48 protein-coding genes (1 of these 48 running past the window's edge) are annotated in these 57,671 nt (G+C 63.7%); 18 read left to right on the plus strand and 30 right to left on the minus strand.

The features are described from left to right. Window positions 1–70 precede the first annotated feature (70 nt). Window positions 71–466, plus strand: coding sequence for a hypothetical protein (locus AC04SH_RS01765; protein WP_477232681.1), 396 nt, complete (start codon window positions 71–73; stop codon window positions 464–466). A 120-nt stretch (window positions 467–586) separates the two neighbouring features. Next, window positions 587–2,500 carry a PhoX family protein gene (locus AC04SH_RS01770; RefSeq protein WP_488573710.1) on the plus strand — a complete coding sequence of 638 codons (1,914 nt, stop codon included), beginning with the start codon at window positions 587–589 and terminating at the stop codon, window positions 2,498–2,500. Between the two features lie 68 nt (window positions 2,501–2,568). Here AC04SH_RS01770 and AC04SH_RS01775 read toward each other — a convergent pair whose 3' ends face one another. From AC04SH_RS01775 to AC04SH_RS01785, 3 genes are all read right to left on the minus strand, one after another. Beyond that, on the minus strand, window positions 2,569–4,140 hold the full coding sequence (locus tag AC04SH_RS01775) for a GMC family oxidoreductase (RefSeq protein WP_488573711.1): 1,572 nt from the start codon (window positions 4,138–4,140) through the stop codon (window positions 2,569–2,571). A 51-nt stretch (window positions 4,141–4,191) separates the two neighbouring features. Next, complete coding sequence (locus AC04SH_RS01780; protein ID WP_488573712.1) at window positions 4,192–4,722, minus strand: gluconate 2-dehydrogenase subunit 3 family protein; 531 nt, start codon at window positions 4,720–4,722, stop codon at window positions 4,192–4,194. 82 nt (window positions 4,723–4,804) lie between these two features. Beyond that, complete coding sequence (locus AC04SH_RS01785; protein ID WP_477232685.1) at window positions 4,805–5,200, minus strand: VOC family protein; 396 nt, start codon at window positions 5,198–5,200, stop codon at window positions 4,805–4,807. Between the two features lie 222 nt (window positions 5,201–5,422). Here AC04SH_RS01785 and AC04SH_RS01790 point away from each other — a divergent pair, with 222 nt between their 5' ends. Next, a complete protein-coding gene (locus tag AC04SH_RS01790) occupies window positions 5,423–5,725 on the plus strand; it encodes a ribbon-helix-helix domain-containing protein (RefSeq protein ID WP_112561515.1) in 303 nt (100 codons plus the stop codon). Between the two features lie 126 nt (window positions 5,726–5,851). Here the strand turns inward: AC04SH_RS01790 and AC04SH_RS01795 are convergent, their stop codons facing one another. Both AC04SH_RS01795 and cckA read right to left on the minus strand, forming a co-directional pair. Then, the gene (locus tag AC04SH_RS01795; protein ID WP_488573713.1) at window positions 5,852–6,562 is read right to left on the minus strand and encodes a purine-nucleoside phosphorylase; all 711 of its coding nucleotides are present in this window, start codon (window positions 6,560–6,562) and stop codon (window positions 5,852–5,854) included. Window positions 6,563–6,733: 171 nt separating this feature from the next. Next, window positions 6,734–9,307: a cell cycle histidine kinase CckA gene (gene cckA / locus AC04SH_RS01800; RefSeq protein WP_488573714.1), complete on the minus strand. Its 2,574-nt coding sequence runs from the start codon at window positions 9,305–9,307 to the stop codon at window positions 6,734–6,736. Between the two features lie 207 nt (window positions 9,308–9,514). Here cckA and AC04SH_RS01805 point away from each other — a divergent pair, with 207 nt between their 5' ends. After that, window positions 9,515–10,228: a hypothetical protein gene (locus AC04SH_RS01805; RefSeq protein ID WP_488573715.1), complete on the plus strand. Its 714-nt coding sequence runs from the start codon at window positions 9,515–9,517 to the stop codon at window positions 10,226–10,228. 175 nt (window positions 10,229–10,403) lie between these two features. Here AC04SH_RS01805 and dksA read toward each other — a convergent pair whose 3' ends face one another. After that, the gene (gene dksA, locus AC04SH_RS01810; RefSeq protein WP_112395407.1) at window positions 10,404–10,820 is read right to left on the minus strand and encodes an RNA polymerase-binding protein DksA; all 417 of its coding nucleotides are present in this window, start codon (window positions 10,818–10,820) and stop codon (window positions 10,404–10,406) included. Between the two features lie 254 nt (window positions 10,821–11,074). On the opposite strand from dksA, the gene AC04SH_RS01815 reads away from it, so the two are divergent. The 4 genes from AC04SH_RS01815 to AC04SH_RS01830 all read left to right on the plus strand — a co-directional run bounded on the left by AC04SH_RS01815 (window position 11,075) and on the right by AC04SH_RS01830 (window position 14,823). Next, a complete protein-coding gene (locus AC04SH_RS01815) occupies window positions 11,075–11,578 on the plus strand; it encodes a SixA phosphatase family protein (RefSeq protein WP_488573716.1) in 504 nt (167 codons plus the stop codon). A gap of 74 nt (window positions 11,579–11,652) precedes the next feature. Next, window positions 11,653–13,131, plus strand: coding sequence for a YcjX family GTP-binding protein (locus AC04SH_RS01820; RefSeq protein ID WP_488573717.1), 1,479 nt, complete (start codon window positions 11,653–11,655; stop codon window positions 13,129–13,131). Then, the gene (locus AC04SH_RS01825) at window positions 13,128–14,192 is read left to right on the plus strand and encodes a YcjF family protein (protein ID WP_488573718.1); all 1,065 of its coding nucleotides are present in this window, start codon (window positions 13,128–13,130) and stop codon (window positions 14,190–14,192) included. The genes AC04SH_RS01820 and AC04SH_RS01825 overlap by 4 nt, the downstream gene beginning before the upstream one ends. 82 nt (window positions 14,193–14,274) lie before the next feature. Continuing rightward, window positions 14,275–14,823: a hypothetical protein gene (locus tag AC04SH_RS01830; RefSeq protein WP_488573719.1), complete on the plus strand. Its 549-nt coding sequence runs from the start codon at window positions 14,275–14,277 to the stop codon at window positions 14,821–14,823. Between the two features lie 72 nt (window positions 14,824–14,895). Here the strand turns inward: AC04SH_RS01830 and AC04SH_RS01835 are convergent, their stop codons facing one another. The 3 genes from AC04SH_RS01835 to AC04SH_RS01845 form a co-directional block, all read right to left on the minus strand. Then, window positions 14,896–15,162 carry a hypothetical protein gene (locus AC04SH_RS01835; protein ID WP_112561811.1) on the minus strand — a complete coding sequence of 89 codons (267 nt, stop codon included), beginning with the start codon at window positions 15,160–15,162 and terminating at the stop codon, window positions 14,896–14,898. Window positions 15,163–15,343: 181 nt separating this feature from the next. Continuing rightward, complete coding sequence (locus AC04SH_RS01840; RefSeq protein ID WP_488573720.1) at window positions 15,344–16,552, minus strand: MFS transporter; 1,209 nt, start codon at window positions 16,550–16,552, stop codon at window positions 15,344–15,346. A 60-nt stretch (window positions 16,553–16,612) separates the two neighbouring features. Continuing rightward, window positions 16,613–17,602 carry a cupin domain-containing protein gene (locus AC04SH_RS01845; RefSeq protein ID WP_488573893.1) on the minus strand — a complete coding sequence of 330 codons (990 nt, stop codon included), beginning with the start codon at window positions 17,600–17,602 and terminating at the stop codon, window positions 16,613–16,615. Between the two features lie 161 nt (window positions 17,603–17,763). Between AC04SH_RS01845 and AC04SH_RS01850 the strand changes: the two genes are divergently transcribed. Then, window positions 17,764–19,614: a monovalent cation:proton antiporter-2 (CPA2) family protein gene (locus AC04SH_RS01850; RefSeq protein WP_488573721.1), complete on the plus strand. Its 1,851-nt coding sequence runs from the start codon at window positions 17,764–17,766 to the stop codon at window positions 19,612–19,614. Then, the gene (locus tag AC04SH_RS01855) at window positions 19,611–20,159 is read left to right on the plus strand and encodes a DUF924 family protein (RefSeq protein ID WP_488573722.1); all 549 of its coding nucleotides are present in this window, start codon (window positions 19,611–19,613) and stop codon (window positions 20,157–20,159) included. The genes AC04SH_RS01850 and AC04SH_RS01855 overlap by 4 nt, the downstream gene beginning before the upstream one ends. Here AC04SH_RS01855 and folK read toward each other — a convergent pair. The 3 genes from folK to folP are packed head-to-tail and all read right to left on the minus strand — an operon-like array spanning window position 20,156 to window position 21,874. Further along, complete coding sequence (folK, locus tag AC04SH_RS01860) at window positions 20,156–20,668, minus strand: 2-amino-4-hydroxy-6-hydroxymethyldihydropteridine diphosphokinase (protein WP_488573723.1); 513 nt, start codon at window positions 20,666–20,668, stop codon at window positions 20,156–20,158. The genes AC04SH_RS01855 and folK overlap by 4 nt on opposite strands. Beyond that, window positions 20,652–21,011 carry a dihydroneopterin aldolase gene (gene folB, locus AC04SH_RS01865; protein WP_112395424.1) on the minus strand — a complete coding sequence of 120 codons (360 nt, stop codon included), beginning with the start codon at window positions 21,009–21,011 and terminating at the stop codon, window positions 20,652–20,654. The genes folK and folB overlap by 17 nt, the downstream gene beginning before the upstream one ends. A gap of 17 nt (window positions 21,012–21,028) precedes the next feature. After that, a complete protein-coding gene (gene folP, locus AC04SH_RS01870) occupies window positions 21,029–21,874 on the minus strand; it encodes a dihydropteroate synthase (RefSeq protein ID WP_488573724.1) in 846 nt (281 codons plus the stop codon). 118 nt (window positions 21,875–21,992) lie between these two features. On the opposite strand from folP, the gene AC04SH_RS01875 reads away from it, so the two are divergent. Further along, window positions 21,993–22,613, plus strand: coding sequence for a DUF922 domain-containing Zn-dependent protease (locus AC04SH_RS01875; RefSeq protein WP_488573725.1), 621 nt, complete (start codon window positions 21,993–21,995; stop codon window positions 22,611–22,613). A 217-nt stretch (window positions 22,614–22,830) separates the two neighbouring features. Beyond that, on the plus strand, window positions 22,831–24,315 hold the full coding sequence (locus AC04SH_RS01880) for an MDR family MFS transporter (RefSeq protein WP_488573726.1): 1,485 nt from the start codon (window positions 22,831–22,833) through the stop codon (window positions 24,313–24,315). A gap of 21 nt (window positions 24,316–24,336) precedes the next feature. On the opposite strand, the gene AC04SH_RS01885 is transcribed toward AC04SH_RS01880, so the two are convergent. The 3 genes from AC04SH_RS01885 to AC04SH_RS01895 form a co-directional block, all read right to left on the minus strand. Beyond that, entirely contained in the window at window positions 24,337–25,368 is a 1,032-nt protein-coding gene (locus AC04SH_RS01885; RefSeq protein WP_488573727.1) for an NAD(P)/FAD-dependent oxidoreductase, read from the minus strand. A gap of 93 nt (window positions 25,369–25,461) precedes the next feature. Beyond that, window positions 25,462–25,782 (minus strand): 2Fe-2S iron-sulfur cluster-binding protein, encoded by a 321-nt coding sequence (locus tag AC04SH_RS01890; protein ID WP_023707481.1) that lies wholly within the window; start codon window positions 25,780–25,782, stop codon window positions 25,462–25,464. A gap of 157 nt (window positions 25,783–25,939) precedes the next feature. Further along, window positions 25,940–26,278, minus strand: coding sequence for an Hpt domain-containing protein (locus AC04SH_RS01895; RefSeq protein WP_488573894.1), 339 nt, complete (start codon window positions 26,276–26,278; stop codon window positions 25,940–25,942). 317 nt (window positions 26,279–26,595) lie between these two features. Here AC04SH_RS01895 and AC04SH_RS01900 point away from each other — a divergent pair, with 317 nt between their 5' ends. After that, entirely contained in the window at window positions 26,596–32,655 is a 6,060-nt protein-coding gene (locus AC04SH_RS01900; protein ID WP_488573728.1) for an apolipoprotein A-IV repeat region-like domain-containing protein, read from the plus strand. A 314-nt stretch (window positions 32,656–32,969) separates the two neighbouring features. On the opposite strand, the gene AC04SH_RS01905 is transcribed toward AC04SH_RS01900, so the two are convergent. From AC04SH_RS01905 to AC04SH_RS01920, 4 genes are read right to left on the minus strand one after another with little or no spacing between them, the layout of a single operon-like run. Further along, the gene (locus AC04SH_RS01905) at window positions 32,970–33,611 is read right to left on the minus strand and encodes an ABC-type transport auxiliary lipoprotein family protein (protein ID WP_488573895.1); all 642 of its coding nucleotides are present in this window, start codon (window positions 33,609–33,611) and stop codon (window positions 32,970–32,972) included. A 37-nt stretch (window positions 33,612–33,648) separates the two neighbouring features. Continuing rightward, window positions 33,649–35,022 carry an MlaD family protein gene (locus tag AC04SH_RS01910; protein ID WP_488573729.1) on the minus strand — a complete coding sequence of 458 codons (1,374 nt, stop codon included), beginning with the start codon at window positions 35,020–35,022 and terminating at the stop codon, window positions 33,649–33,651. A gap of 14 nt (window positions 35,023–35,036) precedes the next feature. Beyond that, window positions 35,037–35,852, minus strand: coding sequence for an ABC transporter ATP-binding protein (locus tag AC04SH_RS01915; protein ID WP_488573896.1), 816 nt, complete (start codon window positions 35,850–35,852; stop codon window positions 35,037–35,039). Window positions 35,853–35,856: 4 nt separating this feature from the next. Then, window positions 35,857–37,044: an MlaE family ABC transporter permease gene (locus AC04SH_RS01920; protein ID WP_477232704.1), complete on the minus strand. Its 1,188-nt coding sequence runs from the start codon at window positions 37,042–37,044 to the stop codon at window positions 35,857–35,859. 77 nt (window positions 37,045–37,121) lie between these two features. On the opposite strand from AC04SH_RS01920, the gene dgcA reads away from it, so the two are divergent. Continuing rightward, a complete protein-coding gene (gene dgcA / locus AC04SH_RS01925) occupies window positions 37,122–38,105 on the plus strand; it encodes an N-acetyl-D-Glu racemase DgcA (protein ID WP_488573730.1) in 984 nt (327 codons plus the stop codon). Here dgcA and AC04SH_RS01930 read toward each other — a convergent pair. Together AC04SH_RS01930 and AC04SH_RS01935 are read right to left on the minus strand one after the other, a co-directional pair. Then, the gene (locus AC04SH_RS01930; protein ID WP_203279326.1) at window positions 38,076–39,290 is read right to left on the minus strand and encodes an MFS transporter; all 1,215 of its coding nucleotides are present in this window, start codon (window positions 39,288–39,290) and stop codon (window positions 38,076–38,078) included. The genes dgcA and AC04SH_RS01930 overlap by 30 nt on opposite strands. Before the next feature lie 103 nt (window positions 39,291–39,393). Further along, window positions 39,394–40,209, minus strand: a complete 816-nt coding sequence (locus AC04SH_RS01935; RefSeq protein ID WP_376740440.1) for a UDP-2,3-diacylglucosamine diphosphatase — start codon at window positions 40,207–40,209, stop codon at window positions 39,394–39,396. Window positions 40,210–40,328: 119 nt separating this feature from the next. Here AC04SH_RS01935 and AC04SH_RS01940 point away from each other — a divergent pair, with 119 nt between their 5' ends. Continuing rightward, window positions 40,329–41,108: an SDR family oxidoreductase gene (locus AC04SH_RS01940; protein ID WP_477349254.1), complete on the plus strand. Its 780-nt coding sequence runs from the start codon at window positions 40,329–40,331 to the stop codon at window positions 41,106–41,108. Between the two features lie 176 nt (window positions 41,109–41,284). After that, window positions 41,285–43,609, plus strand: a complete 2,325-nt coding sequence (locus AC04SH_RS01945; protein ID WP_477232707.1) for an NADP-dependent malic enzyme — start codon at window positions 41,285–41,287, stop codon at window positions 43,607–43,609. A gap of 5 nt (window positions 43,610–43,614) precedes the next feature. Here the strand turns inward: AC04SH_RS01945 and AC04SH_RS01950 are convergent, their stop codons facing one another. Further along, window positions 43,615–44,232, minus strand: a complete 618-nt coding sequence (locus AC04SH_RS01950) for a DUF1287 domain-containing protein (RefSeq protein WP_488573731.1) — start codon at window positions 44,230–44,232, stop codon at window positions 43,615–43,617. Window positions 44,233–44,442: 210 nt separating this feature from the next. Here AC04SH_RS01950 and AC04SH_RS01955 point away from each other — a divergent pair, with 210 nt between their 5' ends. Further along, window positions 44,443–45,645, plus strand: a complete 1,203-nt coding sequence (locus tag AC04SH_RS01955; protein WP_488573732.1) for a DUF2865 domain-containing protein — start codon at window positions 44,443–44,445, stop codon at window positions 45,643–45,645. Here the strand turns inward: AC04SH_RS01955 and gltX are convergent. The 8 genes from gltX to AC04SH_RS01995 form a co-directional block, all read right to left on the minus strand. Beyond that, on the minus strand, window positions 45,563–46,936 hold the full coding sequence (gltX, locus tag AC04SH_RS01960; protein WP_488573733.1) for a glutamate--tRNA ligase: 1,374 nt from the start codon (window positions 46,934–46,936) through the stop codon (window positions 45,563–45,565). The genes AC04SH_RS01955 and gltX overlap by 83 nt on opposite strands. A gap of 106 nt (window positions 46,937–47,042) precedes the next feature. Then, window positions 47,043–47,864: an IclR family transcriptional regulator gene (locus AC04SH_RS01965; RefSeq protein WP_488573734.1), complete on the minus strand. Its 822-nt coding sequence runs from the start codon at window positions 47,862–47,864 to the stop codon at window positions 47,043–47,045. Between the two features lie 63 nt (window positions 47,865–47,927). Further along, window positions 47,928–48,887: an ABC transporter ATP-binding protein gene (locus tag AC04SH_RS01970; protein WP_488573735.1), complete on the minus strand. Its 960-nt coding sequence runs from the start codon at window positions 48,885–48,887 to the stop codon at window positions 47,928–47,930. Next, window positions 48,884–49,903: an ABC transporter ATP-binding protein gene (locus AC04SH_RS01975; protein ID WP_488573736.1), complete on the minus strand. Its 1,020-nt coding sequence runs from the start codon at window positions 49,901–49,903 to the stop codon at window positions 48,884–48,886. Before AC04SH_RS01975 ends, AC04SH_RS01970 begins: the two co-directional genes overlap by 4 nt. A gap of 13 nt (window positions 49,904–49,916) precedes the next feature. After that, on the minus strand, window positions 49,917–51,143 hold the full coding sequence (locus AC04SH_RS01980) for an amidohydrolase/deacetylase family metallohydrolase (RefSeq protein ID WP_488573737.1): 1,227 nt from the start codon (window positions 51,141–51,143) through the stop codon (window positions 49,917–49,919). Next, entirely contained in the window at window positions 51,143–52,006 is an 864-nt protein-coding gene (locus AC04SH_RS01985; protein WP_488573738.1) for an ABC transporter permease, read from the minus strand. Before AC04SH_RS01985 ends, AC04SH_RS01980 begins: the two co-directional genes overlap by 1 nt. After that, entirely contained in the window at window positions 52,006–52,947 is a 942-nt protein-coding gene (locus tag AC04SH_RS01990) for an ABC transporter permease (RefSeq protein ID WP_488573739.1), read from the minus strand. Before AC04SH_RS01990 ends, AC04SH_RS01985 begins: the two co-directional genes overlap by 1 nt. Before the next feature lie 114 nt (window positions 52,948–53,061). After that, window positions 53,062–54,600, minus strand: coding sequence for an ABC transporter substrate-binding protein (locus AC04SH_RS01995; RefSeq protein WP_488573740.1), 1,539 nt, complete (start codon window positions 54,598–54,600; stop codon window positions 53,062–53,064). Window positions 54,601–55,403: 803 nt separating this feature from the next. On the opposite strand from AC04SH_RS01995, the gene AC04SH_RS02000 reads away from it, so the two are divergent. Beyond that, a protein-coding gene (locus tag AC04SH_RS02000) for a vitamin B12-dependent ribonucleotide reductase (RefSeq protein ID WP_488573741.1) crosses the window boundary here: on the plus strand, window positions 55,404–57,671 show its 5' portion. It continues 1,506 nt past the right edge of the window; only the first 2,268 of its 3,774 coding nucleotides appear in the window; the start codon lies at window positions 55,404–55,406; the stop codon falls past the right edge of the window.

Below are 57,671 nucleotides of genomic sequence, written 5' to 3' on the forward strand. Positions count from 1 at the left end.
GCATGCGGACGAACAATATTGCGGCACGGCGCAAAAATGGGGCAAGCTCACTCCGCAAACGAGTGACCCGATGACATCCCGTATCTCATGCATTTCCGGCATCCTGCTGCTGATGGCAACGAGCGAAGCCGCGCGCGCCGACTTCAGCGATGGCAAGCTGCCAGACGGCACCTATCACTGCGAAGTCTATCTGCTCGGCGCCTTCCTCAACCTCGGTGACATCACCATCAAGGGCAATGTCTATAGCGGCCCGGTGACGTTCGGCACCGCGCCGCAAGGCTATAACTATCAGATGAACGCCAATGGCGAGATCACCTGGCTAGGCCCGCTGGGCGGCTACACCACTGGCGGCAACACCGTCTCCATGACGCAAGCAACGCTGGACGGCGAGACCACCCCGTCGTTCGACATCATCCTGAGGCAGCCCGACGGCGCCTTCACCGCCTCGACCTGCACCAAGGGCTGAGCCGGGCCAACCACTCTTGCAGTCGCCTGCGCCAAAACCTTCCCCTCATGTCATGCGGATGTTGCCGAAGCAGACTAGGGCAGCGGTGCGCCGTAACATCCACCCTGAGAGGCAGACACCATGGCCAACGCACCGTCTTCATCCTCCCCCGTCATCCGCGACGTCATTGCCGAGCGCGTCTCGCGCCGGTCTCTTTTGAAAGGCAGTCTTGCCTCCGGCGCGCTGCTTGCCGGCGGCAGCTTTGTCGGCTCCTTGTTTGCCGGCGAAACGCATGCCGCGGCAGCGCAATCGACGCTCGGTTTTCCCGAGTTGAAGCGCGTCTATGACAAGACCCATGCCGCCGCTGAAGGCTATGAGACAACCGTCGTCGCGCGCTGGGGCGATCCGCTCGCCGCCGGCCTCGCCGAATTCGACGGGAACAAAGTCGCCGCCGACGAGCAGGAGAAACGCTTCGGTTACAACTGCGACTACATCGCCTTCATGCCGCTGCCCAAGGGCACGGTGAATTCCGACCACGGCCTGCTCTGCGTCAACAATGAATACATCTCGCCCAATGTGATGTTTCCCGGGATGACCGAGGACGATGCCGGCAAGACGATGACCAAGGAACAGGTCGATCTCGGCATGGCCGCGATGGGCCATTCCATCGTCGAAGTGCAGTTGAAGGACGGCAAGTGGGAAACCGTGGCCGACAGCCCGCTCAACCGCCGCATCACCGCCAACACTGAAATGACGGTTTCCGGGCCGGTCGCCGGCCATGCCTTGATGAAGACCACGGCCGACGCCACCGGCACCAAAGTGCTCGGCACCAGCTACAATTGCAGCGGCGGTTTTACCCCGTGGGGCACGGTGCTGACCTGCGAGGAAGGCGTGTCCGATATTTTCGGCGGCGATCCGAAGAGGGCACCGACCGCCGACCTGCTCGACCGCTACGGTTTCGACGGCTCCGACATCTATGGCCGCGGCCGGTTCCACGACCGCTTTAACCTCGACAAGGAACCAAACGAAGCCAACCGCTTCGACTGGGTGGTCGAGATCGACCCTTACGATCCGCAGTCCAAGCCGGCAAAGCGCACTGCACTCGGACGGATGTCGCATGAAGCGTCGACCGTGGTCCTCAACAAGGACGGCCGCGTCGTCGTCTATATGGGTGACGACGACTATTTCGAATACATGTACCGCTTCGTCTCGGCCAAGGCCTATGACAAGGCCAACCCGGCCTCTGGCGCCGATCTGCTCGATGACGGCGTGCTGTCGGTCGCCCGCTTCGATGCCGACGGCTCGATGACATGGCTGCCGCTGGTGCATGGCCAGGGCAAGCTCACCGCCGAGAACGGTTTTGCCGACCAGGCCGAAGTGCTGCTGAAGACGCGGTTTGCCGCCGACGCGCTCGGCGCCACGCCGATGGACCGGCCTGAGGACATCGAGACCAATCCGGTGACCGGCCGCGTCTATGCAGTGATGACCAAGAACAAGAAGCGCGACCAGTCGAAGGTCAATCCGGCGAACACCCGGCCGGAGAACCTCTGGGGCCATATCGTCGAACTGATCCCGCCCGGCGGGCGCGGCGCGGACGCCGACCACACGGCGGAAAAGTATGCCTGGGACCTGTTCGTGCTCTGCGGCAATCCGAAGGATGCAAAAGTCGGCGCCACCTTCCATCCCGATACGTCCGACAATGGCTGGTTCGTCTGCCCCGACAACATCACCTTCGACCCGGCCGGTCGGCTGTGGGTGGCGACCGACGGCGCCAATGATTTCGACCTGCCCGACGGCGTCTACGGCGTCGACACCGAAGGTGCGGCGCGCGGCCTGCCGAAACTGCTGTTCACCTGCCCGCACGGTGCTGAGGCGACCGGCCCATGCTTCACGCCGGACGGCACCACGCTGTTCCTGTCGGTACAGCACCCTGCGGAAGACGCCGAGACACTCGACAAGGTGCAGACGCTGTGGCCCGATTTCAAAGACGGCCAGTTGCCGCGGCCGTCCGTCGTCGCCATCCGCCGCAAGGACGGGCAGCCCGTCGGCGCCTAGTCAATCTCGGGAGATAAAAGTGCGGAACGCGCCCATGCGCGTTCCGCGTAGCGGTCCGGGAGGACGGCTCAGATCGTCTTGGCCGACATTTGCGCGGCGATGTATTCGGCCTGGCGAATCGCCAGCGACACGATGGTCAGCGTCGGGTTTTCCGCCGCACCGGTGGTGAACTGGCTGCCGTCCGACACGAACAGGTTTTTGATGTCATGCGCCTGGCCGTGCTTGTTGACGACGCCGTCTTCCGCCTTCTCGCTCATCCGGTTGGTGCCGAGATTGTGGGTCGAGGGGTAGGGCGGCGTGGGGAATGAGCGCGTCGCGCCAACCGCATCGTAAAGCGCTGTGGCCTGCTTGTAGGCATGGTTGCGCATCGCCGTGTCGTTGGGATGGTCGTCGAAATGCACGTCGGCGATCGGCATGCCGTGCGCATCCTTCTCGTCCTTGTGCAGCGAGATGCGGTTTTCCTCGCGCGGCATGTCCTCGCCGACGATCCACAGGCCGGCCATGTGGTCATAGTGGTCGAGCGCGGTGGTGAAGGAACGACCCCAGCCGCCGGGATTGAGGAAGGCGGCCATGAAGGGCAGACCGAGCGATAGCGTCTCGAACTCGTAGCCGCCGACAAAGCCGCGCGACGGGTCATGGCGCGCCTCGTCGCGGATGATGCCGGCCATGGTGGTGCCGCGATACATGTGCACCGGTCTGTCGAAGATGGCGTAGACCGAGCCGGTGGTGTGGCGCATGTAGTTCTTGCCGACCTGCCCCGACGAATTGGCAAGCCCGTGCGGGAATTTCGCCGACTCGGAGTTCAGCAGCAGGCGCGGGCTTTCGATCGAATTGCCGGCGACGGCCACGATGCGGGCCTTCTGCTCCTGCAGCTTGCCATCCTTGTCGGCATAGACGACGCCGGTCACCTTGCCTGAAGCGTCGTGGTTGATCTTGATCGCCATGGCATTCGGCCTGACTTCGAGATGACCTGTCGCCTCGCCCTTGGGAATCTCGGTGTAGAGCGTCGACCATTTGGCGCCCCATTTGCAGCCCTGGAAGCAGAAACCGGTCTGCTGGCAGGAGTTGCGGTCGTCGCGCTCGACCGAGTTGATGGCCATGTTGCCGGTATGGCATTCCTTGTAGCCGAGCTTGTCGGCGCCGGCCTTCAGCACCTTGAAGTTGTTGTTGCCGGGCAGCCGCGGCCAGTTGTTGGTGCCGGTAACGCCCATCTTGGCTTCGGCCTTGGCATAGTAAGGCTCCAGCTCGGCCAGCGTGACCGGCCAATCCAGCAGGTTGGCGCCCTCAATCTTTCCGTAGGTCGAAAGCGTCTTGAACTCATGCTCCTGGAAGCGCAGCGAGGCGCCGGCCCAGTGCGTGGTCGAGCCGCCGACCGATTTGACGATCCAGGCCGGCAAATTGGGGAAATCCTTCGACACCCGCCAGTCGCCGGACGTCGTGCGCTTGTCCGTCCAGGCGAGCTGGCTGAAGGAGGCCCACTCGTCGTTGATAAAGTCCTCATACTCGTGGCGGGCGCCGGCCTCGAGGATGACGACATCGACGCCTTTCTGGGCGAGTTCGTTGCCGAGCGTGCCGCCGCCGGCGCCGGAGCCGATGATGACGACGACATTGTCGTTCTTGAGATCAAATGAAGCTGCCATGGTTTCCTCCCATGAATTCCTGTTTGCGGGGGGTTCAAAACGACAAGGGCTCTAGAGCCACTCGATGTCGTCGAAACCGCGCGCGATGTAGCCGCCCCTGGAGTAGGACTCGCCCTCGTAGCCGAAGATCGGCCACACCTCCGGCTGGTTGTAGAGGCTGACGACGAGGCCGCCGCGAATGGACTGGAAGAACGGCGTCGCCTCGATCTGCTGCAGCACGGCGACGCGCTGCTCTTCCCAACCAAGGCCGCGATAGCCGCCCTCGCCCGACTTCTTGTCGAGGTCGGCGATGCCGTCTTCGATCATCGTCTTGTAGGCGGCGTCCTTGCCGGCCTGCTCGTCATGACCCTTCACGGCAATGGCGTAGTATTTGTCGGGCACCTGATCGTGCGGATAGATGTCGCGCGCCATCTGGATCAGCGTCGCCATGGTTTCGGGCTTGAGTGCGGATGTCTCGAGCCCCCAGGCATTTTCGGGGCTGATGACGGCGCTGCCGGAGACGACGAGCAGCGCGCCGATGCCACCGCGTCTGAGAAGTTCACGACGTGAGAGCCCGGGCTTTCCGTCATAGATCGTGACCATTTGTTCCTCCCTGCTTGCTATTTGCGCCCCTGAAGAGCGCCGTTGCTGGCGTCCGCGCGGCTGAGCGCGGCCGAATAATCCCCTACTGGAAGCGCCCTCCACGCTGCAGAACCTCGATCTTGTAGCCGTCGGGATCCTCGATGAAGAAAAAGCGGGCGATCCGCGTCCCGTCGCGGTTGAACTCGACGATCTTCTTCGGATTGAAGCCGAGCGCGCCGATTCGGTCATGCTCGCTGTCGAGGTCGGCGACCGAGACCGCCAGATGGCCGTAACCATCGCCAAGCCCATAAGGTTCGGTGCGGCCCTTGTTCACAGTGAGTTCGAGTTCGAACCCGGTTTCGGGGTTGGCGAGGTAAATCAGCGTGAATGTCTCGAAATCCAGCCTGTCGGCGACGTCGAGCCCGAAAGCGTTTCTGTAGAAATCGACGGATCGGGCCTCATCGAGAACCCGGATCATGGAATGGATCGCCTTCGCCAAATCAGTCTCCGTCGCTGCATGCTGGAGGCGATTATGGGCGGCACTGATAAAAGGTGGTGGCAGCCGGTTACCACGGCTAAATTTGCAATCGGTGCTATGTCTGCGCCTAAAGACCAAAGTCCGATTGCCGTTTGCGGCTTTCGGGCTGAAAATGGCTGGACAAAAATAGGATTGAAGGCGCGACTCATTGCGCCCAAAACCAATAATATCGGGAGGTAGGGAATGTGCAGGGTTTTTGCCGGCCAGGATCCGGAGGGCTACCGACAGATCAACCGGTCGATCCGCATCGACGGACACTCGACCAGCATCCAGCTTGAGGCGACATTCTGGGCATTGCTGGACGAGATCGCCGACAGCCAGGGCCTGACGACGCCGAAGTTCATCTCGAAACTCTATGACGAGGCGATCGAGATCAACGGCGCCATTCCGAACTTCGCCTCGATGCTGCGCACCACCTGCGCGCTCTATCTGCGCGGTCACCGGCCTGACATGGATGAGCTGACGCCGAAGCGCCAAGCCGCCTGAAGCTGGAGCGGTTCATCGTTTCGCGGAAACGCCGAACCGCTCCAGGTTTTTGTTTGACGCAATTCCCTAGGGAAAGCACAACGCGCTTTTCCCAGGAAAACCGTTTCACACTTTTCCTGGAATTGCTTATCCCTCGGCCGCAACCTCGAGCCCGAGCCGCGCCATGTCGGTGAACAGCGCCTGACGTTCGGAATAGGCGGTTAGCTCCTCGGTCACGATATTGTCGACGACGGTCAGCAGCGACAGCGCGCGGGCGCCGAAATGCGCCGCGATGCGGTAGAGCGCGCTGGTTTCCATGTCGACGGCAAGCGCGTCAAGCGCCTGTGCCTCAGCGAATCGAGCGCGCCCTTCCGGGTGATAGAATACATCGCTGCAGATGGTCAGCCCTGCCTGATGGTCGATGCCGAGTTGAGCGGCGCAGGCCAAGGCGTGGGCGAACAGGCCCGGATCGGGCCCGGCAGCGGCATCGTAGAGGCCGAAGACCTGGCCGCTTCGCTCGCTTTCGGCGCGCACCGATTGTGAGATCACCACGGAACGCAGCGGCACATCGGCGGTCAGACCACCGCAGGTTCCGGTGCGGATCAGTGTCTTGACGCCGTGGAAGTCCAGCAGCTCATGCACATAGACCAGGAAGGACGGGACACCGATCCCGGTGGCCTGGATGCTGACGGGACGACCGCGATAGAGGCCGGTAAAGCCCAGCGCGCCCCGGCGACGGTTGACGCAGCGCGGCGCCTCCAGAAACGTCTTCGCCATCCACTCGGCGCGCTGCGGATCGCCCGGCAACAGCACCGTTGCGGCATAGTCACCCTTAGCTGCCTCGTTGTGCGGCGTCACGACATGCTCCCCAAAACCCGCGCCCCTTTCGCCTGCAATCATGGCAGCGTCACGTCATTGCGCAAGCGGTGAATTAGGGAGATCTAAAGCGCGTCGCTTGCGACGCACTTTAGGCTTTTGTTTTATGCATGTCGTTTTCTCAAAACCGGGGCCACTTTTGAGCGACATGCATCAGGATTCGAGCACGTCCTTGACGACGGTGGCCAGTTGTTTGAGCGAGAATGGCTTCGGCAGGAAGCCGAATTGCGCGTCGGGCGGCAGGTTCCGGGCGAAGGCATCTTCGGCATAGCCGGACACGAAGACAAACTTGATGTCGGGCTGGCGCTTGCGCAATTCGCCAAGCAGCGTCGGTCCGTCCATCTCCGGCATCACCACGTCGGACACAACGATATCGACCTTGCCGCCGAGCGCTTCGAAGACTTCCAGCGCCTCGACGCCCGAGGACGCCTCGTGCACGGTGTAGCCGCGCGAGGTCAGCGCCCGCGAGCCGCCCATGCGCACGGCGTCCTCATCCTCGACCAGCAACACGGTGGCCGAGCCCGACAGGTCCTTGCCGGGATCGGCGGCTTTCACCGGGGCTGCCGGCGCTTCGCCGACTTCACCCGGCTTCTTCGCCTCGGCTATATGGCGCGGCAGGAAGATACGGAAGGTCGAGCCCTTGCCGACTTCGGAATCGCAGAAGATGAAGCCGCCGGTCTGCTTGATGATGCCGTAGACCATCGACAGGCCGAGTCCCGTGCCCTTGCCGACTTCCTTGGTGGTGAAGAAGGGCTCGAAGATCTTCTTCAGCACGTCCGGCGCAATGCCTGAACCGGTATCCTCGACCTCGACCACGACATAGTCGGCCGGGGTGAGTTCGCGGTAGGCAAAGCTCTTGCACTCTTCGGCCGTGACATTTCGGGTGCGCACGGTGAGATCGCCGCCGGCCGGCATGGCGTCGCGCGCATTGACCGCGAGATTGACCACCACCTGCTCGAACTGGCCGATGTCGACCTTGACCGGCCACAGGTCGCGGCCATGGTCGACCTTCAGCTTGATGTCGTTACCGACCAGGCGGGCAAGCAGCATCCTGAGGTCGGCAAGCACGTCGGTCAGGTTCAGCACTTCCGGCCGCAGCGTCTGCTTGCGAGAGAAGGCGAGCAGCTGCCGCACCAGCGAGGCCGCCCGGTTGGCGTTCTGCTTGATGTTCATGATGTCGGGAAAGGACGGGTCCGACGGGCGATGATTGGTCAACAAAAGGTCCGACGCCATGATGATGGCGGTCAGCACATTGTTGAAGTCGTGGGCAATGCCGCCGGCGAGCTGGCCGACTGCCTGCATTTTCTGGCTTTGCGCCATCTGGCCCTCGAGCGCCTTCTGCTCGGTGGTGTCGACGGCATAGACGATGGCCGATTCCTCTGCACCCTCGCCGCCGGTGCCGTCGGCGACCGCGTTGACGTAGAAGCGGATGTGGCGCTCCTCATTGCCGGGCAGCAGCGTGTCGATCGGCTCGATGTCGGCCTGCCTCAGCCGCGCCTTTTCGAAGGCGGCGGCAAAGGCCGGGCGATCGCGCTCGTGGATGACGGTATCCAGCCGCACGCGGCGGTCGACGGCATCGCGATCGACGACGGAGGAAAACAGCGACAGGAACGGCGCGTTGGTGCGCAGGATGCGGCCGCTGGCGTCGACGCCGGCAATCGCCATCGGCGTCGAGTTGAAGAAGCGGGTGAAGCGCACTTCCGACGCGCGCAGGTCGGCGGACGCGTCCTCCCCTTGCGTGCGGTTGAGCACGATGGTGCGCGTCGGGCCGTTGGTCCCCTCGCGGCTGGCCGAAACGCGGTGCATGAAGCGCACCGGCAGCGCTTCGCCTGTTGTCGTCGTCAGATCGAGGTCGATGACGGCGTTGCGGGTGGTGCCGGGATCGGCCTTGACCGAGCGCACCAGCGCCATGCCGTCGCCGGCGACGATTTCCGGCAGCGTGACCGCGCCGGGCGTGAAGCTCGCGAGGTCAATGCCCAGCCATTCGGCGAGCGTGGCGTTGATGTAGGTGACGCGGCCCTCCTGGTCGGCCGAGAAGAAGCCGGCCGGCGCGTGGTCGAGATGGTCGATGGCCTTCTGCAGGTCAAGGAAGAAACGCTCCTGCTCTGCCCGTTCCTGCGAGATATCGGCGAGCTGCCAGGCGAGCATGGGCAGCCGCTGGCCGGGAACGCTGAAAGTGCGGGCCCGCGCCCGGTACCAGCGCGCGCCGGGTTCGGCGCCGGGCCGGATCGACTGCGCCAGCCGGAATTCGCCGTCGCCGGCCTGGCCGTCGCGCAGGCCCGAGGCCAGCCGGTATACGGTCACCGAGGCTTCGGGAACATCGGAAAGCAGGCCTTCGACCGTCTTCAGATCAGCTGCCGACGCGGCACCGGTCATCTCGGCATAGGCGCGATTGGCGTAGACGACGCGGCCCTTGGTGTCGGTGACGATCAGGCCCTGCGACATCGAATCGACGAAGGCCTTCGACAGTTCATCCCCGGTCGAACGCGGCGCGATCTGCACGAAGCCGATGGCCGTGGCGAACAGGAAGCCGACGCCGATCATGGCAAGCACGCCCAGCATGCCGAGCAGGAAGGGATCGCCAAGACGCTCGCGGAAAATGCCGAAAACGATCGCGGCCCCGGTCAAGACGATGATGAAGACGATGAGCCGGGTAACCGCGCCTGGCCGCGTGTTCTGGTCGACGATCGGAACCGGATAGAAATCGCCGCGCGTTTCCCTGGCCATATGCCCCCTGCTCGTGAGTTTGTCCGACACCGCCCCCGGCCGGTTGAATCACATTCTCCTAATCCGGAAAAGGCCTTGGCGGCAAATGTCTGATAAAAATGACGCGCCGGTGTTTCAAGCTGTTCATGAAGCGTGAAGGTAACTTGCGGTGCCCGGTCGCAACGGTCTAGTGTCGCCTCCACTTCAAAAACCGATTTGGGGGCACCGATGCAGTGGCTGGATAGCGTGGCGGGTCCTGGATATGCCGCAGCGCTGCTGTGGACGTTTGCCGCCCTTGTCCTGCTGGTCATCGTGCTTGTCATCATCAGGCTGGTCCGCAACCTGACTTTCGGCACCTTCGTTGCCGGCGGCAGGAACCGCAAGACGCGGCTGGCGGTCATGGACGCCACCGCGGTCGACAGCCACCGCCGGCTGGTGCTCATCCGTCGTGACGATATCGAACATCTGATCTTGATCGGCGGCCCGACCGACGTCGTCGTCGAGCGCGATATCAGGCTGGCGGCGCCACGCCGTCCGGCTTTGACCGGCGATGGCGGCGGCGGTGGCCAGCAGCAACAGGCGCCGCGTCCGCGCGCGGCACAACCCGCCCCCGCCGCACCTGCAAGGCAGGCGCCACCGCCGCAACCGGTAAAAGCGGCCCCTGCCGCCGTTCCGCCACGCCAGGCAGCACCGGCGCCAAAACCAACCCAAATCTACCAGGCGAGCAACGTGACGCCGCTGCCGGCCTATGGCTCGGCCGCCAACACCGCCCGGCAGGCCCCGCCGCCACCGAAGCGCGAGTCCATCGACGACACGCTGATGCGGGAACTCGAGGTCTCGCTTGATGATTCGCACGCCAGCAAGCCGGCGGCGAAAGCGCCGGCTTCGCTGGATGACGAGATGACCAAGCTGCTCGGCGAGCTCGCCAGCCAGAAGCGATAAATCCTACCGGAACCCCGGCCGGTCCTGACCGGAGTGTGGATCTATACCATTCTTGCGCATGATCTCTTTCGAACCGAGACTTAGTGCGGCAAAAACCCGGAAGCTCCGCGCAAAAACAGAAATGGCCGGGAAACCCGGCCATTTCTAATGAACAGTTCTGCCTGATGGCTGCGGCTCAATCGTCGCGATAGACTTTCTCGCGGCGCTCGTGGCGCTCCTGCGCTTCGATCGACAGGGTCGCGATCGGGCGCGCGTCGAGACGCTTCAGCGCGATCGGTTCGCCGGTTTCCTCGCAATAGCCGTAAGTGCCTTCATCGATGCGCTGCAGCGCCGAATCGATCTTTGAAATGAGCTTGCGCTGGCGGTCGCGGGCGCGAAGCTCGATGGCGCGGTCGGTTTCAGAAGAAGCCCGATCGGCGAGATCGGGGTGGTTGGCATTTTCCTGCTGCAGGATTTCGAGAGTTTCGCGCGCTTCGCGCAGTATGTCGTTCTTCCAGGTGACGAGCTTCAGGCGGAAGTATGATTTCTGCCGTTCGTTCATGAACGGCTCGTCTTCGGAGGGTACGTAATCGGCGGTAGAGATATCGTTCATTCGACTCACCCAACAACCCCAAATTTCGCGCCTATATATTCGCGCAGAGGGGGCTGCACAAGCGTAATCAGCGCGCGTTTCACGCAATTGTTAATGCCGTATGCAGCGAGCCCCGGCAAAGCCTTCCACAGCAAGGGCGCGGGCGAATTCGCACATGATTCGTTGCGCTTGGGTGTCGCGGCCCATTGTGCGGTGGGCCGTTCTCGTGGCTAATCCGATTGTGTCATTGATGGGCAGCACACCATGGGGGTCCGGTGAGCACACTGTATCTGTTGCGGCATGCCAAGGCTGGATGGGCGCTGCCCGGCGTGCGCGACTTCGACCGCCCGCTCGACGCATCGGGCATTGCCGATGCCGAAATGATGGGGACGGCGATGCGTGCCCGCAACTACATTCCCGATATCACGCTCTGCTCCAACGCCAAGCGGGCGCGCCAGACGCTGGAGGGCATAGCCGGCCACACCGACACCGGCCGGGTGCTGTTCTTCGACACGCTCTACAGCGAAGATGCTGCCGGCTATCTCGCCATCATCCGCGGCAATGGCGGCCTAGGCTCGCTGCTGGTCATCGGCCACAATCCAATGACGGAAGACCTTGCCATGGCGGTCTCGGGCGACGGCGACGAAGCGGCGCGGGCCATCATGAACCATGGTTTCCCGACCTCGGGCCTGGCGGTCGTGCGCTTCAACGGCACCCTCACCGAGGCCGCACAAGGTGCCGGCTATCTCGAAGCCTTCCTGACGCCCGCCGATCTCTGAGCGTTCCGGACGCCATTTCAAACTGCGGATGCAAAGCCTATATCGGGGCGGACCGAGGCCCGAGAGAACAGATTTTGGCATCATCGCTGACGACATTCACAGACGAAGCGAGAATTGCCCTGGATACACTGTCGGGGCGGGCAAGCGGGCTGTTTTCGCCATCGCTGCGGCTCGGCGTCACCGGCCTTTCCCGTGCCGGCAAGACGGTGTTCATCTCGGCTCTTGTCCACAATCTGATCCATGGTGGACGCCTGCCGCTGTTCGAGGCGCAGAAGTCCGGACGCATCGCGCGCGCCTTTCTCGAGGAGCAGCCCGACGACGCGGTGCCGCGCTTCCAGTACGAGGACCATATCGCCGCCCTCGTCAACGGCCGCGTCTGGCCGGACTCGACGCGCGCCATTTCCGAACTCAGGCTCACCATCGAATATGAATCGGCCTCCGGCTGGAACCGCATGTTTTCCAGCGGGCGGTTGTCGGTCGACATTGTCGACTACCCCGGCGAATGGCTGCTCGACTTGCCGCTGCTCGGCAAGTCCTTCGCCGATTTCTCGCGCGAAGCCTTCGAAATGGCGATGCTGCCGGTGCGTCACGACCTCTCGCAGGACTGGCGGGCGCTGTCGGCGACGATCGATCCCAATGCCGACGCTGACGAAATGACGGCGCGCCGGCTGGCCGAAAGCTTTGCCGCCTATCTCAAGGCCTGCAAGCTCGACGAACGGGCGCTCTCGACCTTGCCGCCCGGCCGTTTCCTCATGCCTGGCGACCTCGAGGGTTCGCCGGCGCTGACCTTCGCGCCCTTGCTGCTCAAGGGCGAACGACGCCCGCGCTCCGGCTCGCTGCAGGCGATGATGGAGCGCCGCTACGAGGCCTACAAGACGCATGTGGTGAAGCCGTTCTTTCGCGAACACATCACCCGCCTCGACCGCCAGATCGTGCTGATCGACGCCATGCAGGCGCTGAACGCCGGCCCCGGCGCAATGGCCGACTTAGAGCGCGCGGTGACCGAGATCCTCTCCTGTTTCCGCCCTGGACGGGGCAATTTCCTCACCGACCTGTTTTCGCGCCGCATCGACCGCATTCTGGTCGCTGCGACCAAGGCCGACCATCTGCACCACGAAAGCCATGACCGGCTGCAGGCGATCGTGCGGCGGCTTGCCGACCGGGCCGTGGCGCGAGCGAATTTTACCGGTGCCGATGTCGACGTGGTCGCCATGGCGGCAGTGCGCGCGACACGCGAAGGCACGGTCAAACAGGGCCGCGAGACGCTGCCGGTGATCATCGGTACGCCGCTGAAGGGCGAGAGGATCAATGGCGAAACCTTCGACGGCAAAACCGAAACCGCCATATTTCCCGGTGACTTGCCGGAGAAAATTGAAGCGGTTTTCGATGTTTCGGAAGCCGACCACCGGCAGAGCAGCGACGACCCGGCGATCCGTTTCGTGCGCTTTCGGCCGCCAAAGCTCGAACGCACTGCCGAAGGCGTCATGCTGTCGTTGCCGCACATCAGGCTCGACCGCGCCTTGCAGTTCCTGATCGGAGACCATCTGGCATGACCGCGCCCCGCAAGCCGGCAGCTTTCCGTATCGAGCCGGAGGCCGAACCGAAGCAGGCCCATAGCCGTGCTGAGCCGCTGCCGACGCGCAAGCCCCGCCCCGTTGTCGTGCCGGCCGAAATCGACATCTTCGACGAACCCGATATCGTCGCCGCCGAGCCGCCGCCGGCGACCGCGCCGCGCAAGCGTTCGCTGTTTGCCAGCCTGTTTTTCGGCGCGGTCGGCGTGCTGGTTTCGCTGGCCGTCGGCCTGTGGACCGACCAGCTCATTCGCGATCTGTTCGAGCGCGCAGCGTGGCTGGGCTGGCTGGCGGCTGCCATGGCCGCAATCGCCGTGCTGGCGCTCGTGGTGGTGCTGGTGCGCGAATTCCTGGCCATCGCCCGGCTGGCCGAGGTCGAAAAACTGCAAAAACGGGCGCTCGATGCCGTGGCGCGCGACGATCCGAAGGCCGCAAGGGCCGTCGTCGACGAACTCTCGGCCTTTGTGTCGGCGAAACCAGAAACGGCGGCCGGCAGGCGCTCGCTGGCCGAACTGCGCGGCGAGATCATCGATGGCGGCAACCTGGTGCGGCTGGCCGAAACCGAGATTCTTGGGGGCCTCGACGCCAGGGCCAAGGTGATGATCCTGGAAGCAGCCAAGCGTGTGTCGCTGGTCACCGCCGTCAGCCCGCGCGCGCTTGTCGACGTCGCCTATGTCGTCTTCGAGGCCGGGCGCCTCATTCGCCGCCTGTCCGAGCTTTACGGCGGCCGGCCCGGCACGCTGGGCTTCTTCCGGCTGGCGCGCAGCGTTCTCGCCCATCTGGCAGTGACCGGCTCGATCGCCGTCGGCGACAGCTTTGTCCAGCAGATCGTTGGCCATGGCCTTGCCGCGCGGCTTTCGGCGAAACTCGGCGAAGGTGTCGTCAACGGCATGATGACGGCGCGCATCGGCATCGCTGCGATGGAGACGGCGCGGCCCCTGCCCTTCATTGCCGTCCGGCGGCCGGGCATGGGCGATTTCCTGTCGGCGCTGACCTCGTTCGCGACCAAAAAAGAGAGTGAAACACCCGCCGCCGACAAGTGAACGGCCTCTCGTGGTCACCAAGCATTAACCAATCTTGTTCATGGTCGTCCAACAACAGCCTCCTTGTTGCCGGGTGTCGTCTATGAAAAGCGTAATCTTGTCCTGCGTCCTGCCCTTGGTCGCGCTTGCTGCACCTCTGGGCCTGGCCGGGAAAGCCTCTGCAGCCGAACCGGACAAGCAATTCTTCCGCACCGTCGAAGGCAAATGGGTCGGCCCGGGCGAGATCGTCGCCGGCAAGTACAAGGGCACGAAATTCACCTGCAGCTTCGATGGTTCGACGCCTGACGACAAGACGGGCATGTCGCTCGACGGCGACTGCCGGGTCGGTGTCTTCACCCAGAAAATGTCAGCGACCGTCGAGCGCAAGGGACGCGACTACAAGGGCAACTTCATGGGCGGCGCCGCGGGTTCGGGCCTCGACATTATCGGCGGCAATGTCGTCGACCCTCGCAAGGTGGTCTTCACCATCAACCGCAACCAGCTGCGCGGCGTCATGCAGGCCCGCATTCCCGACGACAATTCGATGACGGTGACCATCGCCGTGCGCGTCGACCAGCAACTGGTGCCGGTGATCGGCATGAGCCTCAAGCGCGTCGATGCCGTCGAAGTCGGTGCCATCGCGAAGAACTGAGTTCCCGGCAGCGGCCAGCAAAAAAGGCGGTGGCTCCCCGAGCCACCGCCTTCTTCAATCCCCGAACGAAAATCAGCCCTTGATGGCGGCCGTCAGTTCGTCATAGGCCTTGCAGGCCTCGTCCAGCGTCGTGGCGCCCTGATATTTGGTGGTCACCGCTTGCACCTTGGCCGTCAGGTCAGCCGCCTTGGACGGATCCTTGGTGATCGCCTCCTGCAGCGCGGCGGTCATCTCCTGGGCCTTCTTGGCCGCAATCTCCTGCGTGCATTCTGGCGCCTTGGAACAGGCCGATGCGGCAAGCATGGCGACACCCACGCCAACGAGCAAAAACTTCTTCATGTCAGTCATCTCCTCACAAAGGCAGAACTTGATCGTCGCTGCCTTCAAACGGCCGAAGCCGAAGCGTCCCTTAGCCGCCGATTGCGGCAAAACGCAACGCGCGCACCGCATAAACTTGTGTAACGCGGCTGCAACATCGCGGCGGCCCGGAGTCAGGCCGCCGCATCAGTTGGAGCAGGGTTCAGCTGCGAGGCTGTAGCAGCGCCAGCAAAGCTGTCGATGCGGCAAGGATGGCGGTAAGCGTCAAGGGCGCCGTCGCGCCGTAGTTGTCCACGACATAGCCGCCGACAACCGCGCCAATGGTGATGGCGACCTGGAAAGAGACGACCATCAGGCTGCCCGCCGCTTCCAGCGCGTCAGGTGCCGCTCGGGACAGATTGGTCGGCAGCACCACCGGTCCCATGCCGAAGGCCAGGCCCCAAAGGGTGACGAAGCCGAAGGCAGCCCCGATGTGCACACCCCAAAGCACCAATGCCAGCGCCGCAAACGCCATCAACGCAGCGGTGATCACGAGCGCCGTGCGGATATTGGCATCGGCCAAGCGGCCGCCGGCAATGTTGCCGACCACTGCGGCGATGCCAAATCCGAGCAGGGCGAGCGCAATCGGCCCGGTTGCAAGCAGCGTCACGTGTTCGAGGAAGGGGCGCACATAGACTGAGCCGGCGAAATGCCCGGTCATCAGCAAGACGATGGCCAGCATGCCGAGTTGAATGCCGCGCCGCCGTGTCAGCCGAAATACGTCGGCAAGGCTGTTGCTTGCGCTTGCAGGCAAGGTCGGCAGGCTGAGAAACTGCAGCAGCATGGCAACCAGGGCCAGCCCCGCTGTCATGGCCATGGCGCTGCGCCATCCGAGCCAGTCGCTGATCAATGCCCCCATCGACGGCGCGGCTATGGTGGCGAGCGAGACGCCGAGGGTGACGATGGCCATGCCGCGACCTGTGGCATTGGCGCCAACCAGCCTCGCCACGACAGCAACCGAAAGCGCCCAGAAAGCGCTGAGCGCGATGCCCAGCCCGGCCCGGCCCAGCAACAGCAGCCAGAAATTGGGCGCCAGCGCTGCCAGAATATTGGAAGCGACCGCCAGGGCCATGAGGCCAACCAGCACCGTCTTGCGGTTCAATCGGCCGATGAGAACATTGCTCAACATGGCCGTCACGGCGCCGACGGAAGCGGTGGCGGTGACGACCTGTCCGGCCGTGCCTTCGCTGATACCGAGATCGCGCGCCATCGGCGTCAACAGGCCTGCCGGCAGGAATTCGGCGGACACCAGAGCAAAGCTGGTGGCCGCCAATGAGATGACCGCGAACCAGGTGGCTGCGCTCCATGCCGCTGGTGCATCGGCGTCAAGGCCAATCGCGGCGTCTTCAAGCTGTAATGTTGTGTCAGTCACGGAAGGATCTCCAAAGTTTGGAGATCTTAAATAGGCGAGTCCGCCCGGATGATATGTACCCTAAAATCCGAAATTCATATCTATTCGTCCGGGAATTGTGCGACGCACAACACCTGGCGAAACATTGGTGATGCGCTTGAACGCGCGAGCGAAGGATGCCTCTGAATCGTAGCCCAAACGGGTAGCGACTTCGGCAACCGACAAGCCGTTTTGGCCCAGCAACTCACGGGCAAGTTGCATCCGCAGACGGGCGAGATAGTGTGCGGCACCCTCGCCCAGGACAGCGCTGAAGCGCTCGGCGAAAATCGAGCGCGATTGGCCTGCCACGCCGGCCAGGCTTCCCAGCGTCCAGTTGTGGCCGGGGTTTCGGTGCATGGCTGCCAGAGCACGGCCGATATGCGGATCGCGGATGGCTGCGAGCCAACCGGTGGTCGAAGCGCCATTGCAATTGACCCAGCAGCGGATGAGCCGGGCTGTCAGCAAATCCGCCATACGCGACAAAATGGTGGCGCTGCCCATCTGCGGCTGCGCGGCCTCGACCGTCATCGCCGCCAGCAAAGGGCCGACGACAGGGTCATTGCCGGCCACGTCGCAACCCTTGATGAGAGGCGGCATCAACGTGATCAACGGGTTAAGCGCACAGGAGCCCAAGGCCATCGAGCCGCAGAAAAGGGTGCTCGTCGCGCCCGTTCCCTGCCGTACCACTTCGCAGACGTTGCCGCCGAACTTGATCACCTGGCAGCCCTCGAGCGAGTCGACCTCAACGTCCGGTGCGCTCGCCAGCCGATGGGCGATGCCTTGCGGCAGCAGCACCAGATCGCCATCGCGCAACTCCTGCCAGCCTTGCGCTTCCGTGTGAATCCAGCACGGACCCTGGCCGACAAAGTGAAACCGAAGCAGCTGTTGTTGCGGAAATTCTATGCTCCATGGATGCCGGAGCTCACAGCGGCCATAGTTGACGCCACTCAAGCGAAAGTCTTGCAGAACTTCGCTAAGCGCATCCATCGGAATATGGGACGGTGAAGACGGCCGGGACGAATGGTCAGACATTTTGCAGATATAGATGCCGAACGTCCGGCAGGCAAGCGGCGACCATTGTTCCACCGAGAGAATTGCTTCAACGGCAACCTACCCGTCCTGGCAGGCTTCCCGCCCTTGCCTCTAGCTCCCACTGCATGCAAGGAGTGCTGTCAGACACGGGGACAAGAGGCATGGCAGCGGAAGCATCGGGCAGCGATCTCATTCAGGTGGTGGCGCTGCTTGCCGCGGGCGTCGTCGCCGTTCCGATCTTCAAACGCATGGGCCTGGGCTCGATCCTCGGCTATCTCGCCGCCGGCGTGGTTATCGGCCCGTTCGGCATCCGCATCTTTTCCGAATCGGAAGCCATCCTGCATGTCGCCGAACTCGGCGTCGTCATGTTCCTGTTCATCATCGGGCTGGAGATGCAGCCGTCGCGGCTGTGGGGCCTGCGGCGCGAAATTTTCGGACTCGGCGCCCTGCAGGTCGGCGTCTGCGCGGTGCTTCTGACTCTCGTCGGATTGGCGGGCGGCTTTCCGATCGCGCAGTCCTTCGTCGCCGGCGCCGGCTTCGTGCTGACCTCGACGGCGATCGTTATGCAATTGCTGGAAGAGCGCGGCGAGATGGCTAGCCCCAAAGGCCAGCGCATCGTTTCGATCCTGCTGCTCGAGGATCTGGCAATCGTGCCGCTTTTGGCGCTCGTCGCCTTCCTGGCGCCTGGCGGTGCCGAGATGACCCTGCAGCAAAGGCTGACCGAGGTCGGCATCGGCCTTGGCGCCATCGTCGGGCTGGTGGTGGCCGGCCGCTATCTGCTCAATCCGTTCTTCCGAATCCTGGCCGACGCCAAGGCGCGCGAAGTGATGACGGCGGCAGCACTTCTGGTCGTGCTGGGGTCGGCGCTGGTCATGCAGCTTTCCGGCCTGTCGATGGCGATGGGCGCCTTCCTTGCCGGCGTGCTTCTGTCGGAATCGACCTTCCGCCACCAGCTGGAGGCTGACATCGAACCGTTCCGCGGCATCCTGCTCGGCCTGTTCTTCCTCGCTGTCGGCATGTCGCTCGACCTGCATGTGGTGATCGACAACTGGCGGCTCGTCGCCATCTATGTCGTCGCCTACATGGTGATGAAGGCACTCGGCATCTATCTCGTCGCCCGCGTGCTGAAGAGCGGCCATCGCGAAGCGCTGGAGCGCGCCGTGTTCATGGCGCAGGGCGGCGAATTCGCCTTCGTGCTTTATTCCGCGGCCGCGGCCGTCGGTATCATCGACAGCCGGGCCAACGCCACGCTGACCGCGATCATCATCATCTCCATGGTGCTGACTCCGCTAGCCATCATTGCGCTCAAATATCTGACGCCGCGCGACGAGCAGTCGCTTGAAGGCGTCGATATCGCCGAGGGGCTGACCGGCAGTGTTCTGGTCATCGGCTTCGGCCGCTTCGGCCAGATCGCCAGCCAGCCGCTTTTGTTGCGCGGCATCGACGTGTCGATCATCGACAATGATGTCGAAATGATCCAGGCGGCCGCCGATTTCGGCTTCAAGGTTTATTATGGCGACGGCACCCGGCTCGACATTTTGCGCGCCGCCGGCGCCGGGAGGGCACGCGCCGTGCTGATCTGCGTCGACAAGGCGGATGCTGCCGTTCGCATTGCCGAGCTGATCAAGGCGGAGTTTCCGCTGCTGACCGTCCTGGCGCGCGCCTACGACCGCGGCACCGCGCTGTCGCTCATCCGCGTCGGAGTGGATTTCCAGCTGCGCGAAACCTTCGAATCGGCCCTCGTCTTCGGCGGCTCGGCGCTTGAAGCACTTGGCGTCGAACCGGAAGAAGTCGCCGACGTCATCGAGGATGTTCGGCGCCGCGACAACGACCGCTTCGAGACGCAGCTGGCGGAAGGCATACGGGCTGGCCGGCGCTTCCTCAGAGGCAATATCGGCACGCCGATACCGACGCCGCTCGCTCCGCCACGCCGACCCGGCCAGGCGCTGAATGAAGAAACCGCCGGTGTGTTGAACAAATCCGAACCCGCCCAGCCAGAGGAAGGCAGATGACCGCATTGGATGAGCGAGCGCTCGCCGTCACAAAATTCTGGCGCGAGGCCGGCGAAGACGCCTGGTTCGAAAAGAACGACGCTTTCGACGCGGATTTTCGCAGCCGGTTCCTTGACCTGCATTATGCGGCCGCGCGGCGCGAATGCGACGCCTGGTCGGAGCATGCCGAGGGCTCGCTGGCGCTGATGATCCTGCTCGACCAGTTTCCGCGCAACTGCTTTCGCGGCTGCGGCCACATGTACGCCACCGATCCGCTGGCAAGACATTTTGCCGCCAAGGCGATCGCCGCCGGCCATGACTTGGCGCTGGAAGAAGACCTGCGCGTCTTCCTCTACCTGCCCTACGAACATTCGGAACTGCCCACCGATCAGGACAGATCGGTCGAACTCACCACCGCCAGGGCGCCGGAGTATATAAAATACGCGATCGAACACCGCGATATCATCAAGCGTTTCGGCCGCTTCCCGCACAGGAACAAGATGCTTGGCCGCGAGACGACGGCGGACGAACAGGCATTTCTCGATGGCGGCGGATTCTCCGGCTAACCCAGCCACCACTCCCGACCAGACGGCAGCCGCTCGATTCCTGACGTGTCGACGGCGCCGAGCCGCTCAGCCACGCTGCGGCCGCCAACCACCAGTTCCGGCGCGATCTCGGCCAGGGGCGCCAGCACAAAGGCGCGCTCCAGCATTCTGGGGTGTGGCACTTCCAGCCCGGTTTCGTGGATGATGCGGTCGCCGAACACCAATATGTCGATGTCGATCAGGCGCGGCCCCCAGCGTTCCTCGCGCACCCGCTTCAGCTTGCGCTCGGCCTCGAGGCAGAGATCGAGCAGTGTCCTTGGCGCCAGCGCGGTCGAGATTTCGGCAGCGGCATTCAGGAAATCCGGCTGGTCGAGCTTGCCCCAGGGCGGCGTGCGGTAGAGCGAGGAGACGGCGATGACGCGCGTGTCATCATCGGCGTCGAGCAGGCGCAGCGCCGTGGCCATCGAGGCTGCTGGATCGCCGAGATTGCCGCCAAGGCTGAGATAGACCGTGTTATTCGGGCCAGACAACGGTCACCTCGACATAATCGAGCACGCCGGGCACCGGCGCGTTCGGTTTGCGCACGGTGATCTCGGCCTTCCTGATCTGCGGAAACCGCGCCGTCAGCGCCTTCGCCACTTCGAGCGCCAGCGCCTCGATCAGGAAACGGCGGTGTCCGGTGACGATCTTTTCAATCACCGTGAAGGCGATGCCGTAATTGACGGTATCCTCGATGGAATCATCCTCCAGCGGGCGGCTGGGCTCGACCGTCAACTCGGCATCGACATAGAAACGCTGGCCAAGCGCCTCCTCCTCGTCCAGCACGCCGTGCCGGGCAAAGAAGGCGCAGTTCTTCATGCGGATGACGTACATTTCTTGGCTTCCTGGGCTCAGTGTCCCGGCTTTTCACGCGCCAGCATAGCATCCGCGACGGCCAGCGCGTCCACGTTGATTGCGACATCGTGGACGCGAAACAGATCGGCGCCCTTCAGCCTGAGGACAACGCTGGTGGCCGCCGTCCCGGCGCCGCGCGCGGCGGCTTCGCGGCCGGTGACGGTGCCGATGAAGCGCTTTCTGGAGGTGCCGGCCATCAGGGGAAAGCCAAGCGCCGTCAGTTCGGAGAACCGCGCCATCAGGTCGAGATTTTCCTCCGCCGTCTCCTTGGCGAAGCCGAAGCCGGCATCGAGCACGATATGGTCAGCCTGGACGCCATTGCGCTTGGCGATTTCCAGCGATGCGTTGAGGAAGGAAAACTGGTCGTCGATGACGTCGGGCAGCTTTTGCCGCTCGCGCCCGGTATGCATGATAACCAGCCCGGCGCCGGTGTCGGCGGCGACGCGGGCAATGCCGGGTTCACGCTGCAGGCCCCAGACATCGTTGACGATATGCGCGCCGGCGGCGACAGCCAGGCGCGCGGTTTGCTCGCGGTAGGTGTCGACCGAAATCAGGGCATCACTGGCGCCGGCGAGTGCGGCGATCACCGGCAGAATGCGGGCCTGCTCTTCCCCAGGGGTAACGGGAGAGGCGCCGGGGCGCGTCGATTCCCCGCCGATGTCGATGACGGCAGCGCCCTCTTCCACCATGCGGCGCGCTTGCGCGACCGCCTGATCCGGCGTGATGAACAGTCCGCCATCCGAAAAACTGTCCGGCGTGACGTTGAGAATGCCGACCACTATGGCCTTCTCGCCAAGGTCGAGATGGCGTCCATGCGCCAGTTGCCATCGCCTTGTCGTCATTGTCCTTCAACCATGTGGCTCATCGGGCGCTTGCAATCCATCAACGATGCGTGATCGGTGGAAGATCAATTCCGTTGCGCCGGCAACGGCCGTAAAGCAAGGTGAGTGAAGAGGCAACATGATGAAGCGACCCCTGCTCTGCGCCCTTATGCTGGCATTGACCGCCCTGCCGGCGAATGCTGCCAATCTGGTGAAGACCTACAGCTATTTTGCCATCGGCGGCAGCACGCTCGATGACATCGAGACGCAATTGTCGAAGCATGGACCCGAGGTGAAAAGCACCGGGATGCGGCATCCCGGCGCCACCCAGATGGCGTTCACCACCCGCATCAGCTACGCGCAAACCCAGAATTCCTGCCGGATCGCCAAGGCCACCGTCACCGTCAAGGTCAAGGTCATACTTCCGGAGTGGCGCAGGCCGCGCAAGGCCGACGCCGATGTCAGGCTGTTCTGGGACACGCTGTCGGCCGACATCAAGCGCCACGAGGAGCGTCATGTCGAGATCGCCAAGAACCACGGCCGTCTCCTCGAGGACGCGCTGAACGCCAGCTACCCGCAAAAGACCTGCGCGGAGGCCAAGGCCAAGGCGGCGCAGATCACCGCAATCGAACTCGCCAGGCACGACCAGGACCAGCTGCGCTTCGACCGTGTCGAGGGCGTCAATTTCGAAAGCCGCATCCTGCGGCTGCTGCGCTACCGCGTGCAGCGCGTCGAGAACGGCCAACTTCCGCCCGGCTGAAACACAGGACTGATATCAAGCCAATCGCGCCGAAACATGAGGCCAGCCCCAGAAAACTTTCGGGCAAAGGTCGAAATCGGCCTATACCGACCGACATATGTCAGGCTCGCAAGGCGCGAGCTTCGGAACACGAGATCAAGACCAATCGAGGCGGCGTATAGCGGAGCGGCCATTTGGCGCCGCGCAATCGCTCGCCAAGCATTGTGGATGAACTGACATGGACCAGGCTGTCGACAAGCCGGTGATGGCGACGCCCGCCGTCCCGCTGACGGAGAGCGAAAAGAACGTCATCATCGCCGGCATCCTGTTGTCGATGCTCCTGGCGGCGCTCGACCAGACCATCGTCGCGCCGGCCATGCCGACCATCGGCCGTTCGCTCGGCCATGCCGACTATCTGCCGTGGATCGTGACCGGCTATCTCTTGACGGCGACCGCCATGGCGCCGCTCTACGGCAAGATCTCCGACGTCTATGGCCGCCGGCCGACCGTCTATGCGGCGATCCTGATCTTCCTCGCCGGTTCGCTGGTAAGCGCCATGGCCCCCAACATGTTCGTGCTGGTCATCGGCCGGGCGATCCAGGGTGCGGGCGGCGGTGGCCTGTTCGCCCTAGCGCAGATCGTCATCGGCGACCTCGTGCCGCCGCGCGAACGGGCGCGCTATGCCGCTTGGATTTCCGGCACCTGGGCTGTCGCCAGCATCGCCGGACCGTTGCTCGGCGGCGGTTTTGCCGAACATCTGCACTGGTCGCTGATCTTCTGGATCAACATCCCGCTTGGCCTGGTGGCCCTGGCGATCATCAACAAGCCGCTGCGCAAGCTGCCGGTTGCTGCAAAGCGGCATCGCATCGACGCCCTGGGCGCACTGCTTCTGGTGGTGGCGACGGCACTGCTGCTTTTGGCCCTCAACTGGGGCGGCAGCGCCTATCCCTGGGCCTCGCGCGAAATCCTCGGCCTGCTTGCCTGTTCGGCGGTCTTCTGGGGCGCGTTTGCACTGCGGCTGATGCGTGCGGTCGAGCCGCTGATTTCGCTTGAAGTGCTGAGCAATCCGATCGTGCTTGCCGGCACGGCGTCGATGTTCCTGCTGCAGGCCGCCAATATCGGCCTGTCCGTGTACCTGCCGGTCTATCTGCAGTCGATCATCGGCCTCTCGGTCAGCCAGTCAGGCCTTGCCATGCTCGGCCTGCTGCTCGGCACGGTGGCCGGCGCGACATTCAGCGGCCGCACGATACCGCGCTTCTTCCACTATAAGCGCATCGCCATGGTCGGCGTTCTCTTCGCCATTGTCTGCCTTGGCGTGCTCAGCCTGGTCGCCGGCCGCGCCTCGCTGCTGGTGGTCGAACTCTTGACCATCTGCATCGGGCTTGGAAGCGGCACCACTTTCCCGGTCGCCACCGTGTCGGTGCAGAACGCCGTCGACCGCGCACATCTCGGCGTCGCCACCGGCGTGCTGACCTTCCTGCGTTCGCTGGGCAGCGCGCTCGGCGTCGCCGTGCTCGGCGCGGTCGCGCTCGGCTATGGCCTGCCGCTTGCCGGCGAAGGCGTGCCGGCTGCCGGACAGATCGTGTCGGCGACGCCCTTCATGATGATCTTCCTTGCCGCGGCCCTCACGCTCGTGCTGGCGCTGATCACGCTGGCGCTGATGCCGGAGAAGTCGTTGCGCGGCCGCGACGAGGCCGAGGCGCCAGTCGTCCTGGTGGAGTGATCCGGCAAAAGCCCTGAACGCCTATTCCACGACGCCGAGCTTTTTCTGCAGGCTGGTTGAGGAGGTCGTATACTGGAAGACGATGCGCTCGCCGGGGCTGACGATGCGCTTGGCGGCCTGCGCCATCAGCGCTACCTCGTGAAAACCCGACAGGATCAGCTTCAGCTTGCCGGGGTACCAGTTGATATCGCCGATGGCGAAGATGCCCGGCACCGAGGTCTGGAATTTCTCGGTATCGACCGGAATGAGGTTCTCGTGAAGGTTGAGCCCCCATTCGGCGATCGGGCCGAGCTTCATGGTCAGGCCGAAGAACGGCAGCAGGCGGGTGCACGGCACCTCGATGTCGCCGTCAGGCCCGCCCTTGATGGTCGCTGACGCCAGCTGGCCGTCGGCGCCGGTCAGGCCGCTGACCTGGCCGACGCGGAACGCCAACTGCTTCATCTCCTGCATGGCGTACATCTTGTTGACGCTGTCGGGCGCCGCCCTGAATTCCGGGCGGCGGTGGACCAGCGTCACGCTTTTTGCCACCGGCTGCAGGTTCAGCGTCCAGTCGAGTGCGGAATCGCCGCCGCCGACGATGACGAGATCGTGGCCACGGAAATCCTCCATGCGGCGCACCGAATAAAAGACGCTCTTGCCCTCATAGGCCTCGATGCCGGGAATGGGCGGCCGCTTGGGCTGGAACGAGCCGCCACCGGCGGCGATCACCACCACCTTGGCCTCGAACACCTCATTCTCGTCGGTGGTGACCCGAAAGGAGCCATCCTCCAGCTTCTCCAGGCTGGAGACCATGCGGTTATAGGTGAAGTCAGGCTTGAACGGATGGATCTGCTCGATCAGCTTGTCGACCAGCCCTTGCGCCGAGATCAAGGGCCAGCCCGGAATGTCGTAGATCGGCTTTTCCGGATAGAGTTCGGCGCACTGGCCACCGGGACGGTCGAGGATGTCGATCAGATGGCACTTCATGTCGAGGAGGCCGAGTTCGAACACGGCGAACAGGCCGACCGGCCCTGCCCCGACAATGAGTGCGTCCGTCTTGATTACATCGGTCATGCCAGGCGAGCCTCATTGCCAAAACTGGGCCAAACTGCATGAGCATTGGCCCGCTGCCAAGCGGCAGCGCCAAAAATCGGCTGGAACGGGAGTTCAGCCCTGGCGGGCGGGCACGCGCACGACGAGGCCGTCAAGGGCGTCGCGCACCTTGATCTGGCAGGACAGGCGCGAGTTCGGCTGGACGTCATAGGCGAAGTCCAGCATGTCCTCTTCCATCGCCTCCGGCTCGCCGACCTCGGCCGTCCAGGCTTCGTCGACATAGACATGGCAGGTCGCGCAGGCGCAGGCGCCGCCGCATTCGGCCTCGATGCCCGGCACCGCGTTGCGGATCGCATTCTCCATGACGGTCGAGCCGTTTTCGGCCTCGACATCGAAAGGAGTGCCGTCATGGGCGATGAAGGTCAGCTTGGTCATTTGTCACCTGAAGGGAGTCTCAGCCGAGATAATCACTCCGCCAGACAAGTCAACTGCGGCGCGAAAGCGCCGCTTTGTGACGTTTTTTCGGAAAGCTGGCTAAAGCGCGCCCTGGCCCGGCCGATTCATGCCGGTGGCCGCCGACAAGCGGCAGCCATTACCGGCTGATGGCGGCGATGAAATCGCGCACTTCCTCGATCAGGACGCCGAGGCGCTTGAGGCTGCGTGCGTCTTCCGGCTGCCGTTCTATCGATGAGGCACAGTCGGCGATGGCAAAGGCACCGACGCCGCGCGCCGAACCTTTCAGCCCATGCGCCAGGAGCAGCCTCTCCCTGACATCGGCATCGATGATCTTGTCGCGAACAGAAAGCGCCTGCTGTACGAACAGTGCCAACACCTCCTGTTCGAGGGCGCGATCGCCCATTGTCTGGCGGGCCAGATGGGCCAGATCCACCGGCCGCGAACGGGCTGGACCCGACGCATCGCCGCCCGGCATTGAGAAGGCAATGCCGCTTTCACCGCGTACCAATTTTGAAACTCCTTTGTCCCGCTCGCCAAAAAAACTTAGGCGATTTCCGTCGCCAACGCGTTAATGAATGGGCCGGAAAATTGTTGCCGTGGAGGCGGCGAAATCACGTTCACGTTAACCTTATATTTAAAGTTTTACGTATCTCGCGGAATGCATGTTTTCTTTACCCCTGTGTGTCATTACGATACGAGGGTCCATTTTCAGCCTCCTGCGTGGGATAAGACAAGCCAGAATCAGGCCAAAATCATAAAGTCCCTCGGCAGCTAGTACAGGGTAGCGAAGGCATGGCGAAGAAACCAACGACGACCAGAAATCTCGACAGCGACGTAGCCAGGGAACTCGAAAAGGCACTAGATCTCGACCTTAGCGGAGACGGCAGCGGCGATCTCGATATAGCGGCGTCGATGGAAGATCTGGAAGCGCAGATTTCGCAGGCCGCGGACGAACTGGCGCGCGAAGGCCGTACCCAGAAACCCGCCCCCGCTCAAAGCGCACCCGTCCAACAGAATCAAAGCGCGACGCCGGCTGCCAAGCCCGCAGAGCTGCGCCCAGTTGAGTCGCGCAACAGCGCCCAGCCGGCCGGTTTCAAGCCGGCAAACGATGACCGCCAGAAAGATTACAAGACGCTGCTGCACGGCCTCAACCGGCGCGCGTCGAGCACAATCTATTGGGTCGTGGCGTTCGTGTCGCTGGCCTGGATTGCCGGCGCCGGCGGCCTTGCCAATCTGCTGTTTGGCCCGAGCATCTGGAAAATCCGTACATTCGATCAACTCCTCGCCCGCCCCGAACTGATCGGCCTCGCAATCGCGGCAATCATACCGGTTGTCCTATTTTGGGCCTTCGCGGCGATGATCCGCCGCGCGCAGGAAATGCGCATCGCCGCCCAGTCGATGACGGAAGTGGCTTTCCGCCTGGCGGAACCGGAAAACCTCGCCCAGGACCGCGTCATGATGATCGGCCAGGCCGTTCGCCGCGAAGTGGCGGCCATGGGCGAAGGCATCGAGCGCACGCTGGCGCGCGCCGTCGAGCTCGAAACGCTGGTTCACAGCGAGGTCAACCAGATCGAACGCTCCTATTCCGAGAATGAATCCCGTATCCGCTCCCTGGTCGACGGGCTGGGCAGCGAACGCGAAGCCGTCGTCACCCATGCCGAGCGCGTGCGCGCCTCGATCACCGGCGCGCATGAGACGCTGAAGGACGAAATCGGCGCCGCCTCGGACATCATTCGCGACTCCATCCTCAACGCGTCGACCAAGCTGTCGATGACGATCACCAATTCCGGCGACACGCTGATCGACCGTATCAACGAAAGCTCGATGTCGATCTTCGATCAGGTGGAAGGCCGGCTCGACACGATCACCGACCGGCTGTCGACCTCGGGCGAAGCCTTCGCTTCGCTGCTCGACACCCGCATCGCCAAGCTGACGGACACCACCGACGGCCTGACCCGCTCTCTGACCGACCTGCTCGACGACCGCACCACCGGCATGGTGTCGCTGCTCGGCGGTGCCGCGCGCACGCTCAGTTCGGAATTTGAGTCCAGCCTCAACGGTATCGAGCGGACGCTGGCCGAGCGCGGCCAGGCGCTGATCAGCGAATTCCAGACCCGCGCCGAAGCTCTGGACACCGGCACGCAGAAGCTCAACGCCGCGCTCGAGGCGCGTGCCCGGCAGATCAATGAAACGCTGGTCGAGCGCGCCCGCGAAATCGCCCACACCTTCGCCGAGAGCAAGGACCATTTGTCGGCGATGATCGATCAGGGCAAGACCCAGATCGGCGCCGACATGGCCGACATTGTCTCGTCGACCTCGTCCATGCTCGAAGCCCGCGCCAGCGATTTCGCCGGCCGTATGGAAGCGGCCCGCCACGTCGTGTCGCGCTCCTTCGACACCGACATCCAGCGTCTCGCCGACGCCCGCGTCGGCATCGAGGAAGCCGTCGAAAACCACAGCCGCAAGCTGTCCGAAAGCCGCGAGCGCATGGCAGCGGCAATGGAGGCGGACCTGGCGAAATTCGCCGAGGGCCGCGCCGGCATCGACGCAGCCGTGACCAACCAGGTGCAGAAGCTGGCCGAAGGCCGCAACCTGATTTCGCGTGCTTTGGAAGAGGACCTGCGCAAGGTCAACGAGTCGCGCGCCGCCATCGACGCGTCGGTTGGCAGCCATCTCGAACGCCTCGAAGAGGGCCGCAACCGGCTCAACCAGGCCTTGCATGAAGACTCCGGAAAACTCGTGCAAGCCCGCACGATCATTGATGAAATGGTCGCTGGGCATGTTGGCAAGCTGGCCGAAGGCCGCAACATTCTGTCGCGCGCACTCGAGGCCGATCTCGGCAAGCTCGCCGACAGTCGCGCCTCGATCGACGGGCTGGTCGCCGGCCAGGTCGAAAAGATCGCCGAAGGCCGTGCCATCCTCACCAAAGCCCTGGAAAACGACATTATCGGCATCAAGGGCGTGATCGAGAACCACTCGGCGAAACTGGCCGAGGACCGGACCGAACTCAGCAAGGCGCTGGAGAACGACCTGTCCAGCATCAGGGGCCTGCTCTCCGACCATTCGACCCGGCTCGCCGATGATCGTGGTCTGTTGTCACAGACGCTCGAGGCCGACCTCGCCAAGTTGGCGGAAAGCCGGTCGAGCATCGACGGGCTGGTAGCCGGCCAGGTCGAGAAGCTGGCCGAGGGCCGTGACATCCTCAAGCGCGCGCTTGAAGCCGACATCAATACCATCAAGGGTGCCATCGCGGGTCATTCCGACAGGGTGGCGGAAGAGCGCAGCCAGCTTTCGAAGGCACTGGAAGCCGATCTGCAGAATGTGGACAGCCTGATCGCCGACCACACGAGCCGGCTTGTCCAGGATCGTTCGACACTCTCCCAGGCGCTTAAGGACGATCTGCACAATGTGAGCGGCATCATGGCCGATCATCAAAACAGGCTCGTCCAGGATCGTTCGGCCCTCTCAAAGGCACTGGAGGACGACATCGCCAAGCTGGCGGAGAGCCGCTCCAGCATCGATGGGCTGGTCGCCGGACAGGTTGAGAAGCTCGCCGAGGGCCGCGACATCCTCAAGCGGGCGCTCGAAGCCGATCTCAACACGATCAGGAGCGCCATTGTCGACCAGTCGCAGAAGCTGACTGAAAACCGTGGAGAATTCGCACGGGTGCTGGAAGCCGATCTGGAAAATGTCAACAGCCTGCTCCAGGATCACAGCGACAAGCTCGCCCAGGATCGCGCGACGCTGTCGAAGGCTCTTGAGGACGACCTCGCCAAGCTGGCCGAGAGCCGGTCGAGCATCGACGGACTGGTCGCCGGCCAGGTCGAGAAGCTGGCCGAAGGCCGCGACATCCTCAAGCGCGCGCTGGAAGCCGACCTGCAGAAGCTGTCGGCAAGCCGCGGCGAGGTCGACGACATCATCGCCGGCCATGTCGGCAAGCTGGCCGAAGGCCGCAACATGCTGACCCAGGCGCTGGAAGACGATCTGGCAAAGCTCGCCGACACCCGCAAGGATGTCGACCGCTCGCTGTCGGGCCATATCGACCAGATCGCCGCCAGAAGCACCGACATTTCCGCGGCTATCGCAGCCGACGTCGAGAAGATCGAGCAGGCCTTCAGCAAGCAGACCGGCATCATCGAGGAGCGCGCCGGAACCATGGAGCGCGCGCTGTCGGTGGGTGTCGACAATGTCCGCAACGTGCTCGAAAAGAGCGCCGTCTTTGTTGCCGGCGCCCTGCGTGAGAAGGTGATGGAAGTCACCAGCGCCCTGCACGAACAGGCGGGTGCCGCCTTCAGCGATGCCGACCGCAAGATCGCCGAGCGTGCCGAGCAGACTTCGGCCGCCCTGCTCGCCCGGGCCGAGGACATCGCCCGCACCTTCGAGGACGCGGATCGCCGCCTGCATGCACGCGCCGAGGACACGACAAGCGCGCTGCTTGCCCGCCATGACGAGACTTCGAACTCGCTGCTCGCCCGCGCCGAAGAAACGGCCGAGCGGCTGGCTGCCCGCGCCGGCGAAATTGCCGGCACGTTCGACGCCGCCGACCAGAAGCTGGTTGCCCGTGCGGTCGAGACGGCGCAGTCGCTCGCCGACCGCGCCGGCGACATCCTGCGTAACTTCGAGGGTGCGGACCAGCGGCTGAGCATGCGCATCGGCGAATCCGCCGAAGCGTTGGCCGCCCGCGCCTCCGACCTCGGCCGCATCTTCGACGCCGCCGACCAGCAGCTGATCTCGCGCATTGCCGAGGGTTCAGACGCCCTGTCGGCCCGCGCCACTGAGATCAGCCGCATCTTCGACGAGGCCGATCACCGCCTGGTGTCGCGCATCGCCGACTCCACCTCGACGATCGGCGAGCATGCCGACAACATCGTCGGTGCCTTCGCTAGCACCGAGCAGCGGGTTGCCGAACGCGCACGCCAGACCGGCCAGGAACTTGCCGTCCACGCCCGCGAAATGGAGCAGGCTCTGGCCGGCGCCGACGAGCGGCTGGCCGCGAGCGTCGCTGCCGCAACCACCCGCGTCGAGGAACAGGTCGCGAGTGTCGAAAACCGCCTCGCCTACACCACCGAGACGATGGGCCAGAAGCTCAACGAGCAGGTGTCGAGCGCCGAGGCTCAGCTGATCTCGCGCGCCAACACGATTGCAGAGACCTTCACCGCGGTTGGCCAGCATATCGGCCAGAGCACCAACGACGCGGCCAAGACCATCGGCACAAACACCCGCGAGCTCAACACGATGCTGGCGACACGTTCGGCCGAATTGTCGAAGATCCTCGACGAAACCGCACGGCCGCTGGTCGAGCGCTTCGCCCAGGGCGGCTCGGAACTGCAAAAGAGCATGGAAGAGGTCACCGAACGCGCCACCGAGAAGCTGCGCAGCGAAAACGCCGCCCTTGTCAACGCGCTCGCCAGCCGTACGGCCGAAACGCTGTCGGCCGTCGAAGGCGCGCGCTCGTCGCTCGCCGACAGCGTCGCCGACCTCATCGGCCGCATGAGCGTCTCCAGCTCGCAGCTCGGTGAGCTGATCGAGCAGGCGGCGGTCAATCTCGGCCAAGTCGACGAACGTCTCAGCGGCAGCACGCAAAGCTTCGCCGCGACCACCGAAAAAGCGGCGCAGACCTTCGCCAGCTCGGCCCGCCTGGTCGATTCGAACACGACGCGGCTTACCGAATTGTCGTCTTCGACGCTGCGCGAGGTGGCCTCGATCGCCACCAAGTTCGACGAGCACAGCCGCTTGCTGTCGTCGGCTTCCGACCTGCTGAGCTCGGCGCAGAGCAATCTGGAGCACACGCTGGAGAGGCAGTCGTCACTGGAAGATCTCGCCGTCGGCCTGGTCAAGAAGTCGGAAGACCTCGAAAAGGTTATGCGTTCCTTCGAGAGCCTTGTCGGCCAGACGATGCAGAATGCCGAAGGCAGGACGCTGGCGTCCGCCGACAAGATCCGCATTGCCATTGCGGAAGTCGTCGATTCGGCAACCAACCGGTTTGCCGATGCGACCGAGGAGATGCGGCGCACCGCAAGCTCGATCAAGAGCGAGCTCGACCTCACACGCGCCGAGCTCAAGAAGGGCGTCATCGAGATGCCGGAAGAGGCCAAGGAATCGACCTCGGCGATCCGCCGCGCCGTTTCCGAGCAGATTAACGCGCTCAAGGAACTTTCGGATATCGTTGCGAAATCGGGCCGCGGTGGTGGCGACAATTCCGAGCCCCGTAATTTGCGCCCGGCTCCCCAGGCGCCGGTCCAGCGCCCGGCCGAACCTGTACGCCGCCCGCCGCCGGCACCGCAGGCCGAGCGTCCGGCTCCGCAGGCGCCGCTCGGCGGTCTGCGCGGCACGCTCGATATCGAACGTCCTGCCGAAGCACCGCGCCAGCGCGACGCCAACGCCCGCACACCGCAAGGTGGCTGGGTGCGCGACCTCCTGACCGGGGCATCGCGTGAGGAGGACGTTGCCAGGCCGGCGGCGCCCGCGGAAGCACCGCGCGCGGCTCCCGCCCAGCGCTCGCCGCTGCATGTCATGGAGTCGCTCAACTCGCTGTCGGTCGACATTGCGCGGGCGATCGACCATGACGCCTCGATCGAGCTGTGGAACCGCTATCGGCGCGGCGAGCGTGACGTGTTCACACGCCGCCTCTACACGCTGAAGGGCCAGCAGACCTTCGATGAAATCCGCCGCAAATATCAGGGAGAGGCGGAGTTCCGCGCCGCCGTCGACCGCTACTGCGACGATTTCGAAAAGCTGCTCAAGGATGTCTCGCGCAATGACCGCGACAACATCATGGCGCAGACCTATCTGACGTCTGACACCGGCAAGGTCTACACCATGCTGGCCCACGCCAGCGGCCGGTTGCACTGATCGGGATAGCGATACCAATGAGAAAGGCGGGCTTCGGCCCGCCTTTTTTGTTTTCCCCCTCAACGGGCTTGCCGTACGAAGCGGACAAGACTTGGAGGTCTGCGCCGCCCCTCATCCGCCTGCCGGCACCTCCTCCCCGTATAGTGACGGGGAGAAGGAGACTGGCCGCAAATGTCGGCGCACTTCCTGCAATGTCGGCGATTGGCGAAAGCGGTTATGACAGCGTCTTTCTCCCCGTCACTATACGGGGAGAAATGCCCGGCAGGGCAATGAGGGGCAGCACAGACATTTCAGCAATAGCTGCTGGACGTGGCTCAGATAACCGAATCCGTCCAGCGCACGATGTCCTTCGCCGCCTCGCCGAAGGCGCTGTCGAGCGCACTGACATAGGCCGGATTGCCGCTGCCCGAGACGGGAGCGGATGCGGTGAAGCTTTTTGAGGCGCGCACCTCGCCGTTGCGGTCGTTCAGGATGCGCACGAAGAGGTTGACCTCGGCATGCTCGCCACCATTCACGCGGACTTCGAAGGAGCGGATCTCGACGATCACCTGATAGTCGATCGCCAGCCCCTCGCCCGGCTTGCCGACGCCGGCAAAGCTGCCGGAGCGCTGGAACGTTTCGGCGAGCCTTGCCTGCACGATCAGCGGCAGCCGGTCGGCCCATTGCGCGCCCTTCAGATACTGGATCGAGCGGTCCGACGGCTTGATGACGATGTTCTGGCTGTCCAGCGCCTTGAGCGCGGATGGCTGGGCGATCAGGATCTGGCGGCGGCTATGGCCATGCGCGTTGATCGACGGGGCGGACAGCTCGAACGTATCGAGCGGCGCCGGCTTGCCTCCCAATGCCGCACAACCGGCAAGGGTCAAGCCAAGCAACACGACCGCGGATTTATACCCACCCAAGCTGAACGTCACGCGCGATCCCCGTTGTCCCCGGATCGTAAGACCAACCCGTATTCGCGGTTCAACTTCTTGCGGCGGGCGGGCACGGAAGTCAACGCCGCGCCCTGCCATCGAATTGCCGAACCTCGCCGTCGCCACCCGTCAGGATGCGCTGCGGGTTGCGGCTGAGATCGGTCACCGCCTCTTCGATGCGGCTGATCGAACGCCGGCTGTCCTGGACCAGCGCTTCGACATTCGACAGGCCCTGGCCGGAGAACCGCGCCAGATTGTCGGTGATGGTGCCAAGCCGCGCGTTCAGCGTGTCGGCGACCTGCTTGAACGATTTCAGCGTGTCCCTGGCATCGGCCATCACGCCGTCAGCCTGGCCTGAGCCAAGCAGCGTGTCGACCCTGGCCAGGATACCATCGACGCGCACCGAAGCATCGTTGAGGCGCTGTGCCAGCTGTCTGGCGTCCTTGATCGTCTCGTCGATATCGTCGGCCCGGTCGGCGAACTTGTCGGTCACCTTGGCGATGTCGGCGGCGGCCTGGTTGGCGTTTTCGCTGGCCTTCTGGATGTTGGCGAGCGCGGTGCGCACTTGCGCCGGATCGATACCGTCAAGCACATTGTCGACCTTGGCCAGTGTTCCTTGCGTTCGCGTTGCGAAATCACTGACCGAGCCGACCGCCGTGTCGACGTTCTTGATCACGCCGTCGAGCTGCTTCGAGGTTTCCTTGAGGTTCCCCGTCACCGTGTCCACATTGGCGACGATGCTCTTGATCTTGTCCTTGTCGACGGCATTGAGCAGGCCTTCGGCAGCCTTCAGCGTGCCGTCGAGCTTGCCGGAAACACCCTTCAACTCGTCCGACAGCGCGCTGACGGCAGTCAGGAACTTGTCGATGCCATCGGCATTCTTGGCCAGCGCATCGGAAAATGTCTGGGCGTTCTTGACCGTCTGCGTCAGCGGCCCACGCACATCCTTGGTGAAGCCTTCGAGATCGGAAAGCACCTTGTCGGCGCGGGTGAAGATGTTCTGCGCGGTCTGCAGGAGATTGTTGACGGCAGAAGGGTTGGCGACGATCTCGGCGGTCCTGCCTTCCTTTTCCGCCTCTTCAAGCAGGTTCGGTTCCTTGGGATTGGCGCCCTTCAATTCGATGTTGACCTGGCCGGCAAGGCTGGCGATGCCGATATCGGCCTGCGTCGATTTGGTAAGCGGCGTTGTCTTGTCTATCTCGGTCGTGGCAATGGCGGCACTCGGGTCGTTGCGGTCGAAATAGACGCGCTTGACCACACCGACCTTGACGCCGTTGAACAGCACCAGGCTGCCGGGGCCAAGGCCTGAGGCTGAGCCCTGAATGCGCACGCGCAACTGGGCCGTTTCGCCCCGATCGCCGATCTGGGCGGTCCAGTAGACGAACGCGAAGGCCGCGAGGATCGCAGCCAGGGTAAAAATCCCGACAATTACGTAGTTGGCTCTGGTTTCCATTGCCCCACTTATCGCTATGCGCGCGCCGCAAGATCAAGTTGCCGGGCGCGTTTTCCGCGGAAATAGGATTTTACCCACGGCTCCTCGCTCTTCAGCATGTCGTCGATCGTGCCTTCGACCAGGATTTTCTTGTTGCCGAGCACCGCCACCCGGTCGCAAGCGGTAAACAGCGTGTCGAGATCGTGTGTCACCATGTAGACCGTCAGGTCCATCGTATCGCGCAGCTTGACGACCAGTTCGTCGAACTCGGACGCGCTGATCGGGTCAAGGCCGGACGTCGGCTCGTCGAGGAAGACGATGTCGGGGTCGAGCGCCAGCGCACGCGCCAGGGCGGCGCGCTTGATCATGCCGCCCGAAAGCTCCGAGGGAAATTTTTGCGCCGCGTCCGGCGGCAGGCCGACCAGTTCGATCTTGAGCAAGGCCAGCTCGTCCATCAGCTTCTTCGGCAAATCGAGATATTCACGCATCGGCACCTGCACGTTTTCCAGCACTGTGAGCGCCGAAAACAGCGCGCCATGCTGGAAAAGCACACCAAGCCGCATGTCGATGCGCAACCGCTCGATGTCGCTGGCCTTGTCGAGGTCGAGACCAAACAGCTTGATCGTGCCAGCCTGCTTGTGCAGCAGGCCGAGAATGGTGCGCAGCAGCACCGATTTGCCGGCGCCCGAGGCGCCGACGAAACCCAGGATCTCGCCGCGTTTGATGTCGAGCGCCAGTTTGTCGAGGATCAGTTTGTCGTCGAGGGAAACCGTGATGTCGCGAACGGAGAGCACGATATCGCCCTCGTCCGTTCCTTGCGCAGCCTTGATCGCCTTTGAGGTCTTACGCATCATGTCAGAACTCGATCGAGGCGTAGAAGATGGCGAAAAGGCCGTCGAGGATGATGACGACGAAGATCGACTTCACCACCGAGGCGGTGACGTGCAGGCCCAGCGATTCGGCGCTGCCGCCGACCTTCATGCCTTCGACGGAAGCGATGATGCCGATGATCATGGCCATGAACGGCGCCTTGATCAGGCCGGCGAATATGGTGCTGATATCGATCGCGCCGCGCAGGCGGTCGATGAACGCGGACGGCACAATGCCGGAATAGAGCCACGCCGCGAGGATGCCGCCGCCAAGCGCTGCGAAATTGGCGATGATGGTGAGACAGGGCAGCGCGATCACCAGCGCCACCAGGCGCGGAAACACCAGCACGCCGATCGGGTTGAGACCGATGACCTTCAGCGCGTCGACCTCTTCGCGCATCTTCATCGAGCCGATCTCGGCGGTGATGGCGCTGCCGGAGCGGCCGGCGATCATGATTGCCGTCATCAGCACGCCGAGCTCGCGCAGGATCAGCACGCCGACCAGGTCGACAACGAAGATGTTGGCGCCGAAATAGTTGAGCTGGTAGGCGCCCTGCTGGGCGACGATGGCGCCGACGATGGCCGACATCAGCACCACCACCGGTATGGCGCCGACGCCCATGCGATCGATCTGGTTGAAGATCGCCGCCGGGTTGATGGCATGGCCGCGCCCGAGCTTCATCTGCGCACCGCCGATGGTGGCGCCCAGGATGTTCATCGAGGCGAGGAAATCGTCCCGCATCTCATAGACCCGGCGGCCAACTGCCTCCAGCGCGCGGAGAATGATGTTGGGGCGCCGGACACCACGCGATTCGTGCTCGCGCCGGACGGCTTCGCCGACGGCGCCGAGCAGGATCGAGGCGACATCGCTTTGCCCCTGCATCTTGATCTCGACGCCCTTCTTCTCGAAGACGCTCACCAGGCGGTCGATCAGCCAAGCTCCGGCCGTATCTATCTTCTCGATGTGAGAAAGGTCCAACGCCAGCGTCTGAAAGCCTTTGCGCTGTTCGATCTTGCGCATCTCGGCGTCGATCAGCGCCACTGTCGATGTCGTCCAAATTCCGGAGAAAGCGCAACCGAGGACGCCGCCCTCCTCGCCGACCGCGACCCGGGGCTGGTGGTCGGCCTCCTTGGCGGCCTTGCCGCTTGCGTCGCGTTTGCCGATGGTCAACATGGCGTCCTGTTTAGCCTGACGGGTCGAACCTGTCGATTTGCCGACAGGCTGATGTTGCATAGCCGGAGCAGAAAAATATGGCGCGTGTCATTTCGGTTGAGGCCGAGCGTTTTCCCATCGCCGGCACCTTCACCATCTCACGCGGATCGAAGACCGAGGCCGAAGTCATCACCTGCACTATCAGGGATGGCGATGATCGCGGGCGGGGCGAATGCGTTCCCTACAAACGCTATGGCGAGACCATGGAGGGGGTGCGCGACGCGATCGAGGCGATGCGCCGGCAGATAGAAGCCGGCATCGGCCGCATCGGGCTGCTCGATGCGATGCCGGCGGGTGCGGCCCGCAACGCCATTGATTGCGCTTTGTGGGACCTGGAGGCCAAGATCGGCGGCCAGCCGGTTGCCGCCGATATCTGTCTGGTGGCGCCCAGCCCGCTCGAGACGGCCTACACGCTGTCGCTGGGCGAGCCGGAGGTGATGGCCGCGCAAGCCCGCGCCAATGCCGGGCGGCCGCTGCTCAAGGTCAAGATCGGCGGCGACAACGATATCGCGCGCATCCGCGCCGTGACCGAAGCGGCGCCAGACAGCCGCATCATCCTCGACGCCAATGAAGGCTGGACCGACGACAACATCGTCGAGAACCTCGCTTTCGCGGCCGAACACGGCATCGCCCTGATCGAACAGCCGCTTGCCGCCGACCATGACGCCATCCTGCGCCACATCGCGCATCCTGTGCCGATCTGCGCCGATGAAAGCGTGCACGAAGCGAAGGACCTCGAATCGCTTGTCGGCCTCTATGACGCCGTCAACATCAAGCTCGACAAATCCGGCGGCCTGACTGCTGCGCTCACTCTTCGCGACCGCGCCCGCGAACTCGGGTTTGGTGTGATGGTCGGCTGCATGGTCGGCACGTCACTGGCGATGGCGCCGGCCGTGCTCTTGGCGCAGGACGCCGACTTCGTCGATCTCGACGGTCCGCTGCTTTTGGCCCGCGACCGCCAACCCGGTCTCGTCTACCGTGGATCGCTGGTCTCACCGCCTGACAGGATGCTGTGGGGCTGAGCGCGCGGCGAGCCCGATCAGCGCCAGGCCGATGATGGCGATCGGGATCATCGCCAGGAAGCCGTCGACGCCGTAACGCTCGTAGAGCGGGCCGGATGCCAGCGTCACCGCGGCCATGAAGAAGCCGTTGAAGAAATAGGCAATGCCTTGCGCAGCACCCGTGCGCTCTTCCGAAACCGTCTCGCCGATCATCTTCTGCAGGCCGATCAGCACCATCGCCACCGACACCGAATGCAAGGTCTGGACGCCGAAGAAGCCGATAACGCCAAGCCCGAGCGGCCAGATCAGCGGAAAGGCGATCCAGCGCACGATGGAGCCGATGCCGGCGATCAGCATCACCTTGACGACCGATACGGAGGCGAAAATACGATTGAAAAACAAAAACATGCAGACTTCGGCTACGACGCCCCAGGCCCACAGCAAGCCGATGACGGAGCCGCTGATGCCGATAGACTTCCAGTAGATGGAGACAAAGCCGTAGAGGAAGGCATGGCTGGCGGTGATGATGCCGACACCGAGGGTGAAATAGAGGAAGTACGGATTGAGAAGGCTGGGCGCCGAATGCTGGATGTCGGTGGCGGACAGCGGCGAGGCCCGGCGTGGGCGGCCAAGGCGGGGCGCCAGCAGCCCGGCGACGAGTGCGGCCGCAAGCGAGACGAAAATGATCACTGGCACGGCCTGCACACTTGTCCAGTACAGGATGAAACCGCCCGCGGCATTGGCGCAGAGATAGGAGATCGAGCCCCATTTGCGCATGGCGGTGTAGTTGGAGCCGAAGCGGCGCACGCCCGACAGCGCCAATGAATCGGCAATTGGCGAATGCGGCGTCCACACCACCGTCAGCGCAAGCGAAACGGCCAGCACCATGGCGTAGGTCGGCTTAAGGAAATAGCCGGCGGAAAGCACCATGGTCGCGGCCACCAGCGCGATATAGACATCGGCCCTGTCCTTCGCGCGGTCGGCAAGCGCGGTGAGCAGCGGCGTTGTCACCACGCGCAAAAACATCGGCGCCGCCAGGATGATGGCGATCTGCTCGGCATGAAAACCCTGGGCCTGCAGCCAGAGCGGGAAATACGGCAGATGCGTTCCCAGCGACACGAAGAGTGTCGCGAATATCAGGCTCATGCGCAGTTCGAAATGGCGTGGCTTGACGAGTTGTTCGGGAGACAGCGGCGGCAGCGACATGAATCGATCCAATTACGCTGCACAAAGGGCTGCAACGCAGATCGATCCCTTAACATGAGGCAATGCGGTCCGAAACTGCCTGGACTAACCGATTAACCGGGGTTCACGCCGCTTCGACGACCCTGTCGTCGATCAGCATCGGGATGAAGGGCTCGTCCGGCGCTTCGGGTAGGATTTTCGCCCAGTTGATGATCTCCATCCGGCCGTCGAAATGCTCGACCACAGCCGTGCAGCTCTCCACCCAGTCGCCGGTGTTGATGTACTGCACATCCCCGTAATTCTCGATCGCGGCATGGTGGATATGGCCGCAGATGACACCGTCGACATGCGAGCGGCGCGCCTCCTCCGAGAGCACGGTCTGGAACGAGCCGATGAAGTTGACCGCTTTCTTGACCTTGACCTTGGCCCAGGACGAGAACGACCAGTAGGGAAGGCCGAGCAAATGGCGGAGCTTCGTCACCACGCGGTTCACCATCATGGCGGCGTCATAGGCGTAGTCGCCGAGATAGGCCAGCCAGCGCTGATTGTGGACGACGGTGTCGAACTGGTCGCCATGGATGACCAGCAGACGCCGGCCGTCGGCGGTTTCGTGGATAGCGCGGTCGGCAACGACGATGCCGCCGAAATGCACGCCCTGGAATTGGCGCGCGAACTCGTCGTGATTGCCGGCGATGTAAGTGATTGAGGTGCCCTTGCGCGCCTTGCGCAGCAGCTTCTGGACGACGTCATTGTGGCTTTGCGGCCAATGCCAGCTGCGCCGCAGCCGCCAGCCGTCGACGATGTCGCCGACGAGATAGATGATATCGGCGTCGTGATACCGCAGGAAATCAATCAGGAACTCGGCCTTGGCCGCCTTCGATCCGAGATGCAGGTCGGATATGAACATGCTGCGGAAAGTGCGGGTTTCTGTGCTGGACATCAGATTGTCACCGTTGCTTTCGCGCAGGCTATGCCCCGATTCATGCAACAACCGTATGACGGTTGCGATTGGGCCAGCCAAAGTACTAGCCTGCCGCGCCAATCAACGGAGAAATCGGCATGGATCTCGGTATCAGGGGCAAGAAGGCCATTGTCTGCGCTTCGAGCAAGGGGCTCGGCCGTGGCTGCGCCATGGCGCTGGCCGAAGCCGGTTGCGATCTCGTGGTCAACGGCCGCAACGCCGAACTGGTGGCCAAAACCGCCGCCGAACTGCGCGAACGCTACGGCGTCAAAGTGACCGAGATCGTCGGCGACGTCTCGAAACCCGAGGTGCAGAAGGCGCTGCTGGCAGCCTGCCCCGACCCGGACATTCTGGTCAACAACAATGGCGGTCCGCCGCTGCGCGATTTCCGCGAGCTCGACCGCGCAAAGATCCTCGAAGGCGTGACGCAGAACATGGTGACGCCGATCGAGCTGGTGCAGGCCGTCATCGACGGCATGGCCAAGCGCGGCTTCGGCCGCATCGTCAACATCACCTCGCTGTCGGTCTACGTGCCGATCCCCGGCCTCGACCTTTCGTCCGGCGCGCGCGCCGGCCTGACCTCGTTCCTGGCCGGCGTGGCGCGCACGGTGATCGACCGCAATGTCACCATCAACAGCCTGCTGCCGGGCAAGCTAGACACCGACCGGCTGCGCGGCCCGCATGAGGCCGGCACGACTGAAGACCCGACTGCTGCCGCGGCGCGCAAGACCCGCATCAGCGCCGACGTCCCGGCCAAACGGCTTGGCACGCCCGAGGAATTCGGCCAGATCTGCGCCTTCCTGTGCTCGGTCCATGCCGGCTATCTCACCGGCCAGAACATCCCGGTCGATGGCGGCCTCTACGTCAGCGCCTTTTGACCAACGCGCCTGCGAAGCAGCAGGAGTCGTTCGCGATGAAATCGGCATAAGCATCTGATGCAACGGGACTTTCAATGCACCGCAGCAGAATGCTGACGACGCGTCATTTAGCGTCGCGACAAACCTTGGCCGCATGCTAAAAGACTCGTCAAAGCAGGTTTTGAGGGAGCGGCCGCATGGAAGGCGAGAACAAGAAAACGGCACGTTCAGACCTCGACGAAGCCGCCCTCTACTTCCACAAGCATCCAAGACCGGGAAAGCTCGAAATCCAGGCAACCAAGCCGCTCGGCAACCAGCGCGACCTGGCGCTGGCCTATTCACCGGGTGTCGCCGCACCCTGCCTTGAAATCCGCGACAATCCGGCGACCGCCGCCGACTATACGGCGCGCGCCAATCTGGTCGGCGTCGTCTCCAACGGCTCGGCCGTGCTCGGCCTCGGCAATATCGGCCCGCTCGCCTCCAAGCCGGTCATGGAAGGCAAGGCGGTGCTGTTCAAGAAGTTTGCCGGCATCGACGTCTTCGACATCGAGATCGACGCGCCCGGCATCGAGCGCATGGTCGAGACGATCTCGGCGCTTGAGCCGACCTTCGGCGGCATCAATCTCGAGGACATCAAGGCGCCCGAATGTTTCGAGGTCGAGGCGCAACTGAAGGCCCGCATGGGCATACCGGTGTTCCACGACGACCAGCATGGCACCGCCATCATTGTCGCCGCCGCTGTGCTCAACGGGCTGGAGTTCGCCGGCAAGACCATTTCGGACATCAAGATCGTCACCTCCGGCGCGGGTGCCGCCGCCCTCGCCTGCCTCAACCTTCTGGTCTCGCTCGGCGCCAAGGTCGAAAACATCTGGGTCACCGACCGTTTCGGCGTCGCCTATAAGGGCCGCACTGACGAGATGGACCGCTGGAAAGACCCCTATGTGAAGGATACCGAGGCGCGCACGCTGGCGGACGTGATCCCGGGCGCTGACGTCTTCCTTGGCCTGTCGGCCGCCGGCGTGCTGAAGCCGGAACTGCTTGCACATATGGCGCCGAAGCCGCTGATCCTGGCGCTGGCCAACCCCAATCCCGAGATCATGCCGGAGGCGGCGCGGGCGGCACGACCGGACGCGATGATCTGCACCGGCCGTTCCGATTTTCCCAATCAAGTCAACAACGTGCTCTGCTTTCCTTACATCTTCCGCGGCGCGCTGGATTGCGGCGCCAGCGCCATCAACGAGGAGATGAAGATGGCCGCGGTCAGAGCGATCGCCGCCCTTGCCCGCGAGGAACCGTCTGACGTCGCCGCGCGCGCCTATTCCGGCGAGACGCCGATTTTCGGGCCGGATTTCCTGATCCCCTCGCCCTTCGACCCGCGCCTTATCCTGCGCATCGCACCGGCGGTGGCAAAGGCTGCCTGCGACACCGGTGTCGCGACCCGGCCGATCACCGACTTCGCCGCCTATATCGACCAGCTCAACCGCTTCGTCTTCCGCTCTGGCCTGGTGATGAAGCCGGTGTTTTCGTCAGCCAAGGCGTCGACCGCCAAGCGCGTCATCTATGCCGATGGCGAGGACGAGCGCGTGCTGCGTGCAGCCCAGGTGGTGCTGGAGGAAGGCATCGCCGAACCGATCCTGATCGGCCGCCCGCATGTCATCGAGGTCAGGCTGAAGCGCTACGGCCTGCGCATCAAGCCGGGCGTCGATTTCGGTCTGATCAACCCGGAAGACGATCCGCGCTACCGCCACTATGTCGACCTTTTGATCGAGCTCGCTGGCCGGCGCGGCGTGACGACGGAGGCGGCGCGCACCATGGTGCGCACCGACAATACGGTGATCGCGGCGCTTGCGCTGAAGCGCGGCGACGCCGACGCCATGGTCTGCGGCCTCGAAGGCCGTTTCGAGCGGCATCTGCGCAATGTGACGCTGGTCATAGGCGCTCGCCCCGGCGTCAAGGACCGCGACCTGTCGACGCTGTCGATGCTGATCTCGCAGCGCGGCATCATCTTCCTCACCGACACCCATGTCTCGGTCGATCCGACAGCCGAAGAGATCGCCGAAATGACCATTCTGGCGGCGGAGGAAATCCAGCGCTTCGGCATCGAACCGAAGGCAGCCCTTTTGTCGCATTCGGATTTCGGCTCGCGCGATTCACCCAGCGCCCTGAAAATGCGCCAGGCGGCGGCGATCCTGGCGCGCGTTGCGCCCGACCTGCAGTGCGACGGCGAAATGCATGCCGATACCGCTCTGTCGGAGCATCTGCGCCAGCGCGTCTATCCGCATTCGCGGCTGAAGGGCGAAGCCAATCTGCTGGTGTTCCCCAACCTCGACTCCGCCAACATCACGCTCAGCGCGCTGCGAACGATGATGGATGCGCTGCACGTCGGACCGATCCTGCTCGGCACCGACAAGCCGGCGCATATTCTGACGCCGTCGGTGACCTCGCGCGGCGTCGTCAACATGACGGCGCTGGCGGTGGTGGAGGCGGCGCACAAGGCGCAGGCGGTAGTTGATTTCGGCTGAGCCCCTTAGGCAGGCGCAAAGCGGTAATGCCCGGTCTGCCGGAAGGCGAACAGCGTGTCCTCCTGCCGGGCGCCCGCCCCGATATTGTGGATGACCAGCGGCCTTTCCGGCACGTCCGCCGAACGGTCGGATGAGACGATGACGATGTGCGGCAGGTTGCCTGGCAGCATCTGGGTGACGAGATCGCCCGGTTGAAAGTCGGCAAGGTGTTCACTGGCGGGCAAGGAAACGCCCTTGCGCGCGAAAAAGGTGGCTAGGTTGCCGACCCGGCGGTGATCGATGTTGCGGTCGGTCGCTTTCAGGCCCCAAATCTTCGGATAGGCGGCGAAATTGGCTGCCATATCCTCATGCACCAGCTTCTGCAGATCGAGCCGAAAGGCGCGGCGATAGGCGCGCACGATGACATCCGTACACACGCCCCGATCCGGCGCGACATCGCCGCCGGGATAGTCGAGACGGACATAGGTCGGATCGTAGAAGGTGGTGACGCCGATCTGCTCGCGCGCGGCTTCGACCAATCTGCTGCGCCAGTCCGGCGCGGCCAATGCCTCCTGCGCGAGGGCCGGCGCCGCCAGGCACAACAGACCGAACTGCAGTGCGGTCCGACGGCTAATCGCGGTCATGCCAGGTCCCCGGGCATTGCTGGATCGAGGGATAATTCCAGGGCGATTGCGCCTTTTTCATGCAGTGTTGACGTCGCGCAGTTACCGCCTTCTCCCAACGCCTTGTGCACCTCGTCTATGGGCTAAGACCATCTTTGGTTGTAGATTGAGGGAACGGTTAACCGCGAATCCGGTAGCATCGCGACAGGGCAGGCAAGCGGGGTTCGGACAATGACAGGCGGACGGCGGAAGCTGATGCACCTAGCTGCGCTGCTTGGCGCGCTTGTGCTTTCGGCCGTCGCCACCACTGAGCCGCAAGCCGCTTCGCGGGTCTGCCGGCAGTTGGAAGCCGAGCTTGCTTCTTCATCCAATGGCGGCGGCAATTCCGGCATGGTGCGGAAATACGACAACGCCATCGCCCGCCAGCTCGAACAGCTATCAAAGGTGCGCGGTCGTGCGAGCGATGCGAATTGCGGGTTTTCGCTGTTTTCGCGCAACGTCAGCCAATGTGCTGCGCTGAACAGCAGCATCGATCGCATGAACGCCAATCTCGACGCGCTGCAAGCCAAACGTGCCCAGCTTGCCGGCGGCGGCTCGCGGCGCGACCGCGGCCGCATCCTGGCCGCGCTCGACGCCAATGGCTGTCGCGACGAGCCGGTTGCGCCGCGCCGGCAGGAACCGGTGCAGGAAGCCAGCCGCGAACCGGACGACGGCAACCTGTTCGACCAGCTTTTCGGCGGCAACAGGCAGGTCGACACGCTCGACGATCCCGACGATCCCGGCGAGGAGCGCAATGTGCGCCGCGTGCTCAACCAGCCCGGCGTTCCGGATTTCCCGGCGGTCGGCGGCGAGTTCCATACGAGTTGCGTGCGCACCTGCGACGGCTATTTCTTCCCGATGTCGAATTCGGCCTCGCTCGGCGATTTCGAGCGCGACCAGAAGAACTGCGAATCGAGCTGCCCCGGCACCGAGATGCAGGTGTTCTATTCAAGCGGCATGGATGACGATTCGGCCAACATGACCTCGTCGGTAACCGGCAGGCCCTACAGCGAATTGCCGACGGCCTATCTCTACAAACAGCCCAACATGTCGCGACCGCCGGCCTGCGGCTGCAATGCGCAGGCCGGAAATTTCGAGATCATCGGCGGCAACCCGCCACCGCCCGAGCAATCTCAGCCTGATGTTGAGACGACGCCGTTCATTCCGCTGCCGGCGGCAAAGCCCGATCCGGGCGCCGATCCGGAGACACTGGCCAACATGCAAGGCGGGCTCGACCGCGACGCCATCAAGCGCCTTGCCGTCAAGCCCGTGGTGTCGCCGGTATCGCTGATCCCGCCGGACCAGCGCAAGGTCAGGGTCGTCGGGCCAGCGTTCCTTCCCGACCCAGCAGCGGCAATAGATCTGCAAGCTCCGGCCCGGAAGCAAGTCCGGTAAGCGCCAGCCTCAGCGGCATGAACAGCGCCTTGCCCTTGCGGCCACTTGCGTCCCTGATCCTGGCCGTCCAGTCCTTCCAGACAGTGCCGGTCCATGGCTCTTCCGGCAACAGGTCGAAGGCCTGCTGCAGGAAGTCGCGATCCTCGTCGGAAAATTCCGGCGCCGGCTGCGGTCCGTCGGCAAGGATACGCCACCAACCGACCGCATCGCTCAGCCGGTCGATATTGCCGCGCACCGCCAGCCAGAAGGGCTCTGCCTTGTCGCCGGAGATGCCGAGCACCATCAGCCGGTCCTGCGCTTCGGAAAACGGCATATGATGCATGAGCGCGCGGTTGAGCACGAACAGTTCGTCCGGGTCGAATTTTGCAGCCGATTTCGAGGTGGCTGCGGGGTCGAAGCGCTCGGCCAGTGCCGGCATGTCATGCATGGCGGCGACATTTTCCGAGGTGCCGACGAGCACGGCGAGCGACGCGACCGCCATCGGCTCGATGCCGTCCTCGCGCAGGCTCTCGATCGACAGAGCGCCGGTGCGCTTTGACAGCCCCTCGCCCGAAGCCGTGGTCAACAGATTGTGGTGGCCGAACACAGGCGGCTCTGCACCCAGCGCCTTGAACAGCGCGATCTGCACACCGGTGTTGGTGACGTGGTCGTCGCCGCGGATGACGTGGCTGACCCCCATCTCGATGTCGTCGACCACCGAAGGCAGCGTGTAGAGATAGGTGCCGTCCTCGCGGCGCAGCACCGGATCGGACAGCGAGGCGAGGTCGACCGTTTCCTCGCCGCGCACGAGATCGTTCCAGTGTACTTCGGTGCGCTCCGGCTGCAACGGATCGCTGGTGAAGTTGGGCAGCAGGAAGCGCCAGTGCGGCCGGCGGCCATCCGACCGGTACTCGGCGATCTGCTGCTGCGACAGCGTCAGCGCCTCGCGGCCATAGACCGGTGGCAAGCCGCGCGTGCGGCGCACCTTGCGGCGCAGGTCGAGCTCCTCAGGGGTTTCGTAGCAGGGATAGAGCACGCCGGTCGCCTGCAGCCGCTCCACCGCCGCGTCGTAAGCTTCGAAGCGCCGCGACTGGTATTCGGTGGCATCGGGAAAAATCCCCAGCCAGTGCAGGTCGTAGAGGATGGCGTCTGAAAATTCCTGCTTCGAGCGGGCAATGTCGGTGTCGTCGAAGCGCTGGATGAAACGACCCTTGTTGTTCATGGCAAACAGCCAGTTGAACAAGGCGGTGCGGGCATTGCCGATATGAATGCGGCCGGTTGGTGAGGGGGCAAAACGGACGGTAACTGTCATGGGCGGGGCGTAACGGATGCTCTTAGAATTGACAAGACGCGCCCCCGCGCGACGCGCAAGACATAATGCACGCCAGCTAAAATGAAAAGGCTTGTAACGCCGGCACTTACCCCTCGCCGCGACGCCAGCCGAGCCGTGTCTCGATGCGGCTGGCGCTTTGCCTGACCAGAGCGGTCAGATCGGGGTCTTTCTGCCTGAGCTTCAGGTCGGGCACGACGATCGAGATCGTCGCCCGGCAGGCGCCCTGGCTGTCGCGGATGGGTGCGGCGATGCAGGCGACCGAAAAATCCGATTCGCCGGCCTGGATCGCCAGTCCCTGCGCCAGTGCCGCTTCCGATGCCTTGGCCAGCACATTCCTGTCCGTCTCGGCGCGTCCTGTCGGCGAAGCGGTGGCCGAGCGGGCAAAGATGGCGAGGCGGTCGGCCTCCGGCAGATGGCCGACGAGCAGCCGCCCCGACGCTGTCCAGTTGAGCGGCGTGCGCGTGCCGACGCGCGACGTCACCTGGAAATGGTCCTTGCCCTCTTCCATGGCCAGCACGACCATATAGTCGCCGTCACGGCCGCAAACCTGGACGGTTTCCTTCGATCCTTGGGCGAGTTCGTGCATTTCCTGCGTCGCCACATTGAGCAGGTCAAGCGTGCGGGCATAGGTCAGCCCATACTGGTAGAGCCGCGGCCCAAGCCAGAGCTGGCCGCTGTCCTTGCGGTCCAAAAGGTCCTTCTCGACCATGTCGTCGACAATGACGTAGACGGTCGAAAGCGGTGCGCCGATATCGCGCGCGATCTCGTAGGCGGTCGCCGGCCGGCCCTGGCGCTGCAAGCTGTCCAGTATCTGCAACGCGCGGTCGATGCCGCTGGTGCGCGACCTCCGCGGTTCGGGGGCGACTTTCTCGCGGCTCAGCTCTTGATCAGGTGCGTTGGCTGTCATGAGACCTCAAGAGGTTGATCGCGATGATGTAAAGGGCAGCAGCATGGTGGCGGTCAACCTGATTTAACGCTTTTCATTGTGGCGGATGCAGGCCACGTGGTGTCCACCGCCGATCGGCTCGACGGGCGGAACGATTTCAGCGCAGGCGGCAATCGCTTCCGGACAGCGGGTGCGGAAGACGCAGCCGGAAGGCGGCGCGATCGGGCTTGGTATATCGCCCTGCAAGGGAATATGTGTCCGGCGGCGTGTCGGATCCGGAACCGGCGCCGTCGCCAGAAGTGCTTTGGTGTAGGGGTGGCGCGGCGCGGCATAGACCAGCCGGCTCGGCCCCCGCTCCATGACGCGGCCGAGATACATCACCACCACTTCGTCGCAGAGATATTCGACCACCGACAAATCGTGCGCGATGAACAGCAGCGTCAGCCCAAGCTTCTTCTGTAGATCGCTGAACAGATTGAGCACCTGCGCCTGCACGGAGACATCCAGCGCCGACACCGGCTCGTCGGCGACGATGAATTGCGGCTCGACCGCGAGCGCGCGGGCAATGCCGATACGCTGACGCTGGCCGCCGGAGAATTCATGGGGATAGCGACTGGCGTGATCCGGCGACAGGCCGACCAGCGTCAACAATTCGGCGAGGCGCTCCGCGCGACGCTTGCCGCGCGGAAAACCGCGCGCGTCGAGTGCTTCGCCGATGACGGCAGCGACCCGCATGCGCGGATTGAGGCTGGAGAACGGGTCCTGGAAGACGATCTGCAGTTTTTGCCGGTAAGCGCGCATCTCGCGCGTCGACAGCGAAAACAGATCGACGCCATCGAACAGCGCCTTGCCGCCGGTCGGTTCGACCAGCCGCAGCAAGGCGCGGCCGGCGGTGGTCTTACCGGAGCCGGATTCGCCGACCAGACCGACGGTCGCGCCGCGCTGGACATCGAAGGAGACATCCTCGACGGCGTGAACGATACGGCCGTTGCGGGCCGGAAAATGCTTGGTCAGGCCCTGCACGCTGAGCAGCGTCGCGCTCATAGCTCGGCACTCCTGATGCAGCGCGACGCGCCATGCGGGCCGGCCGGCACAAGGGCGGGCGGCGCAGCCCTACAGGGCGCGATGGCGAAGTCGCAGCGCGGTTCGAAGGCGCAGCCCGGCGGCAGATTGGTAATCGGCGGCACACTGCCCCTGATCGAATACAGCGCACGGCGCTCGCCAGCGGCATCGATGTCGCGCGCGGCATTCGGCGTGCAGGCGAGCAAGCCTCTGGTGTAGGGGTGACGCTGATGCGCGAAGAGATCGTTGACGGGCGCCTGCTCGACGACGCGGCCGCCATACATGACGACGACATCATGGGCGATTTCGGCGACGACGCCGAGATTGTGGGTGATGAACAGGATCGACATGCCCATCTCGGCCTGCAGCCGGCGCAATAGATCGAGGATCTGCGCCTGGATGGTGACGTCGAGCGCGGTGGTCGGTTCGTCGGCGATCAGCAGCGAGGGGCTGCACGACAGCGCCATGGCGATCATGACGCGCTGGCGCATGCCGCCCGACATCTGGTGCGGATAGTCGTCGAGGCGGGATTCGGCGTCCGGGATTTCAACATGCTTCAGCATGGCGAGAGCGCGCCTGCGCGCCTCGCGACGGTCGACCGGCTCATGCAGCGCGATCATCTCGCCGATCTGGTCGCCGACGGTGAACAGCGGGTTGAGGCTGGTCATCGGCTCCTGAAAAATCATCGCGATCTCGGAGCCGCGCATTTTGCGGAACTGCTTTTGGCTGAAGCCGGCGAGATCGTGGACGCGCTCCTGTCGGTCGCGAAACAGGATGCTGCCGCCGGCAATGGCGCCGGGGCGCGACAAAAGCCCCATGATGGAGAGGCTGGTGACGGATTTTCCCGAGCCGGATTCACCAACCACGGCGAGCGTCTTGCCGCGCTTCAGATCGAAGGTCACGCCGTCCACCGCCTTGGCCGTCAGACGGCGTGTCACGAACCAGGTCCGCAAATCGCGAACCGACAGGATGACATCGCTGGCGAGGGGCTCGGTCATGATTTCCGCCTGGTCAAAACTTCCACCCGCAATGCGGACAAGCATGGACACCGCCCTCGCCTTCCCTGGGCATGGGAACGTGACGATGCGCGGCAATGGCCTGCGCACCAAGGATGGCGTGACGCGGCTCGAACAGCCGGTGCAATGTGCTCAGCGCACCTTGTGAATCGCGCACGGTCAGATCGGCATCGACGACATCGAAGACGGTGAATTCGGCCGGTTTGCCTTTCTCCAGCAGCTTTTCCGTCGGCAGGCGGATGGCGTGGCGCGGCGCCGTGGTCGACGCCGCCACCACATCCTCGAATTTCATGCCGAGCGAGAGCAATTTGGACATGGTGGTGGCCATGTCCCAGACCGATGTGTCGATCGAGCGGTTGTGGAGATCGGTCGAGATCGTCGCCGGCGCCAGGCCGCGCTCGAGTGCTGCCTTGGCGACATCGAAGGAGAAGGAGGCGCCGCCATGGCCGACATCGAGCACGATGCCACGCGCCGCCGCCTGTTCGGCCAGCTGGTAGAGGTCTTCATCCTCGATGATCGAGCCACCAGCCTTGCCGTTGAAGCAATGGGTGACGATGTCGCCTTCGGTCAGAAGCCCGAGCACATCGTCATAGAGCGGCGGCGGTTCGCCGACATGAACCATGATGGGCAGTTTGAGGATACGGCTGAGTTTTTTCGCCAGCCGCACCGGCGTCAGGTCCCAGCCGCCTGATATGACATGGCTGGCGCGCACCTTCAGCCCGACGATGACATCGCGATTGGCCTCGACCGTGGCAATGGTACGGTCGAAATCGATCGAGCGCATGTCGATCAACTCGCTGACACGGTTGCAGGCGACGAGGCCGATCGAGCCGATGTTGAGGAAGGCGTAGACATTCTCCTTGGCTGGCTCGACGATGAACTCGCGAAAACCGTGGAAATTGGCCTCGCCGGCCGAGCCGGCATCGACCATGGTGGTGACGCCGCGCGCCGCACCGCATTGCTCGGGGCGCAACGAAATGTCGGTGCCGCCATACCAGACATGGACGTGCAGATCGGTCCAGCCCGGCGACAGGAACGCGCCCTTGGCATCGACGACATTGACGCCATCGCCTGCGGCAATCGCCGATGCGGTTTCGGCGATGCGGCCCTGCTCGTCGACCAGCACGTCGAGCGGCTGGTCGAAACCGGCGCCGAACTCGACCGGTCTGGCGCCCTTGATCAGCAGCGGCCGATCCGCTCTGGGGAAACGATTGCCGAACATCAGATATCCTTTGCCAGACGGGGGTCGAGGAGGTCGCGCAGGCCGTCACCGACAAGCTGCAGCGACAGCACCGTGATGACGATCGCGGCACCGGGAAACATCATCACCCAGGGCGCCTGATCCATATATTGGCGGCCGGTGGCGATCATCGTGCCCCAGGTCGGAATGTCGGGTGAAATGCCGACACCGAGAAAGGACAGGCCGGCCTCCGCCAGGATGGCATTTGCGAAGATGAAGGTGCCTTGCACCAAAAGCGGCGACGTCACGTTGCGCAGCACGTGGCGGACCAGGATGACCGGTGTCGGCACGCCCAGCGCACGCGCCGCCTCGACATAGGGCAGTTCGCGGATGACCAGCGTCGAGGCCCGCACGACGCGGGCGAGCCTGGGCGCATAGACGATGCCGAGCGCGATGACGACGTTGACTGCTGTTGCGCCAAGGGCGGCCACCAGCGCGATGGCAAGCAGGATATCCGGGAACGCCATCATGGCATCGATCAGCCGCGAGACCGGCGCGTCGAGGCGTTTGAAATAGCCCGATGTCAGCCCGAGGATGGTGCCGATGATCGAGGAGAAAATGACCACGGCGAAGCCGACGCTGAGCGAGGTGCGCGCGGCGTAAAGCATGCGGGTGAAGACGTCGCGGCCAAGATCGTCGGTGCCGAACAGATGATCGAGGCTCGGCCCGTGCAGTCGGCTGGCGATAGACAGTTTTGACGGCGCGAAGGGCGCGATCAAAGGCGCCAGGATCGCCGCCAGCACAATGATCACCAGCACGGCAATGCCGGCAGCCGAAGTCGGCCGTCCGAGCAGCCTGGACAAGATGTTGGGTTCGGAATGGATCGGGGCGGAGATCGCGGCCATCAGTAGCGAACCCTCGGATCGACGGCGAGGTACAGCATGTCGATGGCGAAATTAACCAGCACATAGAGCCCGGCAATGACCAGCAGCGCGCCCTGGATGACGGGATAATCGCGCCGCAACACCGCGGACACGACGAGGCTGCCGACGCCGGGCAGCCCGAACACGGTTTCGGTCACCACCGCGCCGGAGATCAGCAAGGCCGCTGTCAGTCCGATGACGGTGAGGATCGGGATCAGCGCATTCTTGAAGGCGTGCTTCAGCACAACGCGCCATTCGCTCATGCCCTTGGAGCGTGCGGTGCGGACATAGTCGTCGTTGAGCACGTCGAGCATAGAGGCGCGGGTGAAGCGGGTGATCAGCGCCGAGCTGACCAGGCCAAGCGCCAGCGCCGGCAGCACGAGATGGCTCAGCCGGTCGGCAAAGGACGCGCCCGGCCCGCCATAGCCCGACGTGTCGAACCAACCGAGTTTGACGGCGAAGAACTGGATGAACAGCAGGCCGAGCCAGAAACTCGGCACGCTGGCGGCGAACATGGCGACGGTGGTCGTCGCCTGGTCGAAGATCGAACCGCGCTTGTAGGCGGCCAATATGCCCACCGGCAGCGCGATCAGCGTCGCGATCAGCAGCGAGAAGATGGTGAGGAAGAAGGTCGGCTCGGCGCGCTGGGCAAGCGCCGTGGTGACAGGTTGGTTGAGGAAGATCGACTGGCCGAAATCGCCCTGGACAACGCCAAAGAGATAGCGCGCGAACTGTTCGGGGATCGAGCCGTCGAGGCCGAGCCTGGAACGCAGCGCGGCGATGTCGGCGGCGGACGCATCCGGGCCGAGCATGACAGCGGCCGGATCGCCCGGTGTCACCCGCACGATGACGAAGACGATGGTGGCCACCAGCGCCATGACGACGATCATGCCGAGAAGCCTGTTGAGGATCGAGCGCAGCATTGGCGTTCAGCCTGTCCCTTCAGCAATCCATTCGGATGGTATTGCCGGGCGCCGGCCAACACCGGCCGGCGCCCAAAAGTGCCTGTCCCTACGCGGCGGGACAGGCGGGAGGATTCATTTGCCCTCGAGATAGGCGTTCCAGAAGTAAGGCCACGGCGCCGGCGTCACGCCCTTGAGTGTCGGCGCTTGGGCGGCAAGCGCGTTGAAGTCGCCGATCTTGACCGCCGGCACTTCGTCGAAGACCGCCTTCTGCACGTCTGCGAACAATGTGACGCGCTTGGCCGGATCGGCCTCGGCGTTGAAGGCGTTCAGCACCTGGTGCTTGCGGTCCGACACCCACCAGCCCGGCGAGGAATCCGACATGATGCCGGTCAGCGACGGCTCGGGCAGGAACGGGCTGTGGGTGATGTAGACATCCCAGAGCGCCGGATCGGTGCGGTTCTTGGTCAGCGTCGCCCATTCGACAACGTCGAGCTGCACCTGGAAGCCGGCGGCCTTGAGATATTCGGCGGCAACCTGCGCCATCTTGTAGTGGAACTCATACTGGCGGCTGGTGAGGATGCGCAACGGCTTGCCGTCATAGCCGGCCTCTTTCAACAAGGCGGCTGCCGCCTCGGTGTCGCCATCTGGCTTGTAAGGTTCGATGCCGGCGTCGGTGTGCCAGGCATAGCCTTCGGGATAGAGTGCTGCGTTGGCGGCAAAGAAATCCTTGGAGCCGAAGGCGGCGAGCAGCATGTCGTTGGGGGCGAGCGCTGCCTGGATCGCCTTGCGGATACGGATGTCGCTGTTCAGCCCCTGCTTGGTGTTGAGCACGAACACCGGCCAGCCGAACGGCTTCAGGATGACGGGCGCGGTCTTGCCGCTGGAAATCTTGTCGAAGGATTCGACAGGAATGGAATCGACATAGGCGAACTGGCCGGCGACCGCGCCTTCGACGCGGGTGTTGGCGTCGGGAACCGGGACGAAGCGGATCTCGTCGAGATACTGCTTGCGCGCGCCGCCATAGCCGTTGGGCTCGCCGTCGCGCGATTTGTAGCCGTCGAAGCGGGCGAGCTGGATGAACTGGTCGGGCTTGCGCTCCTTCAGCATATAGGGGCCGGTGCCGACAAAGGAGGTCAGCGGGTCCTGCCCGGCATTTTCCGACGGGATGATGATGGCGGCAGCGTTGTTGAGCGACAGCAGCGCCAGCAGCGGGGCGAACGGCTTCTTCAGGCTGATCTTGACCGTCGCATCGTCGACGGCATCGACCGAAGCGATGACCTCGGCGGCCTGCTTGCCGCGGGTGGCGATCTTCATCCAGCGCTGCAGCGAGGCGACCACATCGGCCGAGTTCATATCGCTGCCGTCATGGAACTTCACGCCGGTCCGAAGCTTGATGGTGTAGACGAGGCCATCGGGTGAAATCTCAGGCATGTCGGCGGCCAATAGCGGCGTGATGCCCCAGTCCTTATCGAAGGTGTAGAGCGTTTCGTAGATATGCTGGGTGACGATGCCGACGAGGTCGGCGGTCGAGGCCATCGGGTCGAGCGTCGGCGGCTCACCGATGGTTGCCACATCGATGACACCGCCCTTGGCGGGCTCGGCCGAGGCGATGCCGGTCGCCGTGAGCAACAGCGCGGCGAGCGAAGCAGCAATATGCAGAAAGCGCTTCATATGGGTTCCCTTCGTATATTCCATATTTATGGAACTTATATCTTAGTTACGGACTAGTAAGTGCATCCGTCTGCCGCGGCGTCAAGTTTTTTTCAAAAAGATCCGGAATCGGTTGCGCAGCCGCGCCAACGGTCCGGCGATGCCTCATCGGGTCGGCGCACGAGCGCGAAATTGGCCTGTCCGGCCCGCAAGCCGGGCGAAAGCCGGCTTCGGAATCGGCGCCAAGCGAATTCGGCGCAGACGGTTTTCTGTCCCCGTTATCCACATATGTGACACACAAGATGTTGGGGTCACAAAAGCTACGCAAACGAATCCTTGACGACGCAAACCGAGTCGCCTTTTATGTGCCATGTGCTCTTGTTGAGGGCGCGACCGGAGAGTTCAGAGCCCGGTCTTTTTTCCCGGATTTTGTGCGTTTTTGCCCAGATTTCCGCCTGTTTACGAGGCTGGCGGAAGCGTTGGGATCGTGGGGACTTGGGTGGCGAAAGGGAGAATTGTCGGACTGGAAAAAATCATCTGTTAACACTATATTTAGTGTTTGCAGGCAGTCTCGACGCTAGATAATGTGAACCTCCCTCGAATGAGGGAATCGATCAAAGTTTCAGTTGAGGACCCGCAAGGGTCGGTCTGCAGCCCGGGCAAACGCTGGGGAAGGCGTATTGCTGTCTGCATGCCGGCACTTGCGAAAAGGAGAGTGCCGGCGCTGCTCGCAATGCCGGCAAACGGCGGACTGCGTTTTTCGGCTTGTGGGGCAGAAATCCCTGGGGAAAAGCGCTATATATAGACACAAAGGGACCGGACCAATGCGCATCGAGCGTCGCTTCACCAAGCCAGGACAATCAGCCTATGCGGAGATCGAATTCCGCAAGGCGCTTTCGGAGATCAAGAATCCGGATGGCTCGGTGGTGTTCCGTCTCGATAACATCGATGTACCGGCGCAATTCTCCCAGGTTGCCGCCGACATCCTGGCGCAGAAGTATTTCCGCAAGGCCGGCGTTCCCGCGCGCCTGAAGAAGGTCGAGGAGAACGACGTCCCCTCCTTCCTGTGGCGGTCCGTTGCCGACGAGGCCGAACTGGCCAAGCTGCCGGAAGCCGAGCGCTACGGTTCCGAAATCGACGCCCGCCAGGTTTTCGATCGCCTTGCCGGCACCTGGACGTACTGGGGCTACAAGGGCGGCTACTTCAAGTCGGAAGAAGACGCCCTCACCTTCCGCGACGAGCTTGCCTACATGCTGGCGACGCAGCGCGTGGCGCCGAATTCGCCGCAATGGTTCAACACCGGCCTGCACTGGGCTTACGGCATCGATGGTCCGAGCCAGGGGCACTATTATGTCGACCCGTTCACCGGCAAGCTGACCAAGTCGAAGTCCTCCTACGAGCATCCACAGCCGCATGCCTGCTTCATCCAGGGCGTGCAGGACGATCTCGTCAACGAGGGCGGCATCATGGACCTGTGGGTGCGTGAGGCCCGCCTGTTCAAATATGGCTCGGGCACCGGCTCCAATTTCTCGCTGCTGCGCGGCGAAGGCGAAAAGCTGTCCGGCGGCGGCCGCTCGTCGGGCCTGATGAGCTTCCTGAAGATCGGCGACCGCGCGGCGGGCGCCATCAAGTCGGGCGGCACGACGCGCCGCGCGGCGAAAATGGTCATTGTCGACGCCGACCACCCCGATATCGAGGAATTCATCGACTGGAAGGTCAATGAAGAGCAGAAGGTCGCCTCGTTGGTCACCGGCTCCAAGATCGTCAAGAAGCATCTCGAAGCGATCATGAAGGCCTGCATCAATTGCGAAGGCAATGCCGACGACTGCTACGACCCGGCGCTCAACACGGCGCTGAAGCGCGAGATCAAGGCGGCCAAGAAGTCGGCGGTGCCGGAGAACTACATCTACCGCGTCATCCAGTTCGCCAAGCAGGGCTACACCTCGATGTCGTTCAAGACCTACGACACCGACTGGGATTCGGACGCCTACCTGACCGTCTCCGGCCAGAACTCCAACAATTCGGTGTCGCTGAAGGACAATTTCCTGCGCGCCGTCGAGGACGATGCCGACTGGCACCTCACCGCCCGCAAGGACGGCAAGGTGCTGAAGACGCTGAAGGCCAGGGACCTGTGGGAAAAGATCGGCTACGCCGCCTGGGCTTCGGCCGATCCCGGCCTGCATTTCAACACGACGATGAACGACTGGCACACCTGCGCTTCGGCCGGTGCGATCCGGGCCTCCAACCCGTGCTCGGAATACATGTTCCTCGACGACACGGCCTGCAACCTGGCCTCGATCAATCTGCTGCCCTACCGCAACGCCGACGGCACGATCGACATCGCCGCCTATGAGCACACGGTGCGGCTGTGGACCGTCGTTCTCGAAATCTCGGTGATGATGGCACAGTTCCCGTCCAAGGAGATCGCCAAGCAGTCCTACGAATACCGCACGCTCGGCCTCGGCTATGCCAACATTGGCGGCCTCTTGATGACGTCTGGCATTCCCTATGACTCCGACGAGGGCCGCGCCATTTGCGCCGCGCTCACCGCAATCATGACCGGCGTCGCCTATGCCACCTCGGCCGAGATGGCCGGTGAACTCGGCGCCTTTGCCGATTACGACCGCAATGCCCAGAACATGCTGCGCGTGATGCGCAACCATCGCCGCGCCGCTTACGGCGAAAAGGGCGGCTATGAGAAGCTCGCCGTCAATCCGGTGCCGCTGGTCGCTTCCGACCTCAAGCAGCAGGATCTGGCCGTTCACGCCAAGGCCGCATGGGACCGCGCCATCGAGCTCGGCGAAGAGCATGGCTACCGCAATGCGCAGGCGACCGTGATCGCGCCGACCGGCACGATCGGTCTGGTCATGGATTGCGACACCACCGGCATCGAGCCTGACTTCGCGCTGGTGAAGTTCAAGAAGCTTGCCGGCGGCGGCTACTTCAAGATCATCAACCGCGCCGTGCCGGAAGCGCTGCGCACGCTGGGCTACTCCGAAAGCCAGATCGCCGAGATCGAGGCCTATGCGGTCGGCCACGGCAACATGAACCAGGCGCCGGCGGTCAATCCCGGCTCGCTCAAGGCGAAGGGT

The organism is Mesorhizobium sp. CNPSo 4688 (assembly GCF_057784295.1).

What these genes read in the sequence shown, in the direction of transcription:
- AC04SH_RS01765 (WP_477232681.1), top strand. Translation starts at nt 71, where the DNA reads ATGACATCCCGTATCTCATGCATTTCCGGCATCCTGCTGCTGATGGCA.
- AC04SH_RS01770 (WP_488573710.1), top strand. Translation starts at nt 587, where the DNA reads ATGGCCAACGCACCGTCTTCATCCTCCCCCGTCATCCGCGACGTCATT.
- AC04SH_RS01775 (WP_488573711.1), bottom strand. Translation starts at nt 4,140, where the DNA reads ATGGCAGCTTCATTTGATCTCAAGAACGACAATGTCGTCGTCATCATC.
- AC04SH_RS01780 (WP_488573712.1), bottom strand. Translation starts at nt 4,722, where the DNA reads ATGGTCACGATCTATGACGGAAAGCCCGGGCTCTCACGTCGTGAACTT.
- AC04SH_RS01790 (WP_112561515.1), top strand. Translation starts at nt 5,423, where the DNA reads ATGTGCAGGGTTTTTGCCGGCCAGGATCCGGAGGGCTACCGACAGATC.
- cckA (WP_488573714.1), bottom strand. Translation starts at nt 9,307, where the DNA reads ATGGCCAGGGAAACGCGCGGCGATTTCTATCCGGTTCCGATCGTCGAC.
- AC04SH_RS01805 (WP_488573715.1), top strand. Translation starts at nt 9,515, where the DNA reads ATGCAGTGGCTGGATAGCGTGGCGGGTCCTGGATATGCCGCAGCGCTG.
- dksA (WP_112395407.1), bottom strand. Translation starts at nt 10,820, where the DNA reads ATGAACGATATCTCTACCGCCGATTACGTACCCTCCGAAGACGAGCCG.
- AC04SH_RS01825 (WP_488573718.1), top strand. Translation starts at nt 13,128, where the DNA reads ATGACCGCGCCCCGCAAGCCGGCAGCTTTCCGTATCGAGCCGGAGGCC.
- AC04SH_RS01830 (WP_488573719.1), top strand. Translation starts at nt 14,275, where the DNA reads ATGAAAAGCGTAATCTTGTCCTGCGTCCTGCCCTTGGTCGCGCTTGCT.
- AC04SH_RS01835 (WP_112561811.1), bottom strand. Translation starts at nt 15,162, where the DNA reads ATGAAGAAGTTTTTGCTCGTTGGCGTGGGTGTCGCCATGCTTGCCGCA.
- AC04SH_RS01845 (WP_488573893.1), bottom strand. Translation starts at nt 17,602, where the DNA reads ATGTCTGACCATTCGTCCCGGCCGTCTTCACCGTCCCATATTCCGATG.
- AC04SH_RS01850 (WP_488573721.1), top strand. Translation starts at nt 17,764, where the DNA reads ATGGCAGCGGAAGCATCGGGCAGCGATCTCATTCAGGTGGTGGCGCTG.
- AC04SH_RS01855 (WP_488573722.1), top strand. Translation starts at nt 19,611, where the DNA reads ATGACCGCATTGGATGAGCGAGCGCTCGCCGTCACAAAATTCTGGCGC.
- folB (WP_112395424.1), bottom strand. Translation starts at nt 21,011, where the DNA reads ATGTACGTCATCCGCATGAAGAACTGCGCCTTCTTTGCCCGGCACGGC.
- folP (WP_488573724.1), bottom strand. Translation starts at nt 21,874, where the DNA reads ATGACGACAAGGCGATGGCAACTGGCGCATGGACGCCATCTCGACCTT.
- AC04SH_RS01875 (WP_488573725.1), top strand. Translation starts at nt 21,993, where the DNA reads ATGATGAAGCGACCCCTGCTCTGCGCCCTTATGCTGGCATTGACCGCC.
- AC04SH_RS01880 (WP_488573726.1), top strand. Translation starts at nt 22,831, where the DNA reads ATGGACCAGGCTGTCGACAAGCCGGTGATGGCGACGCCCGCCGTCCCG.
- AC04SH_RS01885 (WP_488573727.1), bottom strand. Translation starts at nt 25,368, where the DNA reads ATGACCGATGTAATCAAGACGGACGCACTCATTGTCGGGGCAGGGCCG.
- AC04SH_RS01890 (WP_023707481.1), bottom strand. Translation starts at nt 25,782, where the DNA reads ATGACCAAGCTGACCTTCATCGCCCATGACGGCACTCCTTTCGATGTC.
- AC04SH_RS01895 (WP_488573894.1), bottom strand. Translation starts at nt 26,278, where the DNA reads ATGCCGGGCGGCGATGCGTCGGGTCCAGCCCGTTCGCGGCCGGTGGAT.
- AC04SH_RS01900 (WP_488573728.1), top strand. Translation starts at nt 26,596, where the DNA reads ATGGCGAAGAAACCAACGACGACCAGAAATCTCGACAGCGACGTAGCC.
- AC04SH_RS01910 (WP_488573729.1), bottom strand. Translation starts at nt 35,022, where the DNA reads ATGGAAACCAGAGCCAACTACGTAATTGTCGGGATTTTTACCCTGGCT.
- AC04SH_RS01915 (WP_488573896.1), bottom strand. Translation starts at nt 35,852, where the DNA reads ATGCGTAAGACCTCAAAGGCGATCAAGGCTGCGCAAGGAACGGACGAG.
- AC04SH_RS01920 (WP_477232704.1), bottom strand. Translation starts at nt 37,044, where the DNA reads ATGTTGACCATCGGCAAACGCGACGCAAGCGGCAAGGCCGCCAAGGAG.
- dgcA (WP_488573730.1), top strand. Translation starts at nt 37,122, where the DNA reads ATGGCGCGTGTCATTTCGGTTGAGGCCGAGCGTTTTCCCATCGCCGGC.
- AC04SH_RS01930 (WP_203279326.1), bottom strand. Translation starts at nt 39,290, where the DNA reads ATGTCGCTGCCGCCGCTGTCTCCCGAACAACTCGTCAAGCCACGCCAT.
- AC04SH_RS01935 (WP_376740440.1), bottom strand. Translation starts at nt 40,209, where the DNA reads ATGTCCAGCACAGAAACCCGCACTTTCCGCAGCATGTTCATATCCGAC.
- AC04SH_RS01940 (WP_477349254.1), top strand. Translation starts at nt 40,329, where the DNA reads ATGGATCTCGGTATCAGGGGCAAGAAGGCCATTGTCTGCGCTTCGAGC.
- AC04SH_RS01945 (WP_477232707.1), top strand. Translation starts at nt 41,285, where the DNA reads ATGGAAGGCGAGAACAAGAAAACGGCACGTTCAGACCTCGACGAAGCC.
- AC04SH_RS01950 (WP_488573731.1), bottom strand. Translation starts at nt 44,232, where the DNA reads ATGACCGCGATTAGCCGTCGGACCGCACTGCAGTTCGGTCTGTTGTGC.
- AC04SH_RS01955 (WP_488573732.1), top strand. Translation starts at nt 44,443, where the DNA reads ATGACAGGCGGACGGCGGAAGCTGATGCACCTAGCTGCGCTGCTTGGC.
- gltX (WP_488573733.1), bottom strand. Translation starts at nt 46,936, where the DNA reads ATGACAGTTACCGTCCGTTTTGCCCCCTCACCAACCGGCCGCATTCAT.
- AC04SH_RS01965 (WP_488573734.1), bottom strand. Translation starts at nt 47,864, where the DNA reads ATGACAGCCAACGCACCTGATCAAGAGCTGAGCCGCGAGAAAGTCGCC.
- AC04SH_RS01970 (WP_488573735.1), bottom strand. Translation starts at nt 48,887, where the DNA reads ATGAGCGCGACGCTGCTCAGCGTGCAGGGCCTGACCAAGCATTTTCCG.
- AC04SH_RS01975 (WP_488573736.1), bottom strand. Translation starts at nt 49,903, where the DNA reads ATGACCGAGCCCCTCGCCAGCGATGTCATCCTGTCGGTTCGCGATTTG.
- AC04SH_RS01980 (WP_488573737.1), bottom strand. Translation starts at nt 51,143, where the DNA reads ATGTTCGGCAATCGTTTCCCCAGAGCGGATCGGCCGCTGCTGATCAAG.
- AC04SH_RS01985 (WP_488573738.1), bottom strand. Translation starts at nt 52,006, where the DNA reads ATGGCCGCGATCTCCGCCCCGATCCATTCCGAACCCAACATCTTGTCC.
- AC04SH_RS01990 (WP_488573739.1), bottom strand. Translation starts at nt 52,947, where the DNA reads ATGCTGCGCTCGATCCTCAACAGGCTTCTCGGCATGATCGTCGTCATG.
- AC04SH_RS01995 (WP_488573740.1), bottom strand. Translation starts at nt 54,600, where the DNA reads ATGAAGCGCTTTCTGCATATTGCTGCTTCGCTCGCCGCGCTGTTGCTC.